The sequence below is a fragment of the Thioclava dalianensis genome, from assembly GCF_000715505.1.
GTDB classification, from domain to species: Bacteria; Pseudomonadota; Alphaproteobacteria; order Rhodobacterales; family Rhodobacteraceae; genus Thioclava; species Thioclava dalianensis.
Window position 1 is genome coordinate 1 of record NZ_JHEH01000010.1, and the last position, 55,903, is coordinate 55,903.

The window sequence follows — 55,903 nt, forward strand, 5'->3', positions numbered from 1 at the left end:
CCCTGCTGTCCGGCGCGGCATGCGGGCGGGGCAGATATCCCTCGGGGGTGACGAGAAATCCACCCTCTTCGCGCAGGACACTGACCCGCGCGCCCATGGACAGCCCCATCACCTCGCCCCGCTTGATCGAGGCCTCGCGGTAGAGATGCGTGGCCCGCGCAGTCACGATATGGGTGGGCTCCAACATTGGCGCGGCCGCACCGGCCTCGATCCAGCCGCAATACCCATCCCACGCCGCCTGCACGAAGGCATGCGTCTCCAGCCGCTCGATCACCGTGATCGCCGCGCCAAACACAAGCTGGCGGTCGCGCGGCCCATCGGGCGCGGGGCACAGATCACAGACAGGCACGGTGATCCACGCGGGCTCGCCGCGGGTGTAGCGCTCGGCCTCAACCGTATCGCGCAGGCTCTCCAGCGCGACCCGGCCCGAAAACGGCATGCGCCGGCGGTCGCTCATGCCAGCGCCTCGGGCAGTGCGGCAAAGATCGCCCGCGCCCCCTGCCCCACACCGCCTTTGGGGCGCGCAGGCGCAGAGGCCGGTTGCCAGCCATAGATGTCGAAATGCGCAAACCGCGCCGTATCGGTCACAAAGCGGCGCAGGAACAAGGCCGCCGTGATCGAGCCCGCCATGCCACCTGAGGGCGCGTTGTCGAGATCGGCAATGCCCGGCTCGATCTTGCTTTCATAGGGCGCCCAGAACGGCATGCGCCACAGCGGATCGGCCTGCGCGGTGCCCGCCTGCATGAGGGCCTGCGCGAGGGGGTCATCATCGGTGTAAAAGGGCGGCAGATCAGGCCCCAGCGCCACACGGGCCGCCCCCGTCAGCGTTGCCATACAGATCATCAGGTCGGGCTTGTCCTCATCGGCCAGCGCCAGCGCATCCGCCAGAACAAGACGCCCCTCGGCATCGGTATTGTTGACCTCGACGCTCAAGCCTTTGCGGCTGCGCAGGATATCGCCGGGCCGGAAGCTGTTGCCCGCCACCGCATTCTCCACCGCCGGGATCAGCACCCGCAGCCGGATCTTCGCGCCGGTCTGCATGATCATATGCGCGAGCCCCAGCACGGTGGCCGCCCCGCCCATATCTTTCTTCATCAGCCCCATCGAGGCTCCGGGCTTGAGGTTGAGCCCGCCCGTGTCGAAACACACCCCCTTGCCCACCAGCGTGAGCGCAGGCCCCGCATCGCCCCAGCGCAGATCGATCAGACGCGGCACGCTGGCAGCGGCGCGGCCCACGGCATGGATCATTGGGAAGTTCTGGGCCAACAGATCCTCTCCGGCGATCACCGAAACCTGCGCCTCATGGCGCTTGGCCAAGAGATGGACGGCGGCTTCAAGCGCATCGGGCGACATGTCAGAGGCGGGCGTGTTGATCAGATCGCGGGTCAGCGCCTCGGCCTCGGCCATCGCCTCAAGCTGGGCGCGATCCACCCCTTCCGGGCAGACCAGCCGCGCCTTGGGCGGGGCGGATTTGGCATAGCGCTCAAAGCGGTAGCCCGCGAGCAGCCAGCCAAGACAGAGCGCGTGCAGATCCAGATCCGGCGGTATATCGGCCAGCGCCCATGCCCCTTCGGCCAAGAGCGGCACGGCTTTGGCCAGCGCGAACCGGTCACGGCTACGGGCCTGCGCATCCCCCACGCCCAGCAAGGCGGCGGCAACGCCCTCCGGTCCGGGCAGCAGGCACAACGCCCCGGCCCCGGCGCCAAACCCCTGCGCCTTCGCAAACGCGGCCTGCGCCTTTGGCAAGGCGTCGAGACGCGCGGCGAGCGTATCGGATGACACGAGATGCAGCAAACGCGAGGCCCCGCCCGCTTCAGCAAAACGCATTTCGGGACGGGCGGCGAGAAACTCAAAGTCAGGCATGGCAGATCCTTGCGGAGGGGAAGCGCGCGCAGCCTAGCGCGCCCAGCCCTGCCTGCAAGGGATTACAGCCGAAGATCGCCCAGATCCCAGACTTCAGTCAGGGAGCGATCCGCGACCCGCATCAGCCGCGCCAAAACCGCCGCCTGCGCGGTGCCATCCCCAGAGGCGATACAATTTAACAGATCGCGCGCCACGACCACCATCGAGGTGAGCCCGACCTGATCGGCCAGATCCTCCATATGGCTCAGTCGCTCGGTCAGTTGCGCCCTGTCGCCACAGGCCGCGGCCGTCTCGATCCCGACAAGCGTTTCGGCCAGATCTTCCATCGCGAGCGAGATCACCCGCTCTGCACCACGCTCGCCCAGCTCGGCATAAAGCACCACGATTCGGGCGGGATCGAGCCCGCTTATTTCGTCACATGTAAGGTGAGACACCTGTGCCATCGCGACACCCCCTTCATATCCCCAATCAACTGCTGATCCCCACCAGCAGCGCGATCATGACATTGAGACATCAAGAAAGAGTTATATGCGGCCGGAAAAATCTCGTATCTAGGTACGTCTCGCGCTATCTGACGGATCACACGGTGAGCAACCGAAACGCGAGGGATCTATGAGAGAGCATGTCAAACCGCTTCCGACTTACCTTGTCAGCCGCTATCAGGGCTGGCACGCCACGTCCTATGCCGAAAACCGCGCTTGGTATCGCAGATTAGCAGATGAAGGGCAGCGGCCGCGCTCGATGATCATCGCGTGTTGCGATTCGCGGGTGCATGTCAGCTCCATGTTCGGAGCCGATCAGGGCGAGTTCTTCATCCACCGCAACATCGCCAATCTGGTGCCTGCCTTCACGCCCGACGGCGATCATCACGGCACCTCGGCGGCGGTGGAATATGCCGTCCAGAGCCTGAAGGTCGCGCATCTGATCGTGCTGGGCCATTCCAATTGCGGTGGCGTGGCAGGCTGTCATGCGATGTGCGCGGGGCAGGCCCCCGATCTGGAGGAGAAAAGTTCCTTCACCGGTACATGGCTCAACATCCTGCGTCCGGGCTATGAACGTGTGCTCGAACGGGCGCCCGCAGATCCGGTGACCGAGCTGGAGCGCGAAGCGGTTAAAGTCAGCCTCGAAAACCTGATGACCTTCCCCTTCGTGCGCGAGGCGCTGGATGCCGAGCGGATGACGCTGCACGGGCTGCGCCACGAAATCGGTGAGGGCACGCTGGAGCAATATGTCTCGTCGAGCGATCAGTTCGAGCCGCTCTAAATCGCGTGGGCGGGGCGAACCTGTTCATCAGACGTTAAGCTTGGCCGCGCATGCTGCCGGGCATGATGAAACATCTCTCCGTTACCCTCCAACTGCCGCTCGATCTTATTGAGCTGATCGACGCGCAGGCCCGATCCGAGGAAATTCCGCCCGCGGAAGTGATGCGGCGCGCGCTGCGCGCCGCACTCGCCCCCGAGCCCAGTTTCGACTTGATCAACCGCGCCGCGATGTCCCCAGAGGATGCGGCATTGCAAAGCGCGTTGTCGGTGGCATCGGGTTGGCTCGATCTGCAAAATCGTCTGGGTCAGGCGGGTTATGTGCTGCGCTTGGGCGTGGCGGGCGATCTGGGGCGGCTTGCGCTGCATGACCGCACCAGCCTGCAATTCCTGACCGCGCTCGACGAGATTGGCCCAACGATGGACGATCTCGCCTTGCGGTTTCGCGCGCCCTTTCCCGGCATTGCCGCCCAGCCGGGCGCACGCCCACCACAGACACCCCGGATCCTACCGGCATGGCTGCGCGGGCGGCGCGACAGTGCTTAGCGCAGCACCTGATCGGCAGGCCAGGTCAGCACGGTTTCGCTGCGCAGCTCTTTCTCGGCACCGGCAGGCAGATCGAAGCGCCACGCGACGACGCCGCGTTTATCGCCATACTCCGTCGTCTCGGGTTTCGGCGAGAACGACGTCGAGACTTTCAGATCGTCCTGTTCCGAATAGGGCACCCGGTCGATCACGCGCATCGGCCAATCGGTCTGGGTCAGGTTCTTCACCGTGATCTGCACCACCTCGCGCCGCTCGTTGGATTTCGAGATGATGCCCCGATCCCCCTCGCTTGTATCCGGCTCGGTCCGGCTCAGGCGCAGCCCCTCGATCGCACCGAAGCCAAGATGCAGATCGTCTCCGGCAGCGATCATCGGCAATTGGGTCTGACCGACCAGAGCGCCGCCCACAAAGAGGGTCGCGGGACCCGGCAGCAGGATCTCTCCGGTCGCGTTCTTGCCCTCGGCCACGCGGTAGGCCTGCGGATCTGACAGCGGGGCGGCCTCTGCGATCACCTCGACCGGCAGCACCTTGTCATCAAGCTTGAGGCGAAGATCATCGACCCCGTCGCGCAGATCGACCTTGCTGGGATAGTGATAGGTCACCGTCTCGCCCTGCATCTGCAACTTCGCCGTACCAGAGAAGGCCGCCTCCATCATCGGCGCAGGCGCGCCCGCCATATCGGCCACGCGCGCATTGCTTTTGGCCAGCGGCATCACCGGTCTGGGCGGGCCGCTGCTGACCTGCCGGGGATAGACCTCGGAGGGCGCGGATTGCGCACCGGGACGCGCGGTCGAGAGCGTCAGATCGACATCGCGCCAATCCTCACCCGAGGATTGATGCACCGAGACATAGCGTGTCATGTCGAGCTTGCCCGCCGCGCGATCCAGCCGCAGATCATAGGTCGGCTGCCATCCCGCATTATCGACGAAAGAGGTGATCGTGAGCGTGCCGGAGCCCTGCACCATGGCGCGCAGCACGTCGTGATCCTTGGCGGGGTTCTCCAGCGCATCAAGCGCCGCCTGCGCCTGTTTGACGGCCTTCTCCTGCGGGTCGAGCGCCTCGCGGGCGCGGCGCGCATCGGCCTCGGCGGCAATCGCGCGTTCCGAGGCGGCAAGGATCTGATCGCCCACCACCTGCGCGATCGCCTGCAGCTGGCTTGGATCGCTCACCTGCGTGCCAGCGCCCTTGAGGAAGGTGATCTGATCGCGCGCGGCCTGCGCCTTGGCCTCGATCGTGGCGACCTGATCCTTGGCATTGGCCAGCGCCTCGCGGGCCTGTGCCAACCGCTCACGGGCGGCCTTGATCGGCGCGCTGTCGACCTTTGCAAGCGCGGGCGCGCGGCCATCGATCAGGCTCACAGCTCCAACGCTCACCCCATCGCCCGAGACCCGCAGGCTCGAGATATCTGTGCCTTTGGGCAAGCCCGGCACCAGCACCTCATTGGTGCCGGAAGGCCCTGTGATCTGAACCTGCCGTACAACCTGCGCGCCCTGCGGGAACAGGGTGACGGAGTTGATCGTGGCGGGTGCCTCGATCGTATCGGCCAGAGCGGGGCACGCACCAAGAAGCAGTGCGGCGGTCAGGGTGATACGCATGAAAGTCCTCCTTGAACGGTGCGCGCAGGTTGGCCCCGCGCGCGGTCAAGTGCAATGGCCCGGATGCGCCCGGCGCGCGCATCTCGGCGAAACCACGCTGGCTCAGGACTTGTCCGGGGCGATCAACGCACCCAGCGCCGCGATCTCCGCCGCGCCCGAGACGCGGCATTTCTCCTCGAAGGCGCGATAGGCCCTGAGCGCGGCCTCGCCGGTCTCGGTCAGCCCCGCCCCACCGCCGCGCGATCCGCCGCGCGTGCTGTGCACCAACGGGGCGCGAAAGGCGCTGTTCATCTCTTCGACAAGGTTCCAAGCGCGCTTGTAGCTCATTCCCATCGCGCGGCCCGCCGCCGAGATCGAGCCTTCCGCGGCGATCCGTTCCAGCAGCTCTGCCTTGCCCGGCCCCATCATCGCCTCGCCGAAATAGAGGCGCATCTTCAATCGGGTCAGCTCCATCTCCCCTCCATGTCCCAGCGCGGATTGCGGGCCTGTCTGCATCCTGAAAGCGGGCGCAAAGCTTGGCAAGGCCTACGCCTCGCGCACGCCCCTTGCACTTGGCGCGACGCTCATGCAGCTTGGCGCCAGTTTTCACCGGAGCATTTATGCGCGCGACCATTGCGGGCCTCGTGGCAGGCTATCTCCTCAGTCAATTCTACAGAACCTGCCTCGCGGTTCTCGCCCCCATTCTCAAGACCGAGATCGGGGTGAGCAGCAGTGATCTGGCGGTCTCGCTGGGCCTGTGGTTTGCGGCCTTCGCGCTGGTGCAGATCCCGGTCGGTGAGGCGCTGGACCGGATCGGCCCGCGCCGCACGGTCTCGGTGATGCTGGCGGTGGGCGGCGGTGCGGGCGCTGCGCTTTTCGCGATGGCGGAAGGGCCGATTGCGATCCATTTCGCGATGATCCTGATCGGGCTGGGCTGCGCGCCGATCCTTGTCGGGAGCTATTTCATCTACGCCCGTTCGTTCAAGCCTGCGCTGTTCAGCACGCTGGCGGCCTCGACGATGGGCGCGGGCTCTCTGGGCAACCTTGCGGGGGCCACGCCGCTCGCCACCGCTATCGATACGTTTGGCTGGCGTCCGACGCTCTGGGGGCTGGCCGTCATCACGCTGGGCGTGGCGCTGCTCATCGCGGTGTTTGCGCGCGATCCCGAGCGGGTCGTCCAGCCCGAGGGCCGACGCGGCACGGCGCTTGATGTGCTCAAACTGCCCGGCTTCTGGCTGCTCTTGCCGCTGACGCTCGCCAATTACGCCCCGGCGGCAGGCATTCGCGGAGCATGGGCCGGGTCGTATCTCAGCGATGTGTTTGGCGCCGATACGCAGCTGATTGGCCGGGTCACGCTGATCATGGGGCTGGCAATGATTGCGGGCACCTTCGCATATGGTCCGGCGGATAGGCTATTGGGCAGCCTCAAACGGGTGATCGTGCTGGGCAATATCGTGATGGCACTGGCGCTGGCGGGACTGTGGCTGATGCCCGACCAGTCGATCTTGCTGGCGACCGTTCTGCTGGCGCTGGTCGGATTTTTCGGGGCGTCCTTCCCGATCATCATGGCGCATGGCCGCAGCTTTTACCCGCCGCATCTGACCGGGCGCGGCGTGTCAGTGCATAACATGTTCTCGATCCTTGGCGTGGCGATCATGCAATTCGCCTCGCGCCCGGTCTTCGAGGCCGCCTCCGCCGGACACTCCCCGCAAACCGCCTACGGATTGCTGTTTGCCTTTTTCCTCGCGCCGGTCGCGATCGGGTTGGGCTTTTATCTCTTTGCCCCCAGCCGGGGCGAGAGTTTAAACTAGGGCCTCCTTATGAAACAGATCGACGTCATAGCCCCCAATCTCAAGTGCCGCCTGTCGGGCGTGACGGCCACTGTCGTGCGGCTTGTGCCCTTGCAGGCCCGCATGATCGGGATCGTCGCCACCGGGCCGGGCCTGCCAGAGCACCTGCCCCATGTGCCTGTGTGGCGGCTGCCCTTCTTGCCGCGCCGCACCCGCGTATGGCATGCGCGGCGCAACACCGAGATGCTGCTGGGGCTGGTACTGCGCGATCTGCTGCGGATGCGGCTGCGGCTGTTGTTCACCTCGGCCAGCCAGCGGCAGCATTCGGGCTATACGAAATGGCTGATCGGCAAGATGGACCGGATCGTTGCGACCTCCTCGCGCACCGCCTCCTATCTGGAGCGCGAGGCCGATGTCATCTTGCACGGCATCGACACGCAAAGCTTCACCCCCGCCCCGGATCGCATGGCCCTGCGCGCCCAGCTGGGTCTGCCCACGAAAGGTCTGCTGGTGGGGTGCTATGGCCGGATCCGCGCGCAGAAGGGCACCGATGCCTTTGTCGATGCGATGATCGCAGCACTGCCCTCGCGTCCCGGCGTGACGGCGGTGGTGATGGGCCGCGCGGTGGGCGAGCATGCGCGGTTTCTGGGCGGGCTGAAGGAAAAGGTCGCGCAGGCGGGTCTTGCCGGGCGGATCCTGTTTCAACCCGAGGTCGACGTTGATCAGATGGCCGATTGGTACCGCGTGCTTGATCTATATGTCGCGCCGCAGCGCTGGGAGGGCTTTGGCCTGACCCCGATTGAGGCGATGGCTTGCGGCGTGCCGGTCGTGGCCACCCGTGTGGGCGCTTTCGAAGAGATCGTGACGCCTGAGACCGGTGCGCTGGTCGCGCCCGGAAAGCCTCAGGCGCTGGCCGAGGCCGCGGCGATGTTTCTTGACGACCCCGACCGGCTGGACGCGGCGCGCGAGGCCGCGCGTCTGCGCGCGCAATCCGCCTTTGCCCTCGAGCGCGAAGCCGAGGCGCTGGTAGCGATCTATCGCGAGATGCTGGCGTGACGCGGCTGGGCTTTTTGATAGCGCGCAGCCTGCGGCGCGAGGCACCTCTGGCCACCCTCTCAGTCTCGCAAGACGCGCTTCTGGCCGAACTGCGCGGGAAATCCGTGGCGCTGGTGGGCAATGCCCGCGCACTGGCTGAGACGACGCAGGGCGCGCAGATCGACGCCCATGACGTCGTGATCCGCATCAACCGCGCGCCGATGCCCGATGCGCAAAGCCACGGGACGCGCACTGATTGGCTGGGGCTTGCGACCCGATTGCCGCAAGCCGACCGCAGCCGGATCGCGCCTGCGCGCATTTTGTGGATGAGCCACAAGCGCAAGCGGCTGGATTGGCAAAGCGCCACAAGCCCCGGCTTCTACCTGCATCCGCTGAGCGCTTATCACGCGCTCAAATCCCGACTTGGCGCGCAGCCCACGACGGGGGCGATGCTGATCGACATGCTCGCAGGCTCTGCGCTGGCGCGGCTCGATCTCTACGGGTTCGACTTTTTCGCCTCGCGCTCGCTCTCGGGATCGCGCAGCGCCGAGAATGTGCCGCATGATTTCGCAGCCGAGGCGCAGATGGTCGAGGCCCTTATCGCCCGCGATTCCCGCATCATTCGGAACTGATCGGGCGCTCACCCCTTTCATTTTCTTGATGAAGGCGCTATCAGCGCCTCTGTTCTTTTTGGGCAAGGAGGTCCTAATGGGCTATAAAGTCGTCGTTGCAGGCGCCACGGGTAATGTGGGCCGCGAAATGCTGAACATTCTGGCCGAGCGCCAGTTCCCGGTCGATGAACTGGTCGCGCTCGCGTCGCGCCGGTCGCTTGGTACTGAGGTCAGCTTTGGCGATAAGACCCTGAAGACAAAGGATCTGGAGGGCTTCGATTTCACCGGATACGATATCGCGCTCTTCGCGATCGGTTCGGATGCGACGAAGAAATATGCCCCCATCGCAGCCTCGCAGGGCTGTGTGGTGATCGATAACTCCTCGCTCTACCGCTATGACCCCGACGTGCCGCTGGTCGTGCCGGAAGTGAACCCCGAAGCGGTCGATGGCTATACCAAGAAAAACATCATCGCCAACCCGAACTGCTCGACTGCGCAAATGGTCGTGGCGCTCAAGCCGCTGCATGATCGCGCGCGCATCAAGCGCGTGGTGGTGAGCACCTACCAGTCGGTTTCCGGCTCGGGCAAGGCTGCCATCGATGAGCTGTGGAACCAGACCAAGGGCATGTATGTCCCCGGTCAGGAGGTTGAGCCCAGCGTCTATCCCAAGCAGATCGCGTTCAACGTGATCCCGCATATCGACGTGTTCCTCGATGACGGCTCCACCAAGGAAGAGTGGAAAATGGTCGCCGAGACCAAGAAAATCGTCGACAAGTCGATCAAGCTGACCGCGACCTGCGTGCGCGTTCCGGTCTTTGTGGGCCATGCGGAATCGATCAATATCGAGTTCGAGGAATTCCTCGACGAGGACGAAGCCCGCGACATCCTGCGTGAAGCGCCGGGCATCATGGTGATCGATAAGCGCGAAGATGGCGGCTATATCACGCCGGTCGAGTGCGTCGGCGATTTCGCGACCTTCATCTCGCGGATCCGTCAGGACAGCACGATCGAGAACGGCCTCAACCTGTGGTGCGTGTCGGACAACCTGCGTAAAGGCGCGGCCCTCAACGCGGTGCAAATCGCGGAAACGCTGGGCAATCGCTGCCTGAAAAAAGGCTAAGCTGCGCGCGAGCGTAGCCAGAAACAGACCGCCCGGGGGTTTCCCCGGGCGTTTTTTATGGGGCACTGGCGAGAGCGAATGCCGCCCCCTCCTGCCCCGCGGATATAAAAGAACGCGCGAGGGGATCCTCGCGCGCTCCGGGTCTTTACGGCTGTCAGCGCATTAGGCGTCGACGGTTTCGACCTGCTTACGCTCCGATTTGGCGGGGCCAGCAATCTCGATCTGACGGGGTTTGAGCGCCTCGGGCACTTCGCGCACCAAATCGATATGCAGCATCCCATCCTCATGGCTTGCGCCCGTGACCTTCACATGATCGGCCAGCGCGAAACGGCGGTCGAAGGCGCGGGTCGCGATACCGCGATGCAGATAGGTGCGGGTGTCGTCCTCGGCCTTGCGCCCGGTCACGATCAGCGCGCCTTCCTTCATCTCGACGCCCAACTCATCAGAGCCGAAACCGGCAACGGCGATCGAGATGCGATAGGCATTCTCGTCGATCTTCTCGATGTTGTAGGGCGGATAGGTCGGCTGCGCGAGATCATGCGTCAGAGCACGGTCCATCAGGTCCGCCACGCGGTCAAAACCGACAGTGGCACGGTAGAGCGGCGAAAGATCAAAGCTTCGCATGGTATCATCCTCTCTTGAGCGATGTTGAACACCCGCCCGATCGTCCGGGCCGGGCTATTGTGACACGGGACCCGTCATGGCATCCCGATGGTTCAGAATTTGGGGAGTGAAATTCGCCGTTTCAAGAGGGGAAATCTCTCTCAGGGGCGCAGAAATTTCGCGCCAGTATTCGACCCGCCGCCGCGCAGAATGCGCGGCTGGCCCGTGCGCTCGGGCGTCTCATCTTGCGGGCGGACCTGACGCGCCCCGGTCTGCACCTCAGGCGCGCCCTCGATCACACCGCGCCCGGAGCGCAGGTTCGCCTTGAGCTGCGCCACGATGGCCGGAAGCTCCATCCCATAGGCCTGAACCTTGCCGTCCTTGCGCGCGCCCGAAGAGACCAGCGAGACGATCTGCGCGCGCTGCCCCGCCGACACGCCGCTGCGATCAAAGACCGGCGCCCCCGAAGAGCCGTGATCGACATCGCAGTCAAAGCCGATCAGCCCCTGCGCATGACCGAACACGGTGCAATCGCGCTGCCATGACAGCGCGCCAGACCGCCCGCGCGCATAGGACACGACGCTGACCGCCGCCCCCTTGCCGCCCGCATCGCCCACGCGAAACCACGCGGCGGTCGAGCTGGGGATCGGCGTTGCCAGCTGCAACAGCGCGACATCGTGGCGGATCGTGTCGACCGAGATCGGCACAAAAGGCGCATAGGCGGGGTCTGCGATCATCCGCGCGACCGGGCGCGAGGCGATCTCGCGCGCGCCGGTTTGTCCTGCGAGAAATGTCAGATCGGCGGGGGCGCGCGCCTGCCGCGTGGTGCGATCAAAGATGCAATGCCCCGCCGTGAGCACCAGATCGGGCGCGATCAGCACCCCGGTGCAATACCCGTTCGCCCCGATCCGCACCTTGCCGACCGCTTCCCAGCCGAACAGATCCGCGCGGCGCGACAGGCGGTCGAGCCCGGTTTCGGCCTGCGCAGGCGCCCCGCTCTGACCCAGAACGAACAGCGCCGTAAGGGCGATGAGGCTGCGTTTGATCATCGCCATCGGGGTCTCCTCAGGGGCGCAAGAACTTCGCGCCATTGGTGTGAACTTCCTGGCCGCCCGGTGCGCGCTCGCGCGAATCCATCTCGGCGCGCAGATCCGCGACGCCACTGATCAGCGCCCCGATCGAGACCGGCTCTTTGCCCAGCTCCGCCTTGGCCGACACGACCGAAACGATCCGGGGCACCCCGTCGCGCAGGGTAAAGACCGGCGCGCCCGAGGCTCCAAAATCGACCGAACAGGTCATCACCACCGTGCTGTTCTCGCGCGCGATGACCTTGCAGGCGCGCTGCAGCGAGGGCGCCTCCGAGCGACCGCGCGCATAGGACAGAACCCCCACCGTCTCGTCGCGCACGGGCACCGCGCTTTCGAGCGAAAACAGGCGGAGCTGCGGCAGGCGCACCGGTTGGCTCAGCTCGACCAGCGCCAGATCGAAGGAAGAGCGCGACAGGCGATGGGGCCCGTCATAGTGATAGGAGGGATGGGCAATCGCGCGGCGGATCTTGCGATAGGCCAGCGCCCGCCCATTGCGCCAACCCGCGCGGAACTCCATGTCGCTGGCCGCGATCATCGCGCCGGTGCGCTTGTCATACAGACAATGCGCCGCGGTGAGCACCAGATCGGGCGCAATCAGCGTGCCGGTGCAAAAGCTGCCATGCCCGAGATCGAGCTTGCCCACGGCCTCCCACCCGCGCGAAGAATCGCCGGTATCGAGCCGCGTGAGCGCAGGATCCGCGCGAACGGGAAACGCCAGCGCAAGCAGGATAAAGGCAAGAATGGGCAAACGCATCGGCGGCTCCGTCGGGGGAATTCGGGGCTGATCAGTCTTGAGATAGCCTCGGATTAGGGCCGATTTGTGACGCCATGCAAGGATTTACGCACTCAGCGCGCGCGGTTTTGGCCCACCCGTTGCCCAATCGAGCAGCTCGACACTATGCACCACCGGTATCCCAGTGCCGCCCGCGATCTGCATCATGCAGCCGATATTGCCCGCCGCGATCACCTGCGGTGCCTTGGCCTCAAGCGTCGCGACTTTACGTTTGCGCAGCTCTTGCGCGATCTCGGGCTGCAGCAGGTTATAGGTGCCCGCCGAGCCGCAGCACAGATGGCTGTCGGCGGGCTCGACCACCTCGAACCCCGCCTGCCGGAGCAGATCTTTGGGCGCGGCTTTGATCTGCTGGCCATGTTGAAGCGAGCAGGCCGCGTGATAGGCCACGCGCAAAGCGCCGGGCTCTGCCTTGGGATTTTGGCGCTCAGGCAGGCCGATCCGCGCGACAAATTCCGAGATGTCGCAGGCAAGCTCTGCCACTTTTGCCGCCTCCTGCGCATGCGGGCCGTGGCGCAGCATCTCGCCGTAATCCTTGACCGTGGTGCCGCAACCCGAGGTGTTGATGATCACCGCGTCCAGCTCTGGCTCGGCGAGATAGGCGCGGATATTGGCCAGCGCCTGCGCATGGCTCTCACCCTCGCGGCCCATGTGATGCGCCAGCGCGCCGCAGCAGCCAAGCCCCTTGGGGATCACAACCTCGCAGCCCAGCCGCCGCAAAAGCCGGATCGTGGCATCGTTGATATCAGTGTTGAGCGCGCGCTGCGCGCAGCCCGTCTGCAGCGCCACGCGGTAGCGTTTGCGGCCCTCGGGCGCGAAGACCTGCGGGTCGTCATTGCGCGAGACCGGCGGGATCACCTTCGGCGCCATCTCAAGCATCGCGCGCAACCGCCGGTCGGGTAGGAAACGCGCAAAGGGGCGGGCCAGTTTCGCCCCGCCCATCGCCAGCCGGAACCGCCCCGGATAGGGCAGAATCCGCGCCAGCGTTGCGCGCAGCAGCCGGTCCATCAGCGGGCGCTTATAGGTCTTTTCGACATGGGCGCGCGCATGATCAATCAGATGCATGTAATCGACGCCCGAGGGGCAGGTCGACACGCAGGCCAGACAGCTCAGGCAGCGATCCAGATGCTTGACCGTCTTGGCATCGGCTGGGCGGTCATTCTCCAGCATGTCCTTGATCAGATAGATCCGCCCACGCGGGCTATCCAGCTCATCGCCCAGCACCTGATAGGAGGGACAGGTCGCTGTGCAAAACCCGCAATGCACGCAGGCGCGCAGAATGGAATTGGAGCGCGCAATGCCCGGATCTTCAAGCTGCTCGGGGGTGAAATTGGTCTGCATCAGCTCATCCTTCCGGGGTTGAGAATGCCACGTGGATCGAACTGCGCGCGCAGCCCCGCCGAGAGGGCCGCGACCGGGGCGGGCTCTGGCTGGAACACCGCGCCCTCCGCCGCCCCGCGCATCAAACTGGCATGGCCGGTATAGGGGCTGGCCTGCGCGCGCGCATCCGTACCCTCTGGCATCAGCGCCCAGATCAGCCCGCCGCCCCAGTCGAGCACGACCTCGCAGCCCAGCCGCGCGATAATGCCCGGCGCATCGCCGGGTTTGACCGACAGACGCCACAGATCGCCGTCACGACCCACAAAGGGCGTGACATCGCGCAGCGCCTGCCACAGCGCGGCTGAGCCATCCTCTTCGATCCGGGCCGGGCCAAAGCGCTCCAGAAGCATGCGGACCTGCGCGGCCCGGTAGCGCACCGATGCCGCCAGCCCCTCCAGCCGCACGATCGCGCCGGTGCCGGGCAGCCAGCCCGCGCCCGAGACGTCGTAGGGCGAGGCCAGGGCCGCGGCGAGCGCGGTCGGTGCCGCCCCGGCGGGCAGATCGAGCACCACGGTCGCCTGCGCAGGCGCGGCGGGCAGCAGCTTGAAGGCCACCTCGCTCAGCGCGCCGAGCGTGCCCCAGCTGCCCGCCAGAAGCCGTGCCAGATCATAGCCCGTTACGTTCTTCATCACCCGACCGCCCGATTTGATCGCATCGCCGCGCCCGTCCACGAACCGCACGCCAATCAGGCTGTCGCGACAGGCCCCGGCCTGAATCCGGCGCGGGCCCGAGACATTCGCGGCCACCACGCCGCCAATCGTGCTTGCGCCCGCAGCGCCCAGAACGGGCCCCCAAAGCGCAGGCTCAAAAGGCAGGCGCTGGCCTTCGGCCGCCAGCGCGGCCTCGATCTCGGCCAGCGGCGTGCCGGCGCCCGCGACCATCGTCAGCGCGCCCGGCTCATAAAGCGAAATCCCCGCAATCGCGATCTCAAGCGGTGTGCCAAAGCTGCGCCCCACGGGCCGCGTGCCGCCGCCCGTGATCGAAAGCGGCCCCTGCGCATCGCGGATCGCCTCGGCCAGTTGCGCCTCTGTGGTGACTTTCATAAAGATGCGCCCCCGTCGCCTGCCCTGCGCGCCGCGCTGCTTGCGAGGGGAAATACCTTGGCCGGGTTGAGCAGCCATTTCGGATCGAACACGTCTTTCACGCGCATCTGCGCCTCCAGATCTGCGGGGCCAAATTGCACCTCCATCAGGTCGCGCTTTTCGATGCCCACTCCATGCTCTCCAGTCAGACACCCGCCCACCGCGACACAGAGCTTGAGGATCTCCGCCCCCAAAGCCTCGCATTGCGCCTGCTGCCCGGGCGCATTGGCATCATAGAGGATCAGCGGATGCATATTGCCATCGCCTGCGTGAAACACATTGGCCACTTCCAGCCCGTATTGCGCAGAAAGCGCCTCGATCCCGCGCAGCACATGGGGCAGCTCGGAGACCGGGATCGTGCCATCGAGACACATGTAATCGCCCAGCTGTCCCATCGCGCCAAAGGCCGATTTGCGGCCCAGCCAGATCCGGGCGGCCTCTTCGGGGCTTTGCGCCTCGCGGAACTCGACGGGATCATGGCGCGCGGCGATCTCGCGGATCAGGCCGATCTGCTCGTCGATCTCGGCGGGGCTGCCCTCGCATTCGACAATCAGAAGGGCCGCGCAATCGGGATAGCCCGCGCCGCAAAACGCCTCGGTCGCGCGAATGCAGGGGCGGTCCATAAACTCGATCGCGACCGGCAAGATCCCGGCGCGGATGATATCGGCCACGCAGGCCCCCGCGATCTCATTGGCCGAAAACCCGATCAGTACCGGGCGTGCGCCTTCGGGCTTGGGCAGGATCTTGAGCGTGGCCTCGGTCACCACGCCCAGCTGTCCCTCGGAGCCGCAGACCAGCCCCAGCAGATCGAGCCCCGGCGCATCGAGACTGCCCGTGCCGCCGATCTCGATCACCTCGCCCGCCATCGTGACCAGCGTGACCCCCAAGAGGTTATTCGTCGTCACCCCGTATTTCAGACAATGCGCGCCGCCCGAATTCATCGCGATATTGCCCGAGATTGCACAGGCGAGCTGGCTGGACGGATCGGGGGCGTAGAACCAGCCGTCGCTTTCGACCGCGCCGGTCACGGAGAGGTTGGTGCGCCCGGCCTGCACCCGGATCAGACGGTTGGTGTAATCGGTCTCAAGCACCGCGTTCATCCGCGCAAGCCCCAGCACGACGCTATCGGCCTGCGGCATCGAGCCGCCCGCAAGCGAGGTGCCCGCGCCGCGCGGCACTACGGGCACGCCCATCTCGTGCAGTAGGGAAAGGGCGGCTGCAACCTCGGCGGTTGAGCGGGGCAGCACCACGGCCAGCGGCTGACAGCGATAGGCCGAGAGCGCATCGCATTCATAGGCGCGCGTCTCGGCGGGATCGTCGATCACCGCATCGGCGGGAAGCACATCGCGCAGCCGCGCCACGATCTCGGGCTTGCGCGCCAGAATTGCAGCCTTCGGGTCCGGCATCTCCATCGTCTTCCCTCCCTATTTGGTAAACAAATATAACCAATCATGCCCCGTGACAAGACAGCGCGAGACGGGCTAACTGAGGCTATGAGCCAAATCTATCACATCGGCCCGCTTGGGCTCCTCGATCTCGCCGCGCTGGCCTTCCTTGTGATCTGCTGGGTCGGGATCGGCTGGGTCACCGAACATTCGCCGCCCCATCGTCCCTCGATGGGCGAGATCATGGCCGCCTATCGGCGCGAATGGCTGCGCCAATTGGTGACCCGCCAGCCGCGCATCTTCGATTCGCAGATGGTGGACGGGCTGCGCCAATCGACGACCTTCTTCGCCTCGACCGCGCTGATCGCAATCGGCGGCGGGCTGGCGCTGATCGGCAACCCCCAGCCGCTGACCGATATCGCGAGCGATTTCGACATCGGCCAAGGGCCGAGCCTGTTGTGGGAGGCGCGGATTTTGACAGCGGTGCTGTTTGGCGCCAACGCCTTTCTCAAGTTCGTCTGGTCGCATCGGCTGTTTTCCTATGCCGCCATCGCGATGGCCGCCGTGCCCAACAACCCCGAGGATCCGCTGGCCTATCCGCGCGCGGCGCAAGCGGCGCAAGTGAATATCAACGCCGCCAAAAGCTTCAATCGCGGGCTGCGCTCGGTCTATTTCGCGCTGGCGACGCTCGCGTGGATGCTGGGCCCTGTGGCGCTGATTGCGGCGACGGCCTTTACCACGGCGATGCTGTGGCGGCGCGAATTCGCCTCGGAATCGCGTCAGGCCCTGCTCGATAACAGCCCCGAATAAGCGCCTAACCATTGAGATCACGCAGCAGGCGGCTGTGTTTGCGCAGCTCGGCCAGGACCGCGCCAAACCGCGTCAGACCGCGCGCCTGCAACACCGCTGAGAGCTTGAGAAACGCCTCCGCCGTGGCCACCGTATCGCCAAGCGCCGTGTGGCGCGCCTCCTCGGGAATGGTGATCCCCAGCCGATGGGCCAGCGCGTCGAGCGTGTGGGTCTGCGATTGGCCAAACACCACCGCCGAGAGCAACACCGTATCGAGCACCGGATTGTCGAACCGCGCGCCAATCTCGTCCTGCCTGCGGGTGAGAAAAGCCATGTCGAAAGGCGCGTTATGGGCCACAAGCACCGCGCCTTCGGCAAAGCGGTGAAACTGACGAACAGCCTCGGGGACCGAGCAGGCGCCTTGAACCATCGCATCGGAAATCCCATGGATCGCCGCCGCCTGCGCCGGGATCGGACGGCCCGGATCCACCAGCATGTCGAACACCTCCCCCGCGACGCGCCGCCCGTTGACGATGCGCACCGCCGCGATTTGCACGATCTCATCGCCCGCCTCGGGCGCAAGCCCGGTCGTTTCGGTGTCAAACACCACGTAAGTCAGATCGGCGAGCGGCGTCTCGGCAATCGTGCCGGTCGCCCCCCGCGCAAGCAGATCGAAATCATAGACCACCCGGCGCGTTGCGGGGGCCGGGCGCGCGGTGACGTGGCGTGCCTCGCGCAGCGGCAGGCAGAGCCGCCCGCGCCCGTCGGGCAGCGTCTCGGGCCAGATTTCGGTGGCATGGATCTGCAGCACGCGCCGCCCGGTCAGCTCTGCCCCCCCGGTATCGAGCGGCTGATCGAGCCAGCTCTCCAGCGCGCGGATCTCGACCGGCGCACCGACCCATTCCAGCGCGATCAAAGCCCCCACCCCCTCTTGCATGATCTCAAGGCGCAGGTTGTCGCGCGGGCGCAGATGCCGCGCCAAATTTGCAAGCAAGGCCACCAGCTCGAAGCCCTCGCAGCGCAGCATCAGCGCGGCACTCACTGGCAAAAGCGCGCCGCCCTCAGCCTCGACCCGCGCCGCCACCGCCTGCCCCAGATCCGAGGCCCGGATCATCGAGAGCGGCCACCAATCCGCCCGGGTGGCCTCGTGTCGCGCGAAGACATCGTGGATCGCATCGGAGAGCTGGCGCGTCTCGCTGCGGGCCGCCGCGCGGATCGGATCGCGCGCCGGATCTGTGCCCGCCTCATCCGGGCCGGTCAGTACGTCGATCAAGGATTGCAGCGCGGCGGCGGGGCGTCGAATGCGCTCGAACAGCTCATCGATCAGCTGCGTACGTGCATGGTGGGTGGCCATGTCGCCCGACACATCGCGCAGCGTCAGAACATAGCCCGGGTGCCCCCCGGCCTGCGCATCCTGCGGTACGGCCAGCCGCCGCATCCGCGCGGCCAGCACCAAACCCCCATCGACCGTGGCACAGAGCAGATCGGTCGCAGCTTCAGGATCTTTCGTCATACCAAGCCGCTCATAGGCATGCGAAATCGGCCCGGCGGTGAGGTATTCGAAGACCCGCCGATCGAGCCCCGGCGCATGGGCTGACCCCAGAAGATCCACCGCAGCCCCGTTGTAAAACGCGATCTGATGCTCAGCGGTGCAGAGCAACACGCCCACCGGGACATCTGCCAGCAAGGCCTCAAGGCGCTCTTTTTCCTCTGCAAGCCGGGTCGTCTCGCGCGCGACCACTGTGTTCAGCGCGTGGCGGGTCTCGGAGAGCGTCTGCGCCATGGCCCCCGCAGCCGGGGTCAGATCGCCGAGAAAGGGGGCATCGCGGGTCTCGATTTGCGCGCCCGCATCCGCCGCGCCATGCGCGCGCAACAGCCCTGCGAGCCGCTCAACCGGTTTGACGAGATGGGTGTCGAAAAACAGCCAAAGCCCCGCGATCAGGCCGAGGCTGACAAAGCCCGCAGCAATCCCGCCCGCGAGCATCGGGCTGCGCAGATCGGGCGCAGGCTCGCGCGTATAGCCAAGGATCAGCCCGCCTGCCAGCGCCGCCAGAACACCCACGGCCAGCGCCGCGAACAACAACAGCACCCGGAGCCGCAGGCTGAACCGGGCACCGGACATCAGGCCGAGGCCTCGTCGAGAATGCGGCGCAGCTCGGCGCGCAGCTCGCCCAGCTCGAAGGGCTTGGCGATAAAGCCATCCGCGCCAAGCGCGAGGCCCTTGCGCCGCTCCATCGCCGAGCCGCGCGCGGTCATCATCAGGATGCGCACATCGGCCAGCGCCGCATCGGCGCGCACCTTCTGGCAGATTTCATAGCCCGACACTTCGGGCAGCATCACGTCGAGCAAAACGAGGTCCGGGCGGGTCTCGCGGATTTTCTCAAGCGCGCCGCGCCCGGTTGCGATCCGCTCATGCGCATAGCCCTCGCGCCCCATCAGGTAATCGAGCGCGATGGCGATGTTATCCTCATCCTCCACGATCAGCACATGCTGTGTCTTGCCCGGCTCGCCCATCCCTTTATCCTTTCGCGCAGACCGCTTGCAGCCCCGGATCTTGGGCGCTCAGCTTGACCCATTTGCCGCCCGAAAGCGTACCGTCACTATTCAGACTGGCCCCGGCGATCAGGTCCGCCCGCTGCCCATCGTCGCAATTATACACCGTCGGCACGGTTTGCAGCGGCTGCCAGCGCCCGATCAGCAGCAGGTCGGTTTCGGCCAGATCCGGACGGCTGGCAATCGGATGGGTGACCTGCGCGCCATCGACAGCCATGAAGCGCGTCACCATCGGCACGAGATAGGTCCAGGGCCGCCACGCGACCCGCTCATCCACCGCTTGCAGCACCACCACCGTGTCAGGCATGGCGTCGCGGGTGTGCGGATACCAGCTATACTCGTTCCAGATCGTGTAGCCGATCAGCGCCGCTCCGATCGCGGCCGGCATCGCCCATTTGGGCAGTTTCTGACCACGGAATTTCTTGCTCATGTGGTTGAGCAGGAACATCACCAGCGCCGCGAGAGAGCCTGCCGCAATGGTCGAGATAAAGTCGTTGGTCATGGAGCGTCCTAACTGATCGGGCCTTTGCCGTGGCCCAAGGCGGATTGCATGGTGCGCACGACGACAAAGGCATCGCGCAGGTGGGAGCGTTCGAAATCCGACAGATCGGAGGGGGCGAGGTAGTTGTCGGGCGCACGCCCCGAGCGGATCAGATGCGCCTGATTTTCAAGCCTGCGCGCGGCGATCAGGTCATAGGCCTCGATCAGATCGCGCGCGCCCGAATGCGAAAGCTGACCCGCCGCCTCCGCCGCGATCAGCCGGGCGCGGGTATTGACCTCGGGCAGACGCCCGCGCAGCGCATAGACCCGCGCGAGATCGGCCACCGGCACGACGCCGTTATGCTTCATGTCGATATGGTTGCGATGCTCGCCCGAGCGGATCGTGGCAAAGCCGCGCAGCAGGCCCAGAGGCGGCGTATGTTTGAGCGAATTGGCGATCATATGCGCCACGAAAATCGAATTCTTCGACGCCTGCTCGAGCGTTACCTCTTGCAGCCCCGCAAAAAGCCCCGCACCGCCGCCGCCGATTGCGCGCAGATCGAACATCACCGAGGCCAGCATCTGCGCCTCGGGATTGGGGGTGGCGATCCAGCCCTCGAAATAGGATCGCCAGACCCGCACCGGCTGGCACCAGCGCGGATTGGTGGCCATCATATTGCCCGGGCAATAGACATAGCCGCAGGCATTGAGCCCATCCGAGACGATCCGCGCCAGCGCGTGGAAATAGGTCATATCCTGCGCGCCCACCGCATCATCGAGGATCAGGCAATTGTCCTGATCGGACACCCCGGTCTGCTCGCGTCGGCCCTGACTGCCACAGGCCATCCAGAGGTAGGGCACAGGTGGCGCGCCCAGCTCGGCCTCGGCCATCGCAAGCAAGCGGCGCGTCACCGCATCCGCGATATCGGTGATCAGCCGGGTCACGACCTCATGGGTGTGATGCCCGCCCACGAGCTGCATCAGAAGCTGCGGAATGCGCGCGGTGACGGCGGCCATATCGGCCACGTCCACAGCGCCCGCCACATCGCGGATCAGCACCGCCGAAGAGACGGCCTGAAAGCGGGTCAGATCGGTCTGGGTGACCATCCCGACAAACCGACCCTGATCCATGATCGGCAAATGGCCGATCCGCTTTTCCAGCATGACATTCAACAGATCCGAGCCCAGCGCATCGGGGCCAAGCGTCACCGGATCGGCTGTCATCACCGCCTGAACTTGTGTCTCGGGCAGGCGTCCCTCGGCCAGAACCTTATTGGTCAGGTCGCGCTGCGTAAGGATACCGCGCAGCGCGCCGTCAGCGCCGATCACCACCAGCGACGAGATCTGCTGGTCACGCATCAGCCGGGCGGCCTCGGCCACGGTGGCATCCGGCGCACAGGAGATCGGCTTGCGCGTCATCAGATCGGCGATCTTCATCGTGGTAATCGAGGGGCTGCGCGGCTCCGAGCTGCGCGCCCGATTGAAAAACCGCGCAAAGCTCGGCACGTCGTGCAAGAGCGCGCGGAACGGCTCGGGCGGCAAGACCAGCAGCACCGTCTCGGCGCTCGCCGTGGCGCGGGTCGCAGCCAGCCCGTCGCGCATCAGCCCGCGCTCGCCAAATGTGTTTCGCGGTCCAAGGATCGAGACCAGCGCACCGTTGGAATCCGTGATTTCGACCGCGCCGCGCTCGATCAGATAGATCCCCTCAAGCGGGCGGCCATAGGTATAGATGCAGGCCCCGGCCTTGACCTCCCTGCGGCGGAAGGAACTGGCAACAGCCTCCAGCTCGTTGCGCGGCAGGGTGTCATAGGGATGAACGGTTTCAAGAAACGCGAGGATCGGTGTCGGATCGGCGCTCATGATCTCGGTCCTTTGGGGGAAAAGAGGCGCCCCGCACCAACGGGACGCCCCGGGAAACGTCTGGGTCGGGCAGGGCCTTACGCCCCCGCCCGACGCGTGGTTTCAGTGGTCGGTCGCAGCCCCCGCCCCGCGCGGGATACGGATCGACTCGACCAGTTCCTTGATGTCCTCGGGCGTGTCTTTCGTCGCGTTCGACACCACGAAGGCGGTGATGAAGTTGAGAACCGCACCGACAGCCCCGAAGGAGGTCGACTTGATCGAGAGGATCATCGGGTCCGCATCCGTGAAGCTGTTGGTGCCGGGGATGAAGAACCAACCCTTGTGCAAGAAGATGTAGACCACCGTCGTCACGAGACCGACAAGCATCCCCGCAACCGCGCCGGAGTTGTTGATCCGTTTCGAGAAGATCCCCATCATCAGCGCAGGGAAGATCGAGCTCGCCGCAAGGCCGAAGGCCAGCGCAACCGTCTGGGCCGCAAAGCCCGGCGGGTTGAGACCGAGATAGGTCGCCACCACGACCGCCACCGCCATCGAGATCCGGGCCGCCAACAGCTCGCCCTTCTCTGAGATGCCGGGGTTGATCTGCGACTTGATCAGGTCATGCGAAACGGCAGACGAAATTGCCATCAGCAGGCCCGCAGCCGTCGAGAGCGCCGCGGCCAAACCACCGGCTGCCACCAGCGCGATCACCCACCCCGGAAGGTTTGCGATCTCGGGGTTGGCCAGCGTGATGATGTCGCGGTTCACGGTCAGCTCGTTGGCGGGCTTACCGTCGGTCGGGTCCTTATAGGCGTTGTATTCAATCCGGCCATCGCCGTTCTTGTCGTCGAAGGTCAGAAGCCCGGTCTTGGCCCAGTTGCGCACCCAAGCGAGGTTCGCATCGTTGTCGATCGCGCTCAGCTCAATCGCAGGCTGGCTCACGCCTTCAGGATAGAAGGTGTTGATCAGGTTCAAACGCGCCATCGCACCCACAGCCGGGGCCGTAAGGTACAGAAGGGCGATGAAGACAAGCGCCCAGCCCGCCGAGCTGCGCGCATCCGCCACTTTCGGCACGGTGAAGAAGCGCACGATGACATGGGGCAGACCGGCGGTACCGATCATCAGCGTCATCGTGAACAGGAACAGGTTGAGCGTGGTGTCATGCTGGCCGGTATAGGACTGGAAGCCAAGATCGGTGACCAGACTGTTGAGCGTCGAGAGCAGCGGCTGACTGGTACTGGTATCGGTCGAGAACAGACCGAGCGCCGGGATCGGGTTGCCCGTCAGCTGAAGCGCGATGAAGATCGCCGGGATCGTATAGGCGATGATCAGCACGATGTACTGTGCCACCTGCGTGTAGGTGATGCCCTTCATGCCGCCCAACACTGCATAGAGGAACACGATAGCCGCGCCAATGAAGAGGCCGGTCGTGTTGTCCACTTCGAGGAAGCGCGAGAACGCCACGCCAACGCCGGTCATCTGACCGATCACATAGGTGATCGAGGCGACGATCAGGCAGATCACGGCCACGGTGCGCGCGGTCTGGCTGTAGAACCGGTCGCCGATGAATTCCGGGACCGTATATTTGCCGAATTTGCGCAGATAGGGCGCAAGCAGCATGGCCAGCAGCACATAGCCACCCGTCCAGCCCATCAGATAGGCCGAGGTGTCGTAACCACCGAATGCGATGATGCCCGCCATCGAGATGAACGAGGCGGCCGACATCCAGTCAGCGCCCGTGGCCATGCCGTTGACGACCGGATGCACGCCGCGACCTGCGGCGTAGAACTCGGATGTGGAGCCCGCACGGGCCCAGATCGCGATGCCGATGTAGAGCACGAATGTCGCGCCCACCACCAGTAGGTTAAGGGTAAACTGATCCATCCCTCATACTCCTCCCTGAGTATTTTATTCTTCGACGCCGTACTCGCGATCGAGTTTGTTCATCCGCCACGCGTAGACGAAGATGAGCACAAGAAATACGAGGATCGAGCCCTGCTGGGCGAACCAGAAGCTAAGATCGGTGCCGCCGAATTTGATGCCCGACAGCATCGGGCGCAGCAGGATGCCGAAGCCGAAAGATACGACGAACCAGATCACCAATGAGATCTGGATCATCCGGATATTCGCCTTCCAATAGGCGTTGGACGATGATGTGTCCGCCATAAGCGTTACTCCCATAACAATGTCTCCCAAGGCTGGCCCCCTCCCCGGGGCCAACCGCTCCCTCACATCAGGTCGATACGCGCGAAACGATCGTCCCGAGCTCCGAAGCGATCGTGTCGATGGAGCCCATCGCGTCGATCTCTTCGAGAACACCGAGCGCCCGGTAATGGGCGATCAGTGGCGCCGTCTGCGCGTGGTAGGCCTCCAGCCTTGCACGCGCCGTCTCGGCTGTGTCGTCGGCCCGGCGCTTGAACTCCGTGCCTCCGCAAGTGTCGCAAACGCCCGAAGTCGCGGGCTGTTTGAAATCGTCGTGATAGCCTTCGCCGCAGGCCGCACAGCTATAGCGCCCCGCGACCCGCGCGATCATTGCGTCATCATCGACGCGCAGGCTGATCGCGGCGGTCACCGCCTGCCCCGCATCGGCCAGAAGCCCATCGAGCGCTTCGGCCTGCGCGGCGGTGCGCGGAAACCCGTCAAGGATCACTCCGCGCGCCACGTCAGGTTCCGCCATTCGGTCGCGCAGGATCTCGAGCACGATCTCGTCCGAGACCAAGCCGCCGCTTTCCATGACGGACTTCGCAGCCAGCCCGGCGGGTGTTTTCGCGGCAACCGCTGCACGCAGCAGATCGCCGGTCGAGAGCTGCACAAGGCCGACGCGTTCTTCAAGCAGGCGCGCCTGCGTGCCTTTGCCCGCGCCGGGCGGACCCAGCAGGATCAGCACCGCAGAGCAGGTCTCGGTCATTGGATCATGCCGCCCCATCAGCCCTTATTTCCCCGATTTGCGATCAGGTCATCGACGACGGACGGATCGGCCAGCGTCGAAATATCGCCAAGGCTGCCATGGTCGTTTTCGGCGATCTTGCGCAGGATGCGGCGCATGATCTTGCCCGAGCGGGTTTTCGGCAGGCCCGGCGCCCATTGGATGATATCGGGCTTGGCAATCGGGCCGATCTCGGTGCGCACCCAAGTCTCCAGCTCTTTGCGCAGCGCATCGCTGGGGTCTTGGCCGTTCATCAGCGTGACATAGGCGTAGATGCCCTGCCCCTTGACCTCATGCGGGTAGCCCACAACGGCGGCCTCAGCGACGGCGGAATGCGCAACCAGCGCGCTTTCGACCTCGGCCGTGCCCATCCGATGGCCCGAGACGTTGATCACGTCGTCCACACGACCGGTGATCCAGTAATAGCCATCCTCATCGCGACGGCAGCCATCGCCGGTGAAGTAATAGCCTTTGTACTGGCTGAAATAGGTCTCTTGGAACCGCTCGTGATCGCCCCAGACGGTGCGCATCTGACCCGGCCAGCTATCGGCGATGCACAAGACGCCCTCGGCCTCGGTCGCCTCTTGCACCTCTGCGGTCTGCGGATCGAGCACCACCGGCGCCACACCGAAGAAAGGCAGCGTTGCAGAGCCCGGCTTGGCCGCGATGGCACCGGGCAGCGGGGTCAGCATATGCCCGCCGGTTTCAGTCTGCCAGAACGTGTCGACGATGGGACATTTGCCCTTGCCGACATGCTGATCATACCAGATCCACGCCTCGGGATTGATCGGCTCGCCCACGGTGCCCAGCACCTTGAGCGAGGACAGGTCGTATTTCTCGACCCATTCCGCACCTTGCCCCATCAGCGCGCGGATCGCGGTGGGCGCGGTGTAGAACTGGTTGACCTTGTGCTTTTCGCACACGGCCCAGAACCGGCCCGCATCGGGATAGGTCGGCACGCCCTCGAACATCAGCGTGGTCGCGCCATTGGCCAGCGGCCCGTAGACGATATAGCTGTGCCCCGTGACCCATCCGACATCGGCAGTACACCAGAAGACATCGCCGTCATGATAGTCGAACGTGTATTGATGCGTCATCGCGGCATAGACGAGATATCCGCCCGTCGTATGCACCACCCCTTTGGGCTTCCCGGTGGAGCCCGAGGTATAGAGGATGAACAGTGGATCTTCGGCATTCATCGGGCGCGGCGGGCAGTCAGGACTTGCGGTCTCCATCAGGGCTTTGACATCCACATCGCGGCCCTCGACCCAAGTGGTCTGGTCGCCGGTATGTTTCACGACAAGGCAGCGCACCTTGTCAGAGCAATGCAAGAGCGCCTTGTCCGCATTGGCCTTGAGCGCAGTCGAGCGCCCGCCCCGCGGCGCCCCGTCCGCGGTGATCACCAGCTTGGCCCCGGAATCGTTGATACGATTGGCCAGCGCGTCGGGTGAGAATCCTGCAAAGACGATCGAATGCACCGCCCCGATCCGGGTGCAGGCCAGCATCGCATAGGCGGCCTCGGGGATCATCGGCAGGTAGATCACCACCCGGTCGCCGCGCATCACGCCTTGGCTGAGCAGCACATTGGCGAAGCGATTCACCTTCTCGCTCAGCTCGCGATAGGTGATGTGCTGGGCCGGTGCATCCGGGCTGTCGGGCTCAAAAATGATTGCTGTCTGATCGGCGCGGGTCGCCAGATGACGGTCGACGCAATTGACCGAGGCATTCAGCACCCCGTCCTCGAACCACTTGATCGAGACATTTCCGTAGGTGAAATCGGTGTTCTTGACCTTGGTATAGGGCGTGATCCAGTCAAGCCGCTTGCCCTCGCGCGCCCAGAACCCCTCGGGATCGTCCATCGATTCCCGATACATCTCACGATATTTCGCAGCATCTGCGTGGGCATTCTCAAATCCCGCAGGGATATCCTTCTTGGCCGGGATGTGATGCGCTTGGTCCTGAGCCGTCATGGGCGTCCTCCCTCAAAATACAGATTGCGGCGCGGCGTCACCTCCTCGCACGCAACCGCCTTGCGCGCAGCTTACCTCAAGCAGGGTGTAAACTAAAGTATAAATTTTTTGTAACTCCCTTTTATCATTGGATTTTTCAGTTAATTTATTCACACAAAGGTTGAGTGATTTGTAAACTTTGCAAATTTCGCATGGATTTCTACACGCATGATCAAGCGTTTGAATGTAGCGAAGGCTGAAAAATGCGGCATTTTGCAAAGCCCGCGCGCCTCCAATAGCTGCAGACCTGATGCGCGCACAAGAAAAGGCGCGCGAGGCTTCCCTCGCGCGCCCGTGCCCCTCAGGCTGTGCAATGCTCTGCCCCCGGATCGGGGCAATGCGACCGTCAGACTGGCGTGTCCATGCGCAGCGTGATCTGCACCCGCCCCCGCGCCGCCTCGGGCCAGTTGATCGTCGCCTGCGTCTTGCCCGAGCCTTCCTCGATCTCGACATAGGGCATCGAGGACACCCGCGCGCCCGCGTTGTTGCGGATCATCCCTTCCGCCACCAACCCCTGACAGTTGCGCGCCCACCCCGCGAAGGGCAGGTAGTCGCTCGGATCGACCGTCCAGACCGATTGCGCGCTCGATTGGTTGACCTCGAGCACCACCGGGTTCTGAGTGATCGCGTTGACAGCGTTGAACATATTGCCGTCAAAGGTCACGTTGCGCATCCGGGCACGGTTCAAATCCGCGAAGCTGGTATCGACCCGCTCGATCCGGTCGACCGGCCCGTTGAGCGATTTGAAGACGTTATTTGCAACGCTCAAGCCCTGAATGAAATGTCCCGAGCCATAGGGCTTGATCGACAACCAGCAAAACCACGGCGCGACATTGATGCATACGCAGGTATTGCCGGTGATCGTGAGCCCGCCAAAACTGTACTCATTGCCGAAATCAGGATTGGCATCATGCTCGTTGGTCCATTCGATCACCGAGTTGTCGATATAATTGCCCGTGACCGCCGATTGAACGTTGGTCTGGGTGAACACGAGCCCCGCGACGCGCACGCCCGAGCTCTCCTCGTCGCCCTGAAACCAATGATTGCCCACGATCAGATGCCCCGAACCATTGAGCACGAATGTCGTTCCAAAGCGCACAAAGCGCGAGTCGCGGATCTTGACGTCATTGGCATTGGCGTTGAACACGACAGATTTGCGATCCTGCGCCCGGGTCAGTTGCTCGTCCGACAAGAACTGGCAGCCGTCGATCAGGAAATCCTGACAACCCCGCCCAATCGAGGTGATCGCGCGATCCTTGGGGCGCACGACATAGCTGTCGCGGATCTGGACCATCTGGCCTTGGGGCGCCAGCATCAGAAAGCTCGCAGCGCCGTTGCACAGCGCCTCGATATTGGCGATGTTGAACCGATCGAGCTTATCCATGCCCGAGAAATCCAGCACATATTGGTAGCGCCGGAACGTGTAATTCCGCGTCCCCGAGCCGCCATAAAGCGGCTGCGACAGGGAGAGCGGGCCTGCGCCCACGGTTTTCGAGGGGACATAGACTTCGCGATAAAGCGGCTGCGACAGGTAGAGCGTGCCTGCGCCCACGTTTTTCGAGGTGACATAGACTTCGCGCCCAACCCCGCTGCCCGTCACATGCGCGCCAACCGGAATATTGGCGATATTGGCGACATTGGTCATCTGCAGCGGCTGAGCGATCGCATAGGTAGCCTGCGAGGTGACCACCTCGTCATTCCACGCCGATCCCTCGATCACGTTCAACTGGCCGTTTTGCAAGATCCGGCGGTTCGAGAAAGTCGACAGGTCGGGCGCAATCTCCGAGATGCGGATCGGTGCGGTGATCTCGACGCGGCGCCCGCGCAGGTCGAGCACGTTGTGATCGGTATAACCAAACAGCGCCTGCAACGCTTTCTTAAAGCCCGCCTCCTCATCGCCAAACGCATCCGCATAGGTCGGAAAGTCGAACGAGGCGAGCAGCGCCAGACTGGCTGCAACCGGCATGGTGAGCGTGCCCACGAAACGTACCGGCGCCTTCAGCGACAGCGAACTTCCGATACGGTAGTGCCCCTCCGAAACCATGATCGTGCGGCCATCGGCGGCCTGGCGGCCGGCCACAAACGCCGCGCGATCGTCGCTCACCCCGTCGCCAATCGCGCCGAAATCGCGGACATCGACCCATTCCAACATCTCGCGCAGGAAGGCGTCCGTGACATCCTCGACCTGAATGTCGTCGATCCGCACGACGCCGCCATTGGCCCCCGTCAGATCAATCCCGAGATAGCCGTAATCGGGGCCAAGCCCCCACGGCATATCCACGCCCGTGCGGTTGCCGGTCCCCACGATTGCCGAGACTTCCACCACCTCGCCGTAGCTTTGCAGCGCCACCGTCGGCCCGGTCTCGATCAGCCCGCCGACATGGGCGTTGTTCGACTTCACCGCATAGCCCGCCGCGCGCACCGAGGGCAGGTTGCCGCTCAGCGCCTTGATCCGTGCCGAGATCCGCAGATAGGTACCGGGCAGGATCGGCGTGCGCACCATCGCCCGGACCTTCTGCGTGCTTTGCGTCTTAATCAGTTCCATGCAGCCGCCGAAATCGGCATCCGCCGGCACGAAGGCGGCGTTTGCGACATTGGCATAGGTCGTCGAGCCGGGCGTTCCGTTCTCGCTCGACCACTGATCCAACCCGTCTATGAAAGGGGGCGGCGTCAAATCCAGCCCTTGGGTAATCGCCACGTTCATCAGCAATCCTCTTGTTCGTGTTCCGGCCTTCCAGATCCGGGCGCCAAGGGAATGACACGACCGGATCTGGCCTCGCCGCAGCCACTGCCCCGGCCCGAAGAGAGCTAGACGTGAAGGTTAAAGAACTCCTGATAGCACCGTACGCGATCGTCCGGGTCGGAGATATGAAAACGCCCGCGTCTAGATGGGCGCGGGCATTTCTCGATTGTGTCTTTGCGGCGGTCTGGGCCTTCAGGCCACAAGCTCTCCGGCCAGCGCACGGTCGATCAGGCCAATCGTCTCATCGACACCGTAGAGGGCGATGAACCCGCCAAAGCGCGGCCCCTGGCTGGCGCCCAGCAACACCTCGTAGAGCGCCTTGAACCAATCGCGCAGCGGCTCGAACTCATGGGCTTTGCCAACGGCGAACACCATCGTCTGAAGCGCGTCCGAGGGATCATCAAACTGCACATTGAGATCGGTTTTCGGAAGCTCGGCCAATTGGTTGCGCAGATCCTCTATGGCCGCGCGCTCCTGATCTGTCGGCAGGCGGAACTGCCGCTCAGGAGCCACGAAATCGTTGAAGTAGCGCACCGCGAAACCGGCGGCCTGATCCAGATCGGGATGGCTCGCGGGCGTGGCATCCGGGGCGTAGCGCTTGATAAAGCCCCACAGCCCGTCCTTGTCGGTCGCTCCGGCAACCGATGCGAGATTGAGCAACATCGAGAACGGCACGACCATCCGGCTTTCGGGCACCTTGCCGCCGTGAATATGCCAGACCGGATTATTGGCCTGCTTGTCGGCATCCTGATCGGGATAGGCGCGCAGCTGCTGGTGATACTCGTCCACCGCCTTGGGAATCACGTCGAAATGCATCCGCTTGGCCGTCTTGGGCTTGAGATACATGAAATAGCTCAGGCTTTCGGTCGAGGCATAGGTCAGCCACTCGTCGATCGAGAGGCCGTTGCCCTTGGATTTCGAGATTTTCTCGCCATTGGCGTCGAGGAACAGCTCATAGGTGAAATGCTCGGGCGCGCGTCCGCCCAGCACGCGGCAGATCCCGTCATAGATCGGCGTGTTGGTCGAATGGTCCTTGCCATACATCTCGAAATCGACGTCGAGCGCGGCCCAACGCATGCCGAAATCGGGCTTCCATTGCAGCTTCACATTGCCGCCCGTGACCGGCAGCGTCCACTCGCGCCCGTCCTCGTCGTCGAAGGTCACGGTGCCATCCTTGGCATTGACCTCCTTCATCGGCACATAAAGCACACGGCCCGTTTCCGGATGGATCGGCAGGAAGCAGCTATAGGTCTGCTGACGCTCCTCGCGCAGCGACTTGAGCATGATCGCCATGATCTCATCGTATTTTTCCGCCGCCCGCAGCAGCATCGCATCGAACTTGCCCGATTTGTAATATTCGGTGGCCGAGGCGAACTCGTATTCGAACCCGAACGTATCGAGGAAGCGGCGCAGCATCGCATTGTTATGATCGCCGAAGCTCTCGAACTCGCCGAACGGGTCGGGGACCGAGGTCAGCGGCTTTTGCTCATGCGTGCGCAGCATATCCTGATTGGGCACGTTGCCCGGCACCTTGCGCATCCCGTCCATATCGTCGGAAAAACAGATCAGACGTGTCGGGATGTCGGAAATCGCCTCGAAGGCACGCCGGATCATCGTGGTGCGCGCAACCTCACCAAATGTCCCGATATGGGGCAGGCCAGAGGGGCCGTAGCCCGTCTCGAACAAGACATAGCCCTTCTCGGGATCCTTCTTTTCGTAACGCTTGAGCAACCGGCGGGCCTCTTCAAAGGGCCAAGCCTTGGAATTCATTGCAGCGTCACGAAAGCTGGTCATAGCATACCTCACAAAGGCGCGCCCATCGCGCCCATCGGCGACCCACCTATTGCGACACGCCAGAACAGTCAATAATTTGCAGCTTGCACCTCAGTTAGGAGCCTGTCCCAGTGAACGATATTCTTGCCTCTCTTTCGGCCCAAGATGCACTTGTCGCGGTCATGGTCGCGGTGTCGGCGGCTGATGAAGACGTGCCCACCTCGGAACTACTCGCGATCAGCCGGATCGTCGATCACATGCCGATTTTTGCCGACTACGACATTGATCGGATCGCGCGCGTGTCGAAATCCGTCTTTGCGCTTTTCGAGGATGAGGACGGGATCGAGGCGCTGTTCGGACTGGTGCGCGACGCCCTGCCCGAGCGTTTCTTTGAAACCGCCTATGCGCTTGCTTGCGACGTTGCCGCTGCCGATGGCGCGCTCCGGCAGACCGAGCTGCGCATGCTTGAAGAGATCCGGGGCGAGCTGGCAATTGATCGCCTGCACGCCGTCGCCATCGAATGGGGCGCGCGTGCGCGGCACATGACCTTGTAGACGCGTGCCGGTAGGCAACGCTTAACCGATCGGAAAGACCTTTTTGCTATGCCATGGGAAACGTGGCTGCCGGAGGGTCTGATGCGCCTGATCAACTTGCTATGCGCCGTCGCCTGCGCACTAAGCCTCGCGCTGCCCGGCATGGCTCAGGACAGATCATCCGAACACACCGCCAAACTGCGCATGGACATCGCCGGGCGTCAAAGATTGCTCAGCCAACGTATGACGGCCGCCGCCTGTTTCATCACGCTCGGTATCGACCGCGAAAAACAACTGAACATCCTGACAAATACGCTCGCGCTATACAGCGAGACGCTCGATATCTTGCAATTCGGCTCGACGGAGCTCGGGCTCGAAGCCAATCAAGATCGCGCTTTGGAACTCATCCTGAAGAAAAACCGTGCGACGTGGCAGGAATTCGAAACGCGCGCAACGTCGCTTCGCGATCAGGCGCGCGCGGGAGAGATCCTTCAGACCGCCACGCTTTTCGCGCTGGCCAAGCAAGAACCCGATCTGCTGAGCATGTCGCAAGCGGTGGTCATGACGCTTTCCGACATGCAAACCAAGTCTGAGGCGGATACGGGCGCGACGCTCGAAGTCAACCTCGCGGGGCGTCAGCGCATGCTCTCGCAGGCCGTCGTGAAGGACATCTGCCTCAGCGCAGCCGCCCGCAGTCAGAATGCGGATTTCCAGAAGTACAACAAACGGATGCGCACGCGGCTTGCACTCTTTTCAGAAACCGGCGTTGCGTTACGCAGGGGCACGATTTCCGCCAGTTCCAAACCTCCGCCGCCCGAGGTCTTCGAAGCGCTTGTGCAGGCCCATTACGCCTGGAGCGATCTCGTCTACCTGCTTGAGCCTGGAATTGCCGATGAAGCCCTCAACAAGCTCGACCTGCTCGAAATCGCCAATGGCTACGAGGCGCTTCTGCCCCGCCTCCATGGCGTCGTAAAAAGCTATGTCGACGCCTGATCACGCGCCATAGACAGCCGCCCACCGCTCTAGCAACTGACTTTGCAAGATCTTCGAACGGCGCACCCAATCGGTCTGCCCCGGCGGTCGGGCCTGTCCAAGATATCGCCTGCGCCGCGCCAGATCGCCCGTCATGATGGTAAAGACCAACTCGGTCCCATCCGGTGCGGTCATGTAGCCCGCCAGTGTCGAAACAAAATCCAGCGTGCCGGTCTTGGCATCAACCGCGAAGGGTTGCGACTTCATATAGCGGCCCGTCGCATCGCGCAGTTTGAACGGCTTCATCAGGCCACGCAGCCCCACCGGCACGCCCAGCGTCCGAAGCGCGGTCACCATATCGACCGGCGCGATACGCGCATCGGCCCGAAGCCCGGAGTGATCAGTGAATTTCGCAGAGCGCGCGCCCGTCCGCGCTTGCAGCCAATCGCTCATCGCCCGCCCGGAGGCATTGATCGAACCGCCCGCACCCCGCCTCAAACTGGCCGAGACGCCGACAGCCTCGGCGGTCAGGTTGGTTGAATATTTCATCATTGCGCGCAGCAGCGGCGGCAATGGATTGCTGGCATGGGAGACCAGAACCGAACCGCCCGGAAAACGCCCGATGCTCTGCGGAGGCGGCAAGGGAACGCCTTGCGCCCGCGCGAGGGTCTGGAACACATCGCCCGCATAGGCCGCGGGATGACGAACCGGAAGCCAACGGCTGCCGCCGCGCCCCAGTGCGCTCGAAGCCACGGTCCATTTCTCCACGCCACCGCGATCGGAATAGGTAAACAGTGGAGAGGCACGGCTCACGATGCTCGCCGAGGCCGTATAGGCGGTCGGCTGAACCGTCTGGCCCGTCGCATCCATCGCCAGTGCCCAGCCGTTCCCGCTCCGCTTCCACTGAAAATGCACACGGTTGAAATTGAGCATCAGCCCCGACAGCGCCGGATTGTAGCTGGCGAAAATCGGCTGATCATCGGCAATCTCCCGGGCATAGGGCAGCGCATCCGCCCAGGTCAGATACCGCCCCGAGACCCCACGCACGCCTTTGGCCGCGAGCGCCTTGGCCATCTCATTGAGATCATCGGTCCCAAGCGTCGGATCCCCGCCGCCTGCAAGGATCAGGTCGCCTTGGATGATTCCATTCGCGACTGGTCCGGTCGCGATCAGCTGTGTGCCAAACCGAAACTGCGAGCCCAACGTCTCGAGCCCGTACATCGAAGTGATCGATTTCAAGGCCGAGGCCGGGGGCATCGCCTGTCCCGGTTTCCGGCTCTCAAGGATCTGGCCAGTTCGCAGGTCGGCCACCACAAAGGCCACGTCGCCAGAGAGACCGGCGGACTGAACCAAGGCCTCGCCCGATGCGATCCGGGTCTGCGCCACAGCACCATGCCCCACGCTCACGACCGCCGTCGAGGCTGCAAGCCCCCGTAAAACATCGCGCCGCGACAACATGTCCATGATCTGATTCCTACCCCTGCTACGCGAGAAGCCTAACGTGCTCGCCCGACCCGCTTCAAGCGGGCGCGCGATCACAGTTTCGGCCATTTTCCCCGCGCGCGTATCTCGCTCGAAGACAGCGAAGACATCGGAATATTCACAAAAGACCAGACGGGCGCCTGCAGGCTCGCAAGCTGGCGAGCGCGCTCGGCGGGCAGTTCGGCGCGCGCGAAGATCCGCGCGCTGCGCGCGTAGCGCCCCGCCATCCGCCAGCCCGGCCGCGCCAGCACGCCCACCGGCACGCGCGCCATAATATCGCGCCAGTGATCCCAGCGGTCGAACTGCACGAGATTGTCGGCCCCCATCAGCCAGACGAAATGTACGCCCGGATAACAGGCTTGCAACCGCGCCAAGGTATCCGCCGTGAACCGGGTGCCCAGACGCGCCTCGATATCGGTGATCACGACATTCGGGTCGGACATCACGTTGCGCGCCTGCGCGATGCGTTGCGCCATCGGGGCCGGGCCGTTTTCCTTGAGCGGGTTATGCGGGCTGAGCATCCACCACACCCGGTCCAGCCCAAACCGCCGCAATGCCTCGCGGGTGATCAGAGCATGTCCGTCATGGGCCGGATCGAACGACCCGCCCAGAATACCGATCCGCATGCCCGGCCGCGCGATGGGATATCCCTGTCTCATGCGCAGCCCTTATCCGATCGTGCGATGGCAACGGAAGCAAAAACAGCATCCAAGCACCGGAAATCGCCCATGATCAGCCCGCTTTCGGGACGGAACGGGGCTCTTGCTCCGACGGCTGGTGTAAGATGCATTGCCCGCGACCCGCCGCCTTGGCCGCGTAGGTCGCAACATCCGCGTCCCACAAGATCCGGGCTTTCTCGGGGGCGGCGTAATCTATCGACCGCACGACACCGAGTGAACCGGAAATCCGGGATTCCGCCCCCTCGAAGCGAATAGGCTCGGACAGGCGCCCGATCAGCCGCGCGCCCAGTTCCGCGATCTGTTCGGGCGTCATCGTACCGCGCATGAGCAGCACAAACTCATCGCCGCCCATCCGTGCCGCGAGATCGCCCACGCGCAACGAGTCCCGCAAGATCTCAGAGACGACGCCCAGCACATAATCGCCCGTCGCGTGGCCCAAACTGTCATTGACCTGCTTGAAGTGATCAAGGTCGATCTGAACGAGGGTAAAGCCCGCGCCGCCACGTGCCGCCCCCGCCAAAGCCTGATCCAGTGCTGCATCCATCGCACGGCGGTTGGCCAAGCCTGTGAGCGGGTCACTCAGCGCTTGCGCCTCGGCGGCCTTGCGGGCCTTGTCGAGACGCGAGGTGAGCGCGCGCAATTCCCCCGTCACAAGCGCCTTGGCCTCTTGCTGATACAGCAAATCAATCGCGAGATCCGCCGGAGAGAAATCTCCATCCGTCAGGGCGAACTCGGCCACGGCCTCACGCAAGTGAATGCCGAAACTGAGGCTCAGCAAGATGCCTGCCTCACCCGCTTGCCCGACACTGAACGCCTCTCCGCGCAGGCCAATCCCCGGCGCCTCGACAAGCGTGAGATGCACGATACGCTGCTGTGCCAAGCGCATCAGCGAGGCCCCACATCGACCCATCCGGCGATCGCAACTCTGCGCCTGGTTCTGCGCGGCGCAAAGGGGCGTACCGGCATCTTGGCATCTCTCAAGCCGATCGCGGCTGCGCCCAATCCGGAAGAAGCGCTCAAATGGCTGACCAAGTACCGAGCGACCACCCATGGCCTTCTGCAAGGTCGCGCCCAAGGCGCAAATTTTGCCCTGCGGATCGACCCAAAGAAACATCGGCAGCAAGGCCCCGAGGATCGGGACGAGTTGCTCAAACTCCTGCGCACGTGTCGCAGTTCGTGCGATCACCTTGCGCAGGGCATCGCGGGACGCGAGCCCCTGACTGGGCGCAATCTCGGGCGCCCCGTTCATCCGGCGCCCCCCACGGCGTGCGACAGTTCGAACGCCCGACCCCGGCTATGACTGTGATCGAGCAGTCGGAGCGACAAACGCTCAGTCCCATCGGGGGCGGGGTCGATCAGTTCGATCAGCGCCAGCGCACCGTAATCATCTGCCATCGCGCGCACCAAACCGGCCAGCACAGCGCCCCAGCCGGGCTGCGCGGCGCGCACTTCAAGCGCGAAATGATCTTTCTCCCCCTCAAGCAAGAACAGTTCGGGCAGATGCAAATAGTCGAGCGCCATCTGCGTGCGCCCCTGCAATTCATTCAACGATCTGAGAAAATCGACGAAATCCCGCCCGCCATAGCGTAAGAGGCGCCGCACCGCTTCGCGGGTGGTCAGATAGGCGCCAAGATCCTCCAGCAGGTCGAGCCGCCCGCGATTAAGCCGGGTACAAGCCGCCTCGATCAGCGTGTCGGTTACCGCTTCATCATAGCCCAGCATCGCTTCGAACCCCTCTTCCGGGATTGAGCTCCGCTGTGCGATATCGCGCCAGACCTCCTCTCCGAACGTATCGGACAGGAAATTTTGGATAGATCGATTGACCAAGCCCTGCATGATGCCTCCATCGGCACATGCTATGCTCCAAGCCTTAACAATCCCCGAAGATCTGAGCGCTTAGCGCATCCTCGGCACCAGAAGCGCGCCATTCACGGAAAGCGCCGAGAGCCCGCTTGGCACGATCTTGTAATCCCCCGCGACAATCGCCGCGATCACCGCTTCAGGATCGACCGGAGCGCCGCCGAGTGCGCGCGTCACGCCATCAAACTGCCAGACATCTCCCGAGCGTGAGAACGCACGCACCGGGGGCTGGCCCGGCGCTGCGACCACCAAAAGGGCGTCCTGACCGGTGTGATCGGGCCGAAAATTCGCGACGACGACGGCGCAGATCGGTCGCTTGGCGGTCCCGGTCAGGCAGATATTGCCTCCGCGCGCGCGCGCCTGCTCTGCGATCAGCGTGAGCAACCCCACAGGGATCGGCGCCGATCCGGTCGGCACCGCGATTGCTGCGCGCAACGCGGCGAGATCGCTCTCTCCGCTGGCCTGCCCGTCACGCGGGTCAAGCGTTGCAAGCGCGCGCGCCAGATCCGGGTCGCTCTCGGCCTTGGCGCGAAGCTGCGCGACGGCCTCCTGACCGGGCCGCCCCCAGTCGCGCCCCATCCGATAGAGCGGCAGGCGTGACGCCGGAACCTCCCCCGCCGCGTAGCGCGCCAGTTGCGACTGTGCGGCTATCGTGTTGGCGTCGATCAGCGGCGTCAGCCACAGCACCGCCGCTGCAATCAGACCACCCGCCATCGCGATATTTACACGTCGAATACGCGCCATCCAGCCGCGCCCTGTCAGCACAGACCCGCCATAGCCAAGCCCGTAGCCCGCCAGCACGCAGAGCACCACCGTCTGTCCCACCAGCGCCGGGGTCCATCCGATCTGGGCGACCCTATGCGCCAAGCTCCATACAGCGACCGCAACGAGCACGGGCAGCACGACTGCGAGCGCCTTTGCTGCGTTGCGCGGCAATCGGGTCGCCACGGCCTCGCTGTCGTCGCGCTCGACAGCTACCGAGATCATCGTGATCGCGGCGAGTGCCATCGCAATCAAGGTCTGACCGATCGACAGGCCGGGCACGCCCTCGCGCCCCAAACGCAGCGCTAGGCCAATGAGGAAAACGACGACCACAACAAGCACAACGGGCAGTAGCAGGCGCAGCAAACGCAGCAGCAAGAAGGGCGAGATCATGTCCTCGCGCTCAGTCACCACGGCCATGGCGAGGCCCAAAATGGCCCCCGACAACCCAAGCGCCAGCGCCGTGTTGCGAAACAGCTCTTTGAGCAGATTGATCCCAACGCTCTCCAGCAGTTCTGACGACAGATAAAGCAGCAACCAGACCAGCGCGACAAAGAGCCAAGCCGCCCCGTAGCGCACCACGATCATCCATGACTGCGCGAACAAGACAGGGTAATTCCCTAGGCACCTGCGCCCCTCTTGCACGTAGGCCACGGCAAAGGGGATCGGCACGGCGCCGAGCACGAAAAGCGCCAGCACCCCGGCGGGCATCTGCGCTGCGACCGAGCGGGCGGGGTCGAGCGCGCCCGCCGCCCACCAGCCCAGCACGCTAGGCGCAATCGCGATACCCGCGGCCCCCAAAGCGGCACGGCGCAGACCGATCTCGCCCAGCATGGCCAGACAGGCCCCGAAAAACGCGACACCTGCAACCCCAAACCCAAACACCGCGCGCGGGCTTAGCGACAGCCCCCCGAGCGAGTCCGACTGCAGCGCCCAGAAAAACAGCCCGGCCAGCAGGCCGATGATGACATGTTGGACACGATCACCCATCGCGCCCTGCCCGTCCCTGTTGCCGCAGCCACTCCGGGATCGCACCGATATCGGGCAGGACGGCAACGGCGACGGGGGCCAGATCCGCTTCGCTGGCCGGACCGCTCAGAACGCCAAGCCCGCGCATGCCCGCCGCCCGTGCTGCGTAGAGGTCGTGACGGCTGTCACCGACCATCACAACGGCGGAGGGATCGAGCCCGAAACGGTCGGCAAAGGCCAAAAGCGGCCCCGGCTCCGGCTTTGCACCAAAGCCACTGTCATAGCCGATGATCATGTCGAACAGCTCGTGAATCTCGGCGCGGCGGGCATGGGTATGGGCCGTGGCCTCGGAATCATTGGTGCAAATCCCGAGCCGCAGGCCTTGTGCACGGAACGTTTCCAGCAAGGGGCGCAACGGCACTGGCGCCACCAGCGGCACCTGCTGGGCGGCAGCGTCGAGCGAGGCGATCAGGTCTGCGCGCTCATATCCCGGCAAAAGCGGCAAAAGCAGATCCGCCACCTCGCCTGCCGTTCCCGCGATCACCGGCGATTGCGGATAGAAACGGGCATGATCGAGGTCGAAAGCGATAGCCGCCGCAAGCCCCCGAAGATGCAGTTCACTGCGCGCCAAGGCCTTCAGCTGACCGCTGGCCCAGGCACCCCAGGTCGCGTCGAAATCGAACAAAGTGCCATCCTTATCGAAAAGGATCGCCTGAATTTCGCCGGTTGCCATTCTCACATCCTTCCGCTGATCGCGGCGCGAGACTGCCTCGTTCAACCGGTCAGGTCCAGTGCCTCTGATCACCGCGTCCCAGCACTGTGCGCGCACCCGCCAAGTCTTCGGGCGCAACGGCCAGATCGGCGGCGCAGTCGAGCACCCACTGGTCGTTGAGCATAAGGTAGTCCAGCACACCGCAAAGGAAATCCGGGTCGCCCGCCTGCGCCCGCAGATCCTCCTGCGAAGCCCCGGTATGGGCAAGAAACCCGTCGATCAGCGTCTCGTTCGACACCAGCCAGCCCAAAGACCTTATCGCGAGGATATGTGCGGAATCGTGCTGCATGTGCGCCCTGCCCCAAAGTTCGGAAACACTTTGTTAACGCTTGAGGTGCTAGCTTCAAGCCAAAGTCGCAAAATGCGCTCATTTCGGGCAGGAGGCCCATGGCCGGATCGATCCTCATCGTCGATGACGTCGCAACCAATCGCATCGCACTCAAGGCGATGCTGTCTGCCGCACGCTACGAAACCTGTCAGGCCGCCAGCGGCGAAGAAGCGATCGCCGTTGCGATAGAGCAAAAGCCAGAGTTGATCCTGCTCGACATCGAACTGCCAGATATCGACGGCGTTACGGTGATCACGCGCCTGCGTGAAATGGCCGCGACCCGCTACATCCCGATCATCGCCATCACGCCCAGCGACACGCCCGAGCAGCGTCTGGAGCTGTTGCAAAGCGGCGCCAATGACATTTTGTCGAAACCTTTCAACGAACTGGTTATGCTCGCCCGGCTACGCAGCCTGATGCGGGAATATGCAATTGATCGGGAGTTTTTGCGCCGCGAGACCGCGTGCAGCGAGCTTGGCTTTGCCGAGGCGCAAAGCGATTTCCGGCCGCCAGCGCGCATTGCGGTCATCGCGGCCCGTCCCGACTCGGCGCTGCGCTCGAAACGTGCACTGGCGCGCGAACTGCCCGGTGACCAGATCAAGATCCTGAGCCGCGAAGAAACGCTCGCGCGCCCCGGTGCCGAATGCGCGGCGGATATTTTCCTGATCGAGGCGGGGCTTGCGCAACGCGGTGACGGGCTGCGCCTGATGTCCGAGCTGCGCTCGCGTCCCGAAACATCCAACGCGGCCATCGTGATCTGCACCCGGGCGGACGCACGCGAAACGCAGGCGACCGCGCTGGATCTCGGGGCCAATGATCTGGCGCCCATCGATCTTTCCTGCCGGTTTGCCGCGCGCGAGACCGCGCTGCGCGTAACAGCGCAACTGTGCCGAAAATGCAGACTAGCGCGACAGCGCGATGCGTTGGACGAGGGGTTGCGGCTGGCGATGGTCGACCCGCTCACCGGGCTCCACAATCGACGCTATGCGCTCACCCATCTGGCCCGAATGCAGGACCACGCGCGCAATACGCAACGCCCTTTTGCCGTCCTGATCCTCGATCTCGACCGATTCAAATCTGTCAATGACACCTACGGCCATACGGCCGGCGATGACGTCCTGATCGATGTGTCAAACCGGTTGCGCTCGAACCTGCGCAGCATTGATCTGATCGCCCGGCTGGGGGGGGAAGAATTCCTCATCGCGATTCCCGACACGACCCTTGCAGAGGCCGGGAGCGCTGCCGAACGCCTGCGCCGTGTGATCGACGAGTCTCCGATCCCGCTTGGCAACCGGCGCCGCATCTGGGTGTCGATTTCCATAGGTCTGGCGCTGGGGGGCACCTCTGCGAGCACCGCGCAGGATTTGATCGACCGGTCGGACGCCGCCTTGATGCGCGCCAAAACGACCGGGCGCAATCAGGTCATGATCGATGCGGGAACGGCAGCCTGACCGGATCGCACGGGTCCGAAATCCAATCCTAGATTACTGCGCGTCGCGTTTTTGCGCCCGGCGCTCCTCGCGGCGTTTCTCGTGCTGCTCCACATCCTTCTGAAGCCGGTCAGCGAAGTCACGACGGTCGGCCACGCTCATCGCATCGAACCGCTCGAAAATCAGCGCGTCGCCAAGCTGCACCCGCTTGACCATCCGATCCTGATGGCGCGTGAGAATGGCTTTGACCTCGGCACGATCCCAGGGCTGCGCCTTGAGCGCGCCGATCAGCGCTGTCAGATCCGCACGCGCCTGCATCCGCATCGCGCGAAATTCGGGGGCGCGCTTTTGGGCTTCCTGCCGCAAGGCCTCCCGGTCTTCCGGGCTCAGCGATTTCGTGAAGATGCCCAGCGTGACGTCGCCGACGACCATGCGCGGCGGATGTCGATCATGCCCGAAGATCCCGCCGATGATAACGCCGATCACCAACAGGTTGAGCGTGACCGACCCGATCAGCACCCACCGGATCAAACGGCGACTAGGGCTGCCTGTCACGGCCATCAGAACCCTCCTTCATCGACATAGGCGACCGTTTCCACCTCGGGCAAGAGATTCACCGTACCCAGATTTTCGCTTTGTTGCCAATAGCCTGAGGCAACCGTATCAACCTGCTGAGCGCCCATGAAGCCGATCCAGAGCCCCGCCAGACCCGCGGTCACCAATCCCCCCACGGCACCCCATCCGCCAAACAGCGTACGCAGGGTCTCGATGACTCCCGCGCGGGACTGACGCTCCGCGCGCGGGAGCGCAAAGCCCCGCTGCACCTCAAGCGCATCATCCATCACTCGCGCCATGAAACCCGCTGTAGGCTCGGGGGCGTTTGCGCGCGCCTCTCGCAAAAGCGCATCGATATGCGCTTCATCCTCGCGTGCCATCGTCTCGCGATCAAACCTTTTGTCATTCATCGCCAAACCCCAATTCTTCACGCCGCCCGGACAAAAGAGCGGTCAAAGCGCGCTTTGCACGTGCTGTCAGACTTTCTACGGCTTCCACCCCGGTTTCCAGCGCTTCCGCGATTTCCGGATTGGACAGGCCCTCGATATGGCGCAGCGTCACCGCGAGCCTCTGGCGTTCGGGAAGCTGCTCAAGCGCCTCGTCCAACGCCGCCATCCGGTCGCGCACGATCAGATCCTCCAGCGCCGAGGCACGATCGTCGGCAATCTCGGGCGCCTCATCCAGACCGACATTGCGCCGCTTGCGCAGACGGTCCGTCGCAAGATTGCTGACCACCCTGTAGAGCCATGTGGAGACTTTCGCCTCTCCCGCACGCCAGTCAGGCGCGATCTTCCAGAGCCGCAAAAGCGCCTCTTGCGCGACATCCTCGGCCTCGGCTGCATCGCGCAGTTTACGCAGCGCCAGCCGATACGCCAACGGCCCAAGCCGAAGCGTGAGCGCACGCGCCGCCGCGGGATCGCCCTGCGCGTAAAGCTCCAATAGAGCTTCGTCGGTGCTGTCATTCATCGCATCAAGCGCCATATCCATTCCGCCAAACGCCTAGCGCGGATCGCACGCGCGCGCAATTGTCAGGCACGGCCGGGGGCGCGCAGCACGCCCCCGGCCACCGATCCCGACGAGATCAGTTCTGCGGTGCGGGCGGTGCAGGCGGGGTGGCCATGCCGCCGTCCTGCCCGTCCATCTGACCACCCATCTTGCCGCCCATTTTGCCGTGGTGCTCCATCTTGCCGTGGTGCTTGCGATCCATCTTGCCATGGTGATGGCCATATTTGCCCATCCGCTCGTGCATCATCTTGCGCGCCGCCTTGATTTCCTCGGGGCTCAGCGCGCCGTCACCATCGCGGTCCATGCGCTCGAACACTCGGGTGGGCAGCGGGTGGACCATCAGCTCGGCTGCCGACAGCTCGCCATCCCCGTTGAGATCACGCGCCGCGAAGCGGGCCTTCACGCGCGCCTCGATCCGGGTCTTTGCCTTGGCCATCTCGAAGTCCATCAGCTCTTGCTCCGAGATCTTGCCGTCGCCATTGGCATCCAGCGACTTGGCCTCGGCGGCCCGCTTGGCCTGAATCTCGGCCAGCGAGATCTTGCCGTCGCCGTTGGTGTCGAGCCCGGTCCGGTCAAAGCCAAAGAGCTTGCCGCCCGGCATGCCCGGCGCAGGGCTCGGGGTGCTGGTCTGAGACTGCGCATCGCCAGTGGCACTGTCTTGCGCGAAGGCGGGCACGCTCAGCACAAGGCTTGAGCTGGCGAGAAGAACTGCTGCGATGGTTTGCCTGTTCATGAAGGTCATTTTCCTGGTCTCCTTTGAAACTCTGTCGGGGCCGTGTTCGGGCCGTCGATGTGAGTTCAAACGTGACCGGAGATCGTTTCCGTCGCAGAACGGCCCGCCGGGCCGAGACGGGAGCGTGCCACGGCACTTTCCAAGTGAGGTGAAGATCTCCATATTGAGGGCGAGAGTTTCAGGTCCGCTGGCGCGGGAGGCCAAGCATGTACGATGAAGCAGACCCAATAGACGACCGCCCGATGGGCCGCGCGATGCGGCGCGGGCTGATGTGTCTTTGCCCCGCCTGTGGGAGCGCGCGGGTGCTCAAAGGCTATCTCAAAGTGCGAGAGTCGTGCCCCAATTGCGACGAAGATCTCTCGCATCAGCGCACCGATGATGGCCCCGCCTATCTCACGATCCTGATCGTCGGGCACCTGATGATCCCGCTGATGGCTGCAGCTTTCGTAGCCTACCGCCCCGAGCCGTGGCAGATGATTGCTCTCTTCGGCACCGCGACGGTCGCACTGTCGCTGATCTTGCTGCCGATGATGAAGGGGCTGATGGTCGCGATCCAATGGTCGCGCCGGATGCATGGGTTCGGCGCGCTTGCAGGCGCAAATGACTGACGCCTCCCTCGCGGCGACACCCGACAAAACGGCGCTGCGTCACGCCGCAACCGTGATCGTGCTGCGCCGCGATGCCGGAGAGCCGCCGCGGGTGCTGATGGGACAACGCGCAGAGCGCGCCGCCTTCATGCCCTCAAAATTCGTCTTTCCGGGCGGCGCGGTGGATCTTGGCGATTGGAACGTGCCGCTCAGTGCGCCGCTCGGCGCGCCCAATGCCGCACGGCTGGCACATGACGCCCCTGACGGGATCGCCCCTGCCCTTGCCGCCGCCGCGATCCGCGAGCTGTGGGAAGAAACCGGGATGATCCTTGGCGCGCGTACCGATTGGCCGGATGCGGCGCCGCCCGACTGGCAGGGATTCGCGGATCTGGGGTTTTGCCCCGCCGCGTCTGATTTGCATTTCGTGTTCCGCGCGATCACGCCGCCGGGCCGTCCGCGCCGCTTCGATGCGCGGTTTTTCCTCGTCGATGCGGAGGCGATTTCGAATGATCCCGACGACTTCTCACGCGCCTGCGATGAGCTCTCGCATCTGCAATGGGTGCCGCTGAGCGAGGCCCGCGCGCTCAACCTGCCTTTCATCACAGAAGTGGTGCTCGCCGAAATCTCGGCGCTTTTGCGTCCGGGGCAGCCAATTTCTCCGCCCGCCAGCGTGCCGTTTTTCGACAATCGCGGCCCCGCCTCGCGGTTTCTCGCAATCGAGACCTAACGCGATCCTGCCAGCACGATCACGATCAGCGAGGCCACAACCAGCGCGATGCCGAGGCCTTCGCGCCGGTGCAATGTCTCGCGGAAAACCAGCACCGAGGCGAGCAGTGTGAAGACGATCTCCACCTGCCCCAGCGCGCGCACGAAGGCCGCGTTTTGCAGCGAGAACGCGGTGAACCACCCCGCCGAGCCCAGCACGCCGGTGATCCCCACAAGGATCGTGCGCCGCCATGCGCGCAGCACGCGGCTCAGTTCTCCGGCCTCGCGCAGCCGCAGATAAAGGCCCATCCCGATGGTTTGCGCGAATGTCGCACAGGCGAGCGCCACGATGGCGCGGGCGAAGAACTCCAGCGGGGCCAGTTCCAGCGTCGCCCCGCGGTAGAAGATCGAGGACAGGCCGAACAGTCCGCCCGCCACCACGCCATAGATCGCCGCGCGTGCGTTGAGTTTCACGGCCCCCGGCTGCTTGGTCAGCAACAGCACGCCGATCAGACCGATCAGGATGCCGACCCAGCCCAGCGGCCCGACCCATTCGCCCAAAATTACCGCCGAGAAGAGCGCGACCTGCACCGTCTCGGTCTTGGTGAACGCGACCCCCACGGCAAAATTACGCATCGAAAATAGCGCGACCGTCAGGAAGGTCGCCGCCACCTGACACGCACCGCCCGCGATGACGAAGCCCCAGAATGGGGCGCTCAGATGCGGCCAGGCGGTGCCGGTCTCATGCAGGAAACCGATCGCGACCAACGCGGCAATCGGGAAGCCGAACAGGAACCGCGAGAAGGTCGCCCCGCCCACCGATAACTGCGCGCCTGCCAGCATCTTTTGCAGCATGAAACGCAGGGTCTGGACGATGGCCGCAAACAGCGTGACCCAGACCCACAGATGTGCAGGCACCGCGGTCATGGCGAGATCTTTCTCAGATCATAGCCGTTGAAATCGAGCACTTCGCGGGCCGCCTTGAGCAGATCGGGGCGCGCAGGCGTTTGACGCGACAGGATCATCCCCCACTGCCCCGAGGGCGTGCCCAGAGCCGCGATCCGGTAATCCTGATCGACCCACATCACATAGATCGGCTCGCCGCCAAAGGCCTCTCGCGCGGACATCCGCCCGCCCGGCCCGGTCAGCACGACTTTGGCGTCAAGAGGCCCCGTGGCACCGGCGCATTCCGCCCCGCGCACATCGAAGCTGCCCGAACCGTCCCAGCGCCAGCTCTGGACGCCCTTACATCCCGGCTGACCGCTGGCCACAACGTGCCAGTCGCCTGCAAAACGGGTCGGATCGAAGAGCGCGGCCGAAGAGATCAGCGCATCGCGATCGCGCAACCCGGGCGCCATACGCGGCGCCGAGGCACAGCCCGCAAGAAGGGCTATCCCCGCAAGGATAAGGATCAGTTGACGCATGTGGTCATCGGGTAGCCCGCCTCTGTCATCACATCATTGCAGCCCATAAGCGGCACCACCGGCGCGCAGGTTTGTGACCGCGCGAGACACTCGCCCTCGCAATCATTGCGCGAATGGCACATCTTGCCATTGTCACGCGTGTCGTGCTGGCACAGATAGCCGCCGTTGAAATCAATCCACCTGCCGCCCTTGGCGACGCAAGCTGTCTTTTCCGCGTCCTGCTTTTGCTGGCCGACCAAGGGCAGCTCTTGCTGCGTGCCCCCGCCCATGCCTGTCATCTGGGCCAGCGGCTTGCAGGCCGCCAGCGCCAGAAGGCTCACGCAGATCAGGGCTGCCGCGCGCATCAATAGGGCGTCGGCATATCGTGGTGCAGCACCGCGATCTTGTCGAGCAGCTCCTTGGGCAGCGTCACGCCCGCCGCATCAAGGTTCGGCTTGAGCTGCTCGAGCGAGGTCGCGCCGATGATCGGGATCACCGGGAAGGGACGGCTCATGACCCAAGCAATGGCCATCGTGATCGGGTTGAGATCGAATTCGCGTGCCAGTGCGATATAGGCATCCGCGATATCGAAGGCGCGCGGATTGGCGCGCCCGCCCAGCGAGGCCACATAGGAGCGGCGCGACAGCGGCGGCGTCACATCGCCGGAATATTTGCCGGTCAGAATGCCTGCCGCCAAGGGCGAATAGGCCAGAAGGGTGACCCGCTCGTGATGGCACAGTTCCGCCAGATCCAGATCGAAATACCGGCACATCAGCGAATATTCGTTCTGGATCGTCTGCATCCGCGGCCCAGCCCCGGCCTTGGCCAACCGCAGCCATTCCGAGGTGCCCCAAGCAGTCTCGTTGGACAGGCCCGCATGGCGGATCTTGCCTGCGTCAATCAGCTCTTGCAGCGTCTCAAGACAGGCCTGCATATCGGCCTCGACCTCGGCCCGGGGGGGCTGCGTCGAGGGATCGAAGCGCCACGCCTTGCGGAAGTGATACGAGCCGCGATTGGGCCAGTGAAACTGGTAGAAATCGACGTAGTCGGTCTGAAGCCGCTTGAGCGAAGCATCGACGCCTGCGCGAATCCGCTCGGGCGAGATCGGCACGCCACTTTCGATCGCATGCGAGCCCTCGCCGGTGAGCTTAGTGGCAATCACCAGATCATCGCGCTTGCCGCGCTTGGCCAGATAGGTGCCGATAATGGTCTCGGTCGCGCCCAATGTCTCGGCGCTGACCGGATTGACCGGGTACATCTCGGCGGTGTCGATGAAATCGATCCCGTGATCGAGCGCCATGTCGATCTGTGCGTGCCCTTCGGCCTCGGTGTTCTGGGTGCCCCAGGTCATCGACCCGAGGCAGATTTCCGACACTTCGATCCCGCTGCTGCCAAGTTCAATCTTGCGCATAGCTCCGCCCCTTCTCAACTGTTCGTGCTGCTGCGCGAACCTGCCACCGGGGAGCGAGAACGTAAAGCCTGTAGCTACTCGACCTGATCGATCAGATCGCCATAGCCTTGCGCCTCCATCTCCTCGAGCGGCACGAAGCGCAGGGAGGCGGAGTTGATGCAGTAGCGCAAACCGCCCTGATCGCGCGGCCCATCGGGGAAAACATGGCCCAGATGGCTGTCACCATTCTTTGACCGAACCTCGGTGCGCACCATGCCCAGCGTTTTGTCGGTCAGCTCGACCACGTGTTCACTCACCAGAGGTTTGGTGAACGAGGGCCAGCCACAGCCGGATTCGAACTTGCTCGACGAGGCGAAAAGCGGCTCGCCCGAAACCAGATCGACATAGATGCCGCGGGCCTTGTGGTCGTTATATTCCCCGGTGAAGGGCCGCTCGGTCCCGTTTCTCTGGGTGACGCGATACTGCTCCGGTGTCAGCTTCGCCAGCGCCTCTTCGGATTTTTGCCATTTGCTCATGATGGGTCTCCCTTTCCGCTCTGATTTAGGGGCGCGCGGCGCGATATAAAGGCCTGCGTGGCTTTCGCTCGCCGTTTGTCCCTTCGCGCCCTATCCTCACAAGGAGGAGGATAGCGCCATGACCACACCTGCCCCGCGTTCCGATCTGTCCACGCATCTGGTCGAGAACCAGCCGCCCGCGCGCGGCGATATCGACCTGTGGCAAAACGATCTTGCCCTGCGCGAGGCGGTGGCCCGCGCCGAAGGGCGCTCGGCCCCGCTGGCCGAATATGGCGCGCATCTGGGGCTCGCCGAGAGCCGCGATGCCGCGCGCGAGGCCAATCGGCACAGCCCCGAGCTGGTGCTCTTCGATGCAGGCGGGCGCAGGCTGGACGAGGTGCGCTTTCACCCCGCCTATCATCGCTCACTGGCGGTCGGGATCACGGCGGGCTACAGCGCCGTCGCTTGGGAAGGCAAGCCGGGCGGGCATGCCACCCACGCCGCGATGGTCTATCTCAACAGTCAGGTCGAGCCGGGAAGCTGCTGCCCGATGACCATGAGCTATGCCGCCTTCCCCGCGCTCAGCGCCACCCCGGCGCTGGCGGAGCTGTGGCAGCCCAAGCTGATTTCGCGCAGCTACGATCCGCGCATCTTGCCGATGTCCGAAAAGAGCGGCGTCACGCTGGGCATGGCCATGACGGAAAAGCAGGGCGGCTCGGATGTGCGCGCCAACACCACCCGCGCCGAGCGCGCGGGCGATCATTACCGATTGACGGGGCATAAGTGGTTTTGCTCGGCCCCGATGTCGGACGGGTTTTTGACGCTGGCGCAGACCGATGAGGGCTTGAGCTGCTTTCTCGTGCCGCGCTGGCTGGAGGACGGGCGCAATCCGATCCGCATCCAGCGGCTCAAAGACAAGCTCGGCAACCGCTCCAACGCTTCCGCCGAGATCGAATATGAGGGCGCGCTGGCTTATCTGCTGGGAGAGCCGGGCCGTGGCGTGGCCACGATCATCGAGATGGTCACCCATACCCGGCTCGATACCGCGATGGCGCCTGCGGGCCTGATGCGGGCGGCGCTCTGTGAGGCCCATCACTGGGTCAGCCACCGTGCGGCCTTTCAGCGCCGCCTGATCGATCAGCCGCTGATGCGCGCGGTGCTGGCCGATCTGGCGCTCGATTGGGAGGGCGCTTTGGCGCTTGGGATGCGCGTGGCGCAGGCCTTTGACGGGGCAAACGCCGAAGACCGGGCCTTCGCGCGGATCGGCGTGGCGCTGGCCAAATATCTTGGCAACAAGCGCTGCCCGCAGGTCACCTATGAGGCGATGGAGTGCTTGGGCGGGATGGGCTATGTCGAGGACACGCCGATGCCGCTTCTCTATCGCGAGGCACCGCTGAACGGGATCTGGGAGGGCTCGGGCAACGTGATCTGCCTCGACATCCTGCGCACGCTGGCGCGTGAGCCGCTCGCCGCAGAGGTCGTGCAGGCAGAGCTGGAGGCCGCGCGCGGCACCGACCGGCGCTATGATGCCGCGCTTGACGCCCATCACGCGCGCTGGCCGAGCTTGCCGCCCGAAGCCGAGGCGCGCTGGTTTGCCGAGCGCTTGGCCCTGCTGCTGAGCGCGGCGCAGCTGATCCGACACGCGCCCGGCGCGGTGGCCGATGCGTTCGTCGCAACCCGGCTTGCGGGCGAGGCCGGGCGCACCAGTGGCGCGATGGCGGGGAGCGATGTCTCGAGCATTCTGGCCCGTCTCGCGGAGTGAGAAGACAGAAGCCTCCGGCGGCAATATTTTTATCAAGAGAAAGGGGCAGAGATGACCGAAGAACGCTACTTGGTGCAGGCGCAAGAAATCGCCACGATGCCGGGGCTCTCCAAGACGCATTTTCTTAACCCCAATGCAAAGCGGGTGAACAAGAGCCTCGGCGATCTCACCGGGCTGACTGGAATCGGGGTGCATATCATCGAGGTCGAGCCGGGCCGCGAGACCACGGAATTTCACCGCCATCACCACGAGGACGAGGCTGTCTTCGTGCTCTCGGGCGAGGCGACAGCCCGGATCGGCGACGCCCGGCACGCCATCGGACCGGGAGATTTCATCGGCTACCGCGCAGGCGGCGAGGCGCATTCCATCAAGAATACCGGGGTGCAGCCGCTGCGACTGCTGGTCGTGGGCCAACGCCTTGCCCATGATGTGGGCGATTACCCCGATCAGGGCAAGCGGCTGTTCCGCGCGCCCGGGCTGGCGTGGCAACTGGTCGATGACGCAGCGATCCAGCCGATACAGGCGGGAGCGAAACGCTAGGGCCGAAACGCGCCCCGCGTGCGAGGGCCCGACGGTTGACCGCGCTCTACCCCCTTGCCACCGCGGCTCAGGAATGGCCCTATCGGGCTGCCGCCGCTTTCACCCTTCAACCGGATCGCTCCCGTGCCGCAACGCTCTGTCTTCTCGCCCTTCCAAAACCCGACCTTCCGCGCGCTGTGGCTGGCCACGCTGTTTTCCAACCTCGGGACGCTGGTGCAGGCGGTGGGTGCGGGCTGGCTGATGGCGAGCCTTACGACCTCGCAGGATATGGTCGCGCTGGTGCAATCCTCGAACACCTTGCCGGTGGTCGTGTTGTCGCTGCTGGCAGGGGCGCTGGCAGATAATTTCAACCGGCGCCGGATCATGATCGCGGCGCAGATCTTCGTTGTGCTGGTGTCGGTCGCGCTCGCGCTCTTCGCGTGGGCGGGGATGCTCACGCCGTGGCTGCTGCTGGGATTCACCTTTTTAATTGGCTGTGGAGGGGCGCTGTTCAACCCGTCTTGGCAGGCCTCGATGGGCGATATCGTGGAGCGCGACGACCTGTCGGCTGCGGTCTCGCTCAACAGTATGAGTTTCAACATGATGCGCAGCCTTGGCCCGGCAATCGGCGGCATCATTGTGGCCGCAGCCGGGGCGGCGGCGGCCTTCGCGCTCAATGCGATCAGCTATCTTCCGCTGATCGGGATCCTGTTTCGCTGGCGTCCGAGCTATCCGAGCGACCCCTTGCCGCGCGAGCCGCTGCGTCTCGCGCTGAGTGCGGGGCTGCGCTACGTCATGCTCTCGCCGGTGCTGCTGCGGGTGATGGCACGCGGCGCGATCTTCGGCTTTGCCGCGATCTCGGTGCTCGCGCTTTTGCCTTTGGTGGTGCGCGATCTGCTGGCGGGGAGCGCGCTGGATTACGGTATCTCTCTGGGGGCCTTCGGGCTGGGGGCTATTGGCGGCGTCGTGCTCAATGCCCCGCTGCGCGAGCGGTTCTCGAACGAGGTGATCGTGCGGATCTCCTTTGTCGGCTTTGCGGTGGCGGTGGCCGGGTTGGCGCTGTCGAGCTCGCTGATCCTCAGCTGCCTCGCGCTGATCGTGGCCGGACCGTTCTGGGTGCTGGCGCTGTCGCTCTTCAACGTCACGGTCCAGCTTGCCACGCCGCGCTGGGTCGTGGGCCGGGCGCTCTCGCTGTATCAAACCGCGACCTTCGGCGGGATGGCGAGCGGCGCATGGGTCTGGGGTCTGCTGGCCAGCCAGCACGGTGTGAGTGCCGCGCTCGGGGTGGCGGCGCTGGTGCTTCTGGTCGGGGCGGTGCTTGGGATCTGGCTGCGGCTGGAGGGGTTCTCGACGATCGATCTCGACCCGTTTGGCAGTTTCCAACCGCCCGAGCCGCAGCTTGATATTCGCGCACGTTCCGGGCCGATCCTTGTCCTTGTCGAATACGAGATCGACCCTGCGGATACCGAGCGCTTCATGGCGCTGATGCGGGCCCGGCGTCGCATTCGCATTCGTGACGGAGCGCGGCAATGGGGGCTGTTGCGCGATCTGGAAAATCCGCGGCTCTGGATCGAGAGCTATCACGTGCCGACGTGGATCGAGTATCTGCGCCACAATGCGCGGCGGACGAAAAACGACGCGCAGAATTTCGAGGACCTGCTTGAGCTGCATCACGGGCCTGCGCCGCGCCCTCAGGTCCGGCGCCTGATCGAGCGTCAGACCGTGCCGCTGCATGATGACGCCCCGCCACGTCCGCCCACGACCGAGCTACCGGGCGTGTAAGGCCGCGCGAACCGCTTAGACCTGCGTCCCGGGCGCGGTTTGAAGGGCGCGCCCGGACAGCGATCAGCTGTTGAAGAGGAAATGCAGGACGTCGCCGTCCTTGACCTCGTAGGTCTTGCCCTCGACGCGGAACTTGCCCGCCTCCTTGGCGCCCGTCTCGCCCTTGCCCGCGATGTAATCGTCATAGGCGATGGTCTCGGCACGGATGAAACCCCGCTCGAAATCACCATGGATGACGCCTGCCGCAGCCGGTGCGAGCGTGCCATGACGGATCGTCCAGGCGCGCGCCTCTTTCGGTCCGACGGTGAAATAGGTCTGCAGGCCGAGCAGCTCATAGCCTGCCCGGATCAGGCGGTCGAGACCGGCCTCTTCCAGCCCCATTTCGTCCAGAAACATCTCGGCCTCATCGGCGTCGAGCTGCGAGATCTCTTCTTCGATCTTAGCCGAGATCACGACCGTACCGGCACCTTGGGCCGCGGCCATCTTCGCCACGGCGTCGGATTTGGAATTGCCCTTGGCGGCATTGGCCTCTTCGACGTTGCAGACGTAGAGGACAGGCTTGGCCGTCAACAGCTGGAGCATGGCCCAAGCCTTGCGGTCTTCCTCGGCGACCTCGATGGTGCGCGCGGGGCGACCGGCCTCAAGCGCCTCCTTGGCCTGCTCGAGCAGACGCACGGCATCCTTGGCTTCCTTGTCGCCCGACTTGATCTTGCGCGCGAGGTTGGCGATCCGCTTCTCAAGGCTCTCGAGATCGGCGATCATCAGCTCGGTCTCGATGGTCTCGGCATCGGCCACGGGCTCGACGCGGCCCTCGACATGGGTCACATCGTCATCCTCGAAACAGCGCAACACATGCGCAATCGCATCGGTTTCGCGGATATTGGCGAGGAACTGGTTGCCCAAGCCCTCCCCTTTCGACGCCCCTTTCACGAGGCCCGCGATATCGACGAATGTCATGCGCGTCGGGATGATCTCTTTCGAGCCGGCAATCGCTGCCAAAGCCTCGAGCCGGGCATCGGGCACAGCCACCTCGCCGACATTCGGCTCAATGGTGCAGAAGGGAAAGTTCGCGGCCTGAGCGGCGGCCGTTTTCGTCAGCGCGTTGAACAGGGTCGATTTGCCGACATTCGGCAGACCCACGATACCCATCTTGAAACCCATTGCGCCCTCCTGATTGCGGCTGCGCGCTTCATATTCACTGGCGGGCTTGGGCGCAAGCGGGCGTGGAGGCGTGGCGCGCCATAATTCCCGCGCGGGCGCGCCGAATGGCAGCAAGCGGGCCGGGGGGCATTGATTTTCCCGCCCTCTTCGCGCAAACCCCTTCGGGACCACCCGGAGGGACGCCATGACTCGCATAGACGCCAAATTCGCCGCACTCAAATCCGAGGGCAAGAAGGCCTTTGTCTCCTACATCATGGCCGGGGACCCGGATCTGGAGAGCTCGCTTGCGGTGATGAAGGGATTGCCCGGCGCGGGCGTCGATATCATCGAGCTGGGCGTGCCCTTCACCGATCCGATGGCCGATGGCGCAACGATCCAGCTTGCGGGCCAGCGCGCGCTCGATGGCGGGCAGACGCTGCGCAAGACGCTTGAGATGGCCGTCGCCTTCCGCGAAAGCGACGACACGACGCCGATCGTTCTGATGGGCTATTACAACCCGATCTACAGCCATGGCGTGGAGGCTTTCCTGGCCGATGCCAAGGCCGCCGGGATCGACGGGCTGATCGTTGTGGACCTGCCGCCCGAGGAGGATGACGAGCTGTGCATCCCGGCGCAGGCAGCGGGCATCAATTTCATCCGGCTGGCCACGCCCACCACCGATGACGCGCGCTTGCCCAAAGTGCTGCAAAACACTTCGGGCTTTGTCTATTATGTCTCGGTCACCGGGATCACGGGCTCGCAGGCGGCGCAAGCCGCCCACGTCGGTCCCGAGGTTTCGCGGATCAAATCGCAAACCGATCTGCCGGTCATCGTGGGCTTTGGCATCAACACCCCCGAGGCCGCCCGTACGATCGCAGGTGTGGCCGATGGTTGCGTCGTGGGCTCGGCCATCGTCCAGCAGATCGCGTCGGGCAAGTCGCGCGACGACGTGCTGGCCTTCGTGGCAGGACTGGCCTCGGGCGCGCATTCGGCCTGAGCGGCCCTTAGAGCACCAGCGGCTTTGCCCCTTTTCGCGCAAGGCTGCGGCGCTTATCTTAATGCCACAACGCGCCCTGACCGGCGCGTTGTGCTTTATCTCGCAGGGCGCGGCTGGTAGAGCCTCAATGAACTGCCGCGCTCGGCTGGCCAAACAGGCGTGATGGATGACCGACGAAACCGTTGAAACCACCCCCGGACGCTTGGGCGCGCTCAAGGGCCTGTTGAACAACTCGCTGATCAGCCGGTTGCTGCGCGAGGGCATGAACGAACAGGGCTGGCTTTATGCCATAGCGATCTTGGCGATGCTCGTCGTGGCGCTGACATCCGCGGCCACGGCTTGGGTGATGCAACGGATCATCGATGCGCTGGGTCACCCCGAGAACCACGCGGGCGTTGCGATGGTCTCGATCACCGTGATGGTGATTTTTACCGTAAAGGGCATCGCCAATTACACACAGGTCGTCTTCATGTCGCGTGCGGGCAACCGGATCGTCGCGCGCCAGCAGATCCGGCTGTATCAAAAGCTGATGCGGCAGGGCGTCGGGTTCTTCAACATCAACGAATCCTCCGATCTGCTGATGCGGGTGACGCAAAGCGCGCAGGCTGCGCGGTCGCTGATCGAGGTCGTCGTGACCTCAATGGTGCGCGATCTTCTGACCCTGTTCGGCCTGATCTGCGTGATGGTCTATCAGCAACCGCTTCTGTCGAGCGTGATGCTGATTATCGGGCCGCTGACGATGATTGGGCTGCGCTACATCCTGCGCCATGTGCGCGTGATCATGGAAAAGGAAATGGCCTCGCTGAGCGAGATCATCAAGGTCATCCAAGAGACATCGGGCGGCATCCAGATCATCAAGATCTTCTCGCTCGAGAAGCGGATGAACCGGCGCATGGAAGGCGCGGTGAAGCAGGTCGAGACACGCTCCAACGCGGTTGCGCGGCTTGAGGCGATCACCTCGCCGCTGATGGAGACGCTCTCGGGCTTTGCGATTGCGGGCGTCGTCTATCTCAGTGCCTTTGGCGCCTTTGGCAGCGAGGCCACGACACCGGGCCAGCTGATGTCCTTCGTCACCGCGCTTTTGATGGCCTATGAGCCCGCCAAGCGCCTGTCGCGGATGCGCGTCACGATCGAATCCAAGATGGTCGGCGTGCGGATCATGTTCGAGCTACTCGACCAGCCCGAAACAATTTCCGAAGCCGAGAACGCCACTACCTTGCCCCCCGGCCCCGGCAAGATGGAGATGCGCAATCTCGGGTTCGCCTATGCCAAGGATAAGCGCGTTCTACGCGATGTGAATCTGACCTTCGAGCCGGGCAAGACCACCGCGCTTGTGGGGCCCTCGGGGGCCGGAAAATCGACCGTTCTGAACCTTGCGATGCGGCTTTACGACCCGACAGAGGGCAACGTACTGATCGACGGGCAGGATATCCGCGATGTGACCTTCGACTCATTGCGTGCCCGTATGTCCTTCGTGGGTCAGGGCACATTCCTGTTCTCGACCTCGGTGATGGAGAATATCCGGGTGTCGCGCCCCGATGCGACCGACGAAGAGGTCTATGAGGCCGCGCGCGCAGCGCATGCCCATGAATTCATCGCAAAGCTCGATGAGGGCTATGAGACGCAGGTGGGCGAGAACGGCACCTTCCTCTCGGGCGGTCAGCGCCAGCGTCTGTCGATTGCGCGCGCCTTCCTGCGCCGCGCCGAGATCTTGCTGCTGGATGAGGCCACGAGCGCGCTCGATGCCGATAGCGAAGCGCTGATCAAGGATGCGCTGCGCGAGG

Annotated in this window: 54 protein-coding genes and 1 pseudogene (1 of these 55 cut by a window edge); 17 read left to right on the forward strand and 38 right to left on the reverse strand. The window is 64.2% G+C overall.

All coding sequences use genetic code 11. The features are described from left to right. The 3 genes and pseudogenes from DL1_RS09795 to DL1_RS09805 all read right to left on the reverse strand — a co-directional run. Window positions 1-457 (reverse strand): annotated as a pseudogene (locus DL1_RS09795) (NLP/P60 hydrolase); the annotation flags it as partial. Next, window positions 454-1,863 (reverse strand): leucyl aminopeptidase family protein, encoded by a 1,410-nt coding sequence (locus DL1_RS09800; RefSeq protein WP_081856310.1) that lies wholly within the window; start codon window positions 1,861-1,863, stop codon window positions 454-456. The pseudogene DL1_RS09795 and the gene DL1_RS09800, both read right to left, overlap by 4 nt. Window positions 1,864-1,925: 62 nt before the next feature. Beyond that, window positions 1,926-2,306 carry a hypothetical protein gene (locus tag DL1_RS09805; RefSeq protein ID WP_038065534.1) on the reverse strand — a complete coding sequence of 127 codons (381 nt, stop codon included), beginning with the start codon at window positions 2,304-2,306 and terminating at the stop codon, window positions 1,926-1,928. A 169-nt stretch (window positions 2,307-2,475) separates the two neighbouring features. Here DL1_RS09805 and DL1_RS09810 point away from each other — a divergent pair, with 169 nt between their 5' ends. Together DL1_RS09810 and DL1_RS09815 are read left to right on the forward strand one after the other, a co-directional pair. Continuing rightward, window positions 2,476-3,126 (forward strand): carbonic anhydrase, encoded by a 651-nt coding sequence (locus DL1_RS09810; RefSeq protein ID WP_038065536.1) that lies wholly within the window; start codon window positions 2,476-2,478, stop codon window positions 3,124-3,126. A gap of 62 nt (window positions 3,127-3,188) precedes the next feature. Next, window positions 3,189-3,668, forward strand: a complete 480-nt coding sequence (locus DL1_RS09815; RefSeq protein WP_162178742.1) for a ribbon-helix-helix protein, CopG family — start codon at window positions 3,189-3,191, stop codon at window positions 3,666-3,668. Here DL1_RS09815 and DL1_RS09820 read toward each other — a convergent pair. Next, on the reverse strand, window positions 3,665-5,263 hold the full coding sequence (locus DL1_RS09820; RefSeq protein ID WP_038065539.1) for a DUF4139 domain-containing protein: 1,599 nt from the start codon (window positions 5,261-5,263) through the stop codon (window positions 3,665-3,667). The two genes, DL1_RS09815 and DL1_RS09820, sit on opposite strands and share 4 nt — an antisense overlap. A gap of 102 nt (window positions 5,264-5,365) precedes the next feature. Continuing rightward, on the reverse strand, window positions 5,366-5,716 hold the full coding sequence (locus DL1_RS09825; protein WP_038065542.1) for a winged helix-turn-helix domain-containing protein: 351 nt from the start codon (window positions 5,714-5,716) through the stop codon (window positions 5,366-5,368). A gap of 146 nt (window positions 5,717-5,862) precedes the next feature. On the opposite strand from DL1_RS09825, the gene DL1_RS09830 reads away from it, so the two are divergent. The 4 genes from DL1_RS09830 to DL1_RS09845 all read left to right on the forward strand — a co-directional run bounded on the left by DL1_RS09830 (window position 5,863) and on the right by DL1_RS09845 (window position 9,798). Continuing rightward, window positions 5,863-7,053 (forward strand): MFS transporter, encoded by a 1,191-nt coding sequence (locus DL1_RS09830; RefSeq protein ID WP_038065543.1) that lies wholly within the window; start codon window positions 5,863-5,865, stop codon window positions 7,051-7,053. Window positions 7,054-7,062: 9 nt separating this feature from the next. Next, window positions 7,063-8,088: a glycosyltransferase family 4 protein gene (locus tag DL1_RS09835; RefSeq protein WP_038065544.1), complete on the forward strand. Its 1,026-nt coding sequence runs from the start codon at window positions 7,063-7,065 to the stop codon at window positions 8,086-8,088. Then, window positions 8,085-8,699 (forward strand): glycosyltransferase family 29 protein, encoded by a 615-nt coding sequence (locus DL1_RS09840; RefSeq protein WP_038065545.1) that lies wholly within the window; start codon window positions 8,085-8,087, stop codon window positions 8,697-8,699. Before DL1_RS09835 ends, DL1_RS09840 begins: the two co-directional genes overlap by 4 nt. Before the next feature lie 76 nt (window positions 8,700-8,775). Beyond that, window positions 8,776-9,798, forward strand: a complete 1,023-nt coding sequence (locus tag DL1_RS09845; RefSeq protein WP_038065546.1) for an aspartate-semialdehyde dehydrogenase — start codon at window positions 8,776-8,778, stop codon at window positions 9,796-9,798. Window positions 9,799-9,960: 162 nt separating this feature from the next. Here the strand turns inward: DL1_RS09845 and DL1_RS09850 are convergent, their stop codons facing one another. From DL1_RS09850 to DL1_RS09875, 6 genes are all read right to left on the reverse strand, one after another. Continuing rightward, window positions 9,961-10,422: an Hsp20 family protein gene (locus DL1_RS09850; protein WP_038065548.1), complete on the reverse strand. Its 462-nt coding sequence runs from the start codon at window positions 10,420-10,422 to the stop codon at window positions 9,961-9,963. A gap of 140 nt (window positions 10,423-10,562) precedes the next feature. Then, window positions 10,563-11,456: a trypsin-like serine peptidase gene (locus tag DL1_RS09855; RefSeq protein ID WP_162178743.1), complete on the reverse strand. Its 894-nt coding sequence runs from the start codon at window positions 11,454-11,456 to the stop codon at window positions 10,563-10,565. Between the two features lie 10 nt (window positions 11,457-11,466). Beyond that, window positions 11,467-12,243: a trypsin-like serine peptidase gene (locus tag DL1_RS09860; RefSeq protein ID WP_038065549.1), complete on the reverse strand. Its 777-nt coding sequence runs from the start codon at window positions 12,241-12,243 to the stop codon at window positions 11,467-11,469. An 84-nt stretch (window positions 12,244-12,327) separates the two neighbouring features. Further along, window positions 12,328-13,620, reverse strand: a complete 1,293-nt coding sequence (gene glcF, locus DL1_RS09865; protein ID WP_038065550.1) for a glycolate oxidase subunit GlcF — start codon at window positions 13,618-13,620, stop codon at window positions 12,328-12,330. Further along, complete coding sequence (locus DL1_RS09870) at window positions 13,620-14,702, reverse strand: FAD-binding protein (protein ID WP_038065552.1); 1,083 nt, start codon at window positions 14,700-14,702, stop codon at window positions 13,620-13,622. Before DL1_RS09870 ends, glcF begins: the two co-directional genes overlap by 1 nt. Further along, window positions 14,699-16,153, reverse strand: coding sequence for an FAD-linked oxidase C-terminal domain-containing protein (locus DL1_RS09875; protein ID WP_038065555.1), 1,455 nt, complete (start codon window positions 16,151-16,153; stop codon window positions 14,699-14,701). The genes DL1_RS09870 and DL1_RS09875 overlap by 4 nt, the downstream gene beginning before the upstream one ends. Before the next feature lie 81 nt (window positions 16,154-16,234). Here DL1_RS09875 and DL1_RS09880 point away from each other — a divergent pair, with 81 nt between their 5' ends. Then, window positions 16,235-16,936 carry a DUF599 domain-containing protein gene (locus tag DL1_RS09880; RefSeq protein WP_038065557.1) on the forward strand — a complete coding sequence of 234 codons (702 nt, stop codon included), beginning with the start codon at window positions 16,235-16,237 and terminating at the stop codon, window positions 16,934-16,936. Window positions 16,937-16,940: 4 nt separating this feature from the next. On the opposite strand, the gene DL1_RS09885 is transcribed toward DL1_RS09880, so the two are convergent. The 10 genes from DL1_RS09885 to DL1_RS09930 all read right to left on the reverse strand — a co-directional run bounded on the left by DL1_RS09885 (window position 16,941) and on the right by DL1_RS09930 (window position 31,259). Further along, entirely contained in the window at window positions 16,941-19,037 is a 2,097-nt protein-coding gene (locus DL1_RS09885) for a 3'-5' exonuclease (protein ID WP_038065559.1), read from the reverse strand. Further along, on the reverse strand, window positions 19,037-19,429 hold the full coding sequence (locus DL1_RS09890; protein ID WP_038065561.1) for a response regulator transcription factor: 393 nt from the start codon (window positions 19,427-19,429) through the stop codon (window positions 19,037-19,039). Before DL1_RS09890 ends, DL1_RS09885 begins: the two co-directional genes overlap by 1 nt. Before the next feature lie 4 nt (window positions 19,430-19,433). Beyond that, window positions 19,434-19,970, reverse strand: coding sequence for a hypothetical protein (locus tag DL1_RS09895; protein WP_038065563.1), 537 nt, complete (start codon window positions 19,968-19,970; stop codon window positions 19,434-19,436). Window positions 19,971-19,978: 8 nt separating this feature from the next. Further along, window positions 19,979-21,808, reverse strand: coding sequence for a DUF294 nucleotidyltransferase-like domain-containing protein (locus DL1_RS09900; RefSeq protein WP_038065565.1), 1,830 nt, complete (start codon window positions 21,806-21,808; stop codon window positions 19,979-19,981). Between the two features lie 102 nt (window positions 21,809-21,910). Further along, window positions 21,911-23,671 (reverse strand): sodium:solute symporter family protein, encoded by a 1,761-nt coding sequence (locus tag DL1_RS09905; protein WP_038065566.1) that lies wholly within the window; start codon window positions 23,669-23,671, stop codon window positions 21,911-21,913. 24 nt (window positions 23,672-23,695) lie between these two features. Continuing rightward, complete coding sequence (locus DL1_RS09910) at window positions 23,696-23,953, reverse strand: DUF4212 domain-containing protein (protein ID WP_038065568.1); 258 nt, start codon at window positions 23,951-23,953, stop codon at window positions 23,696-23,698. Between the two features lie 67 nt (window positions 23,954-24,020). After that, window positions 24,021-24,713 carry an adenylate kinase gene (locus DL1_RS09915; protein WP_051693466.1) on the reverse strand — a complete coding sequence of 231 codons (693 nt, stop codon included), beginning with the start codon at window positions 24,711-24,713 and terminating at the stop codon, window positions 24,021-24,023. Continuing rightward, window positions 24,713-26,683: an acetate--CoA ligase gene (gene acs, locus DL1_RS09920; protein ID WP_038065571.1), complete on the reverse strand. Its 1,971-nt coding sequence runs from the start codon at window positions 26,681-26,683 to the stop codon at window positions 24,713-24,715. Before acs ends, DL1_RS09915 begins: the two co-directional genes overlap by 1 nt. Window positions 26,684-27,068: 385 nt before the next feature. After that, entirely contained in the window at window positions 27,069-29,426 is a 2,358-nt protein-coding gene (locus tag DL1_RS09925; protein WP_038065573.1) for a glycosyl hydrolase family 28-related protein, read from the reverse strand. A gap of 231 nt (window positions 29,427-29,657) precedes the next feature. Continuing rightward, window positions 29,658-31,259: a lysine--tRNA ligase gene (locus DL1_RS09930; protein ID WP_038065576.1), complete on the reverse strand. Its 1,602-nt coding sequence runs from the start codon at window positions 31,257-31,259 to the stop codon at window positions 29,658-29,660. A 110-nt stretch (window positions 31,260-31,369) separates the two neighbouring features. Between DL1_RS09930 and DL1_RS09935 the strand changes: the two genes are divergently transcribed. Next, a complete protein-coding gene (locus tag DL1_RS09935) occupies window positions 31,370-31,792 on the forward strand; it encodes a tellurite resistance TerB family protein (RefSeq protein WP_038065578.1) in 423 nt (140 codons plus the stop codon). 81 nt (window positions 31,793-31,873) lie between these two features. Next, window positions 31,874-32,764 carry a type IV pili methyl-accepting chemotaxis transducer N-terminal domain-containing protein gene (locus DL1_RS09940; RefSeq protein WP_038065581.1) on the forward strand — a complete coding sequence of 297 codons (891 nt, stop codon included), beginning with the start codon at window positions 31,874-31,876 and terminating at the stop codon, window positions 32,762-32,764. On the opposite strand, the gene dacB is transcribed toward DL1_RS09940, so the two are convergent. The 7 genes from dacB to DL1_RS09975 form a co-directional block, all read right to left on the reverse strand. Then, complete coding sequence (gene dacB, locus DL1_RS09945) at window positions 32,765-34,207, reverse strand: D-alanyl-D-alanine carboxypeptidase/D-alanyl-D-alanine endopeptidase (RefSeq protein ID WP_051693467.1); 1,443 nt, start codon at window positions 34,205-34,207, stop codon at window positions 32,765-32,767. A 71-nt stretch (window positions 34,208-34,278) separates the two neighbouring features. Further along, complete coding sequence (locus DL1_RS09950) at window positions 34,279-34,884, reverse strand: nicotinate-nucleotide adenylyltransferase (RefSeq protein ID WP_051693468.1); 606 nt, start codon at window positions 34,882-34,884, stop codon at window positions 34,279-34,281. A gap of 73 nt (window positions 34,885-34,957) precedes the next feature. Continuing rightward, window positions 34,958-36,154: a GGDEF domain-containing protein gene (locus DL1_RS09955; RefSeq protein ID WP_051693469.1), complete on the reverse strand. Its 1,197-nt coding sequence runs from the start codon at window positions 36,152-36,154 to the stop codon at window positions 34,958-34,960. Then, window positions 36,151-36,741, reverse strand: coding sequence for a heme NO-binding domain-containing protein (locus DL1_RS09960; protein ID WP_038065587.1), 591 nt, complete (start codon window positions 36,739-36,741; stop codon window positions 36,151-36,153). Before DL1_RS09960 ends, DL1_RS09955 begins: the two co-directional genes overlap by 4 nt. Before the next feature lie 60 nt (window positions 36,742-36,801). Beyond that, window positions 36,802-38,517: a DUF4153 domain-containing protein gene (locus DL1_RS09965; protein WP_051693470.1), complete on the reverse strand. Its 1,716-nt coding sequence runs from the start codon at window positions 38,515-38,517 to the stop codon at window positions 36,802-36,804. Next, entirely contained in the window at window positions 38,510-39,229 is a 720-nt protein-coding gene (locus tag DL1_RS09970) for an HAD family hydrolase (RefSeq protein ID WP_038065590.1), read from the reverse strand. Before DL1_RS09970 ends, DL1_RS09965 begins: the two co-directional genes overlap by 8 nt. Before the next feature lie 49 nt (window positions 39,230-39,278). Next, complete coding sequence (locus DL1_RS09975; RefSeq protein WP_038065593.1) at window positions 39,279-39,557, reverse strand: DUF3572 domain-containing protein; 279 nt, start codon at window positions 39,555-39,557, stop codon at window positions 39,279-39,281. Window positions 39,558-39,655: 98 nt separating this feature from the next. Between DL1_RS09975 and DL1_RS09980 the strand changes: the two genes are divergently transcribed. Further along, window positions 39,656-41,047 carry a diguanylate cyclase gene (locus DL1_RS09980; protein WP_038065595.1) on the forward strand — a complete coding sequence of 464 codons (1,392 nt, stop codon included), beginning with the start codon at window positions 39,656-39,658 and terminating at the stop codon, window positions 41,045-41,047. A gap of 33 nt (window positions 41,048-41,080) precedes the next feature. On the opposite strand, the gene DL1_RS09985 is transcribed toward DL1_RS09980, so the two are convergent. From DL1_RS09985 to DL1_RS20875, 4 genes are all read right to left on the reverse strand, one after another. Beyond that, the gene (locus DL1_RS09985) at window positions 41,081-41,587 is read right to left on the reverse strand and encodes a periplasmic heavy metal sensor (RefSeq protein ID WP_038065598.1); all 507 of its coding nucleotides are present in this window, start codon (window positions 41,585-41,587) and stop codon (window positions 41,081-41,083) included. Then, window positions 41,587-41,991 (reverse strand): hypothetical protein, encoded by a 405-nt coding sequence (locus tag DL1_RS09990; protein WP_051693471.1) that lies wholly within the window; start codon window positions 41,989-41,991, stop codon window positions 41,587-41,589. Before DL1_RS09990 ends, DL1_RS09985 begins: the two co-directional genes overlap by 1 nt. Continuing rightward, the gene (locus DL1_RS09995) at window positions 41,984-42,568 is read right to left on the reverse strand and encodes an RNA polymerase sigma factor (RefSeq protein WP_038065600.1); all 585 of its coding nucleotides are present in this window, start codon (window positions 42,566-42,568) and stop codon (window positions 41,984-41,986) included. Before DL1_RS09995 ends, DL1_RS09990 begins: the two co-directional genes overlap by 8 nt. Window positions 42,569-42,662: 94 nt before the next feature. Then, a complete protein-coding gene (locus DL1_RS20875; RefSeq protein WP_162178744.1) occupies window positions 42,663-43,319 on the reverse strand; it encodes an EF-hand domain-containing protein in 657 nt (218 codons plus the stop codon). A 206-nt stretch (window positions 43,320-43,525) separates the two neighbouring features. Here DL1_RS20875 and DL1_RS10005 point away from each other — a divergent pair, with 206 nt between their 5' ends. Both DL1_RS10005 and DL1_RS10010 read left to right on the forward strand, forming a co-directional pair. Next, the gene (locus DL1_RS10005) at window positions 43,526-43,927 is read left to right on the forward strand and encodes a DUF983 domain-containing protein (protein WP_038065602.1); all 402 of its coding nucleotides are present in this window, start codon (window positions 43,526-43,528) and stop codon (window positions 43,925-43,927) included. Beyond that, on the forward strand, window positions 43,920-44,633 hold the full coding sequence (locus DL1_RS10010) for an NUDIX hydrolase (protein WP_038065604.1): 714 nt from the start codon (window positions 43,920-43,922) through the stop codon (window positions 44,631-44,633). The genes DL1_RS10005 and DL1_RS10010 overlap by 8 nt, the downstream gene beginning before the upstream one ends. Here the strand turns inward: DL1_RS10010 and DL1_RS10015 are convergent. The 5 genes from DL1_RS10015 to msrB form a co-directional block, all read right to left on the reverse strand. After that, window positions 44,630-45,538 carry a DMT family transporter gene (locus DL1_RS10015; protein ID WP_038065607.1) on the reverse strand — a complete coding sequence of 303 codons (909 nt, stop codon included), beginning with the start codon at window positions 45,536-45,538 and terminating at the stop codon, window positions 44,630-44,632. The genes DL1_RS10010 and DL1_RS10015 overlap by 4 nt on opposite strands. Further along, the gene (locus DL1_RS10020; protein ID WP_038065610.1) at window positions 45,535-46,035 is read right to left on the reverse strand and encodes a lipocalin family protein; all 501 of its coding nucleotides are present in this window, start codon (window positions 46,033-46,035) and stop codon (window positions 45,535-45,537) included. The genes DL1_RS10015 and DL1_RS10020 overlap by 4 nt, the downstream gene beginning before the upstream one ends. Next, on the reverse strand, window positions 46,023-46,379 hold the full coding sequence (locus tag DL1_RS10025; RefSeq protein ID WP_038065612.1) for a hypothetical protein: 357 nt from the start codon (window positions 46,377-46,379) through the stop codon (window positions 46,023-46,025). Before DL1_RS10025 ends, DL1_RS10020 begins: the two co-directional genes overlap by 13 nt. Continuing rightward, the gene (locus DL1_RS10030; RefSeq protein ID WP_038065615.1) at window positions 46,379-47,425 is read right to left on the reverse strand and encodes an aldo/keto reductase; all 1,047 of its coding nucleotides are present in this window, start codon (window positions 47,423-47,425) and stop codon (window positions 46,379-46,381) included. The genes DL1_RS10025 and DL1_RS10030 overlap by 1 nt, the downstream gene beginning before the upstream one ends. A gap of 74 nt (window positions 47,426-47,499) precedes the next feature. Next, entirely contained in the window at window positions 47,500-47,940 is a 441-nt protein-coding gene (gene msrB / locus DL1_RS10035) for a peptide-methionine (R)-S-oxide reductase MsrB (protein ID WP_038065618.1), read from the reverse strand. Between the two features lie 118 nt (window positions 47,941-48,058). Between msrB and DL1_RS10040 the strand changes: the two genes are divergently transcribed. The 3 genes from DL1_RS10040 (at window position 48,059) to DL1_RS10050 (ending at window position 51,982) form a co-directional block, all read left to right on the forward strand. Continuing rightward, on the forward strand, window positions 48,059-49,681 hold the full coding sequence (locus DL1_RS10040; protein ID WP_038065620.1) for an acyl-CoA dehydrogenase family protein: 1,623 nt from the start codon (window positions 48,059-48,061) through the stop codon (window positions 49,679-49,681). A gap of 51 nt (window positions 49,682-49,732) precedes the next feature. Next, window positions 49,733-50,221 carry a cupin domain-containing protein gene (locus DL1_RS10045; protein WP_038065621.1) on the forward strand — a complete coding sequence of 163 codons (489 nt, stop codon included), beginning with the start codon at window positions 49,733-49,735 and terminating at the stop codon, window positions 50,219-50,221. Between the two features lie 123 nt (window positions 50,222-50,344). Continuing rightward, window positions 50,345-51,982 (forward strand): MFS transporter, encoded by a 1,638-nt coding sequence (locus DL1_RS10050; RefSeq protein ID WP_038065624.1) that lies wholly within the window; start codon window positions 50,345-50,347, stop codon window positions 51,980-51,982. Window positions 51,983-52,045: 63 nt separating this feature from the next. Here the strand turns inward: DL1_RS10050 and ychF are convergent, their stop codons facing one another. After that, entirely contained in the window at window positions 52,046-53,143 is a 1,098-nt protein-coding gene (gene ychF, locus DL1_RS10055) for a redox-regulated ATPase YchF (protein ID WP_038065627.1), read from the reverse strand. A 184-nt stretch (window positions 53,144-53,327) separates the two neighbouring features. On the opposite strand from ychF, the gene trpA reads away from it, so the two are divergent. Together trpA and DL1_RS10065 are read left to right on the forward strand one after the other, a co-directional pair. Further along, a complete protein-coding gene (gene trpA / locus DL1_RS10060; protein WP_038065630.1) occupies window positions 53,328-54,119 on the forward strand; it encodes a tryptophan synthase subunit alpha in 792 nt (263 codons plus the stop codon). Between the two features lie 166 nt (window positions 54,120-54,285). Beyond that, window positions 54,286-55,903, forward strand: the 5' portion of a protein-coding gene (locus tag DL1_RS10065; RefSeq protein ID WP_081856313.1) for an ABC transporter ATP-binding protein. 197 nt of this gene lie beyond the right edge of the window; only the first 1,618 of its 1,815 coding nucleotides appear in the window; it begins with the start codon at window positions 54,286-54,288; the stop codon falls past the right edge of the window.

Coding starts and splice junctions, on each gene's coding strand:
- DL1_RS09915 (WP_051693466.1), bottom strand. CDS start 24,713: ATGGGGCGGCATGATCCAATGACCGAGACCTGCTCTGCGGTGCTGATC.
- dacB (WP_051693467.1), bottom strand. CDS start 34,207: ATGGACATGTTGTCGCGGCGCGATGTTTTACGGGGGCTTGCAGCCTCG.
- DL1_RS09970 (WP_038065590.1), bottom strand. CDS start 39,229: ATGGCAACCGGCGAAATTCAGGCGATCCTTTTCGATAAGGATGGCACT.
- DL1_RS09965 (WP_051693470.1), bottom strand. CDS start 38,517: ATGGGTGATCGTGTCCAACATGTCATCATCGGCCTGCTGGCCGGGCTG.
- DL1_RS09830 (WP_038065543.1), top strand. CDS start 5,863: ATGCGCGCGACCATTGCGGGCCTCGTGGCAGGCTATCTCCTCAGTCAA.
- DL1_RS09835 (WP_038065544.1), top strand. CDS start 7,063: ATGAAACAGATCGACGTCATAGCCCCCAATCTCAAGTGCCGCCTGTCG.
- DL1_RS09905 (WP_038065566.1), bottom strand. CDS start 23,671: ATGGATCAGTTTACCCTTAACCTACTGGTGGTGGGCGCGACATTCGTG.
- ychF (WP_038065627.1), bottom strand. CDS start 53,143: ATGGGTTTCAAGATGGGTATCGTGGGTCTGCCGAATGTCGGCAAATCG.
- DL1_RS10020 (WP_038065610.1), bottom strand. CDS start 46,035: ATGCGTCAACTGATCCTTATCCTTGCGGGGATAGCCCTTCTTGCGGGC.
- DL1_RS09800 (WP_081856310.1), bottom strand. CDS start 1,863: ATGCCTGACTTTGAGTTTCTCGCCGCCCGTCCCGAAATGCGTTTTGCT.
- DL1_RS09820 (WP_038065539.1), bottom strand. CDS start 5,263: ATGCGTATCACCCTGACCGCCGCACTGCTTCTTGGTGCGTGCCCCGCT.
- DL1_RS10045 (WP_038065621.1), top strand. CDS start 49,733: ATGACCGAAGAACGCTACTTGGTGCAGGCGCAAGAAATCGCCACGATG.
- DL1_RS09960 (WP_038065587.1), bottom strand. CDS start 36,741: ATGCAGGGCTTGGTCAATCGATCTATCCAAAATTTCCTGTCCGATACG.
- acs (WP_038065571.1), bottom strand. CDS start 26,683: ATGACGGCTCAGGACCAAGCGCATCACATCCCGGCCAAGAAGGATATC.
- DL1_RS09890 (WP_038065561.1), bottom strand. CDS start 19,429: ATGGGCGAGCCGGGCAAGACACAGCATGTGCTGATCGTGGAGGATGAG.
- DL1_RS09870 (WP_038065552.1), bottom strand. CDS start 14,702: ATGAAAGTCACCACAGAGGCGCAACTGGCCGAGGCGATCCGCGATGCG.
- DL1_RS10015 (WP_038065607.1), bottom strand. CDS start 45,538: ATGACCGCGGTGCCTGCACATCTGTGGGTCTGGGTCACGCTGTTTGCG.
- DL1_RS09855 (WP_162178743.1), bottom strand. CDS start 11,456: ATGGCGATGATCAAACGCAGCCTCATCGCCCTTACGGCGCTGTTCGTT.
- msrB (WP_038065618.1), bottom strand. CDS start 47,940: ATGAGCAAATGGCAAAAATCCGAAGAGGCGCTGGCGAAGCTGACACCG.
- DL1_RS09950 (WP_051693468.1), bottom strand. CDS start 34,884: ATGAGACAGGGATATCCCATCGCGCGGCCGGGCATGCGGATCGGTATT.
- DL1_RS09880 (WP_038065557.1), top strand. CDS start 16,235: ATGAGCCAAATCTATCACATCGGCCCGCTTGGGCTCCTCGATCTCGCC.
- DL1_RS10030 (WP_038065615.1), bottom strand. CDS start 47,425: ATGCGCAAGATTGAACTTGGCAGCAGCGGGATCGAAGTGTCGGAAATC.
- DL1_RS10025 (WP_038065612.1), bottom strand. CDS start 46,379: ATGCGCGCGGCAGCCCTGATCTGCGTGAGCCTTCTGGCGCTGGCGGCC.
- DL1_RS09940 (WP_038065581.1), top strand. CDS start 31,874: ATGCGCCTGATCAACTTGCTATGCGCCGTCGCCTGCGCACTAAGCCTC.
- DL1_RS09955 (WP_051693469.1), bottom strand. CDS start 36,154: ATGAACGGGGCGCCCGAGATTGCGCCCAGTCAGGGGCTCGCGTCCCGC.
- DL1_RS09860 (WP_038065549.1), bottom strand. CDS start 12,243: ATGCGTTTGCCCATTCTTGCCTTTATCCTGCTTGCGCTGGCGTTTCCC.
- DL1_RS09900 (WP_038065565.1), bottom strand. CDS start 21,808: ATGAGCGCCGATCCGACACCGATCCTCGCGTTTCTTGAAACCGTTCAT.
- DL1_RS09910 (WP_038065568.1), bottom strand. CDS start 23,953: ATGGCGGACACATCATCGTCCAACGCCTATTGGAAGGCGAATATCCGG.
- DL1_RS09845 (WP_038065546.1), top strand. CDS start 8,776: ATGGGCTATAAAGTCGTCGTTGCAGGCGCCACGGGTAATGTGGGCCGC.
- DL1_RS10010 (WP_038065604.1), top strand. CDS start 43,920: ATGACTGACGCCTCCCTCGCGGCGACACCCGACAAAACGGCGCTGCGT.
- trpA (WP_038065630.1), top strand. CDS start 53,328: ATGACTCGCATAGACGCCAAATTCGCCGCACTCAAATCCGAGGGCAAG.
- DL1_RS09825 (WP_038065542.1), bottom strand. CDS start 5,716: ATGGAGCTGACCCGATTGAAGATGCGCCTCTATTTCGGCGAGGCGATG.
- DL1_RS09995 (WP_038065600.1), bottom strand. CDS start 42,568: ATGGATATGGCGCTTGATGCGATGAATGACAGCACCGACGAAGCTCTA.
- DL1_RS09875 (WP_038065555.1), bottom strand. CDS start 16,153: ATGGAGATGCCGGACCCGAAGGCTGCAATTCTGGCGCGCAAGCCCGAG.
- glcF (WP_038065550.1), bottom strand. CDS start 13,620: ATGCAGACCAATTTCACCCCCGAGCAGCTTGAAGATCCGGGCATTGCG.
- DL1_RS09815 (WP_162178742.1), top strand. CDS start 3,189: ATGATGAAACATCTCTCCGTTACCCTCCAACTGCCGCTCGATCTTATT.
- DL1_RS09985 (WP_038065598.1), bottom strand. CDS start 41,587: ATGGCCGTGACAGGCAGCCCTAGTCGCCGTTTGATCCGGTGGGTGCTG.
- DL1_RS09805 (WP_038065534.1), bottom strand. CDS start 2,306: ATGGCACAGGTGTCTCACCTTACATGTGACGAAATAAGCGGGCTCGAT.
- DL1_RS09990 (WP_051693471.1), bottom strand. CDS start 41,991: ATGAATGACAAAAGGTTTGATCGCGAGACGATGGCACGCGAGGATGAA.
- DL1_RS10040 (WP_038065620.1), top strand. CDS start 48,059: ATGACCACACCTGCCCCGCGTTCCGATCTGTCCACGCATCTGGTCGAG.
- DL1_RS20875 (WP_162178744.1), bottom strand. CDS start 43,319: ATGAACAGGCAAACCATCGCAGCAGTTCTTCTCGCCAGCTCAAGCCTT.
- DL1_RS09885 (WP_038065559.1), bottom strand. CDS start 19,037: ATGTCCGGTGCCCGGTTCAGCCTGCGGCTCCGGGTGCTGTTGTTGTTC.
- DL1_RS09980 (WP_038065595.1), top strand. CDS start 39,656: ATGGCCGGATCGATCCTCATCGTCGATGACGTCGCAACCAATCGCATC.
- DL1_RS09930 (WP_038065576.1), bottom strand. CDS start 31,259: ATGACCAGCTTTCGTGACGCTGCAATGAATTCCAAGGCTTGGCCCTTT.
- DL1_RS09895 (WP_038065563.1), bottom strand. CDS start 19,970: ATGACCAACGACTTTATCTCGACCATTGCGGCAGGCTCTCTCGCGGCG.
- DL1_RS09975 (WP_038065593.1), bottom strand. CDS start 39,557: ATGCAGCACGATTCCGCACATATCCTCGCGATAAGGTCTTTGGGCTGG.
- DL1_RS09925 (WP_038065573.1), bottom strand. CDS start 29,426: ATGAACGTGGCGATTACCCAAGGGCTGGATTTGACGCCGCCCCCTTTC.
- DL1_RS10005 (WP_038065602.1), top strand. CDS start 43,526: ATGTACGATGAAGCAGACCCAATAGACGACCGCCCGATGGGCCGCGCG.
- DL1_RS09850 (WP_038065548.1), bottom strand. CDS start 10,422: ATGCGAAGCTTTGATCTTTCGCCGCTCTACCGTGCCACTGTCGGTTTT.
- DL1_RS09810 (WP_038065536.1), top strand. CDS start 2,476: ATGAGAGAGCATGTCAAACCGCTTCCGACTTACCTTGTCAGCCGCTAT.